52 protein-coding genes and 1 pseudogene (1 of these 53 cut by a window edge) are annotated in these 57,352 nt (G+C 57.2%); 27 read left to right on the top strand and 26 right to left on the bottom strand.

The features are described 5' to 3' along the window. Positions 1-1,458, bottom strand: the 5' portion of a protein-coding gene (locus tag DSM25558_RS19830; RefSeq protein WP_077106415.1) for an ABC transporter substrate-binding protein. The gene continues 99 nt to the left of window position 1, outside the view; only the first 1,458 of its 1,557 coding nucleotides appear in the window; the start codon lies at positions 1,456-1,458; its stop codon lies off the left edge, out of view. Positions 1,459-1,695: 237 nt separating this feature from the next. On the opposite strand from DSM25558_RS19830, the gene DSM25558_RS19825 reads away from it, so the two are divergent. The 3 genes from DSM25558_RS19825 to DSM25558_RS19815 are packed head-to-tail and all read left to right on the top strand — an operon-like array spanning position 1,696 to position 5,218. Continuing rightward, positions 1,696-2,385 carry a GntR family transcriptional regulator gene (locus DSM25558_RS19825; protein WP_077106443.1) on the top strand — a complete coding sequence of 230 codons (690 nt, stop codon included), beginning with the start codon at positions 1,696-1,698 and terminating at the stop codon, positions 2,383-2,385. A gap of 8 nt (positions 2,386-2,393) precedes the next feature. After that, on the top strand, positions 2,394-3,959 hold the full coding sequence (locus DSM25558_RS19820) for a gamma-glutamyltransferase family protein (RefSeq protein ID WP_077106414.1): 1,566 nt from the start codon (positions 2,394-2,396) through the stop codon (positions 3,957-3,959). 8 nt (positions 3,960-3,967) lie between these two features. After that, positions 3,968-5,218 (top strand): amidohydrolase family protein, encoded by a 1,251-nt coding sequence (locus tag DSM25558_RS19815; protein ID WP_077106413.1) that lies wholly within the window; start codon positions 3,968-3,970, stop codon positions 5,216-5,218. A gap of 31 nt (positions 5,219-5,249) precedes the next feature. Here the strand turns inward: DSM25558_RS19815 and hydA are convergent, their stop codons facing one another. The 5 genes from hydA to DSM25558_RS19790 all read right to left on the bottom strand — a co-directional run bounded on the left by hydA (position 5,250) and on the right by DSM25558_RS19790 (position 10,280). Continuing rightward, positions 5,250-6,674 (bottom strand): dihydropyrimidinase, encoded by a 1,425-nt coding sequence (gene hydA / locus DSM25558_RS19810; protein WP_077106442.1) that lies wholly within the window; start codon positions 6,672-6,674, stop codon positions 5,250-5,252. Positions 6,675-6,703: 29 nt separating this feature from the next. Further along, positions 6,704-7,969, bottom strand: coding sequence for a cysteine desulfurase-like protein (locus DSM25558_RS19805; RefSeq protein ID WP_077106412.1), 1,266 nt, complete (start codon positions 7,967-7,969; stop codon positions 6,704-6,706). Between the two features lie 28 nt (positions 7,970-7,997). Beyond that, on the bottom strand, positions 7,998-8,747 hold the full coding sequence (locus DSM25558_RS19800; protein WP_077106411.1) for an amino acid ABC transporter ATP-binding protein: 750 nt from the start codon (positions 8,745-8,747) through the stop codon (positions 7,998-8,000). Then, a complete protein-coding gene (locus DSM25558_RS19795) occupies positions 8,747-9,418 on the bottom strand; it encodes an amino acid ABC transporter permease (RefSeq protein ID WP_077106410.1) in 672 nt (223 codons plus the stop codon). The genes DSM25558_RS19800 and DSM25558_RS19795 overlap by 1 nt, the downstream gene beginning before the upstream one ends. Before the next feature lie 64 nt (positions 9,419-9,482). Then, positions 9,483-10,280, bottom strand: coding sequence for an ABC transporter substrate-binding protein (locus tag DSM25558_RS19790; protein WP_077106409.1), 798 nt, complete (start codon positions 10,278-10,280; stop codon positions 9,483-9,485). Between the two features lie 156 nt (positions 10,281-10,436). Between DSM25558_RS19790 and DSM25558_RS19785 the strand changes: the two genes are divergently transcribed. Next, a complete protein-coding gene (locus tag DSM25558_RS19785; protein ID WP_077106408.1) occupies positions 10,437-11,129 on the top strand; it encodes a FadR/GntR family transcriptional regulator in 693 nt (230 codons plus the stop codon). A gap of 57 nt (positions 11,130-11,186) precedes the next feature. Here DSM25558_RS19785 and DSM25558_RS19780 read toward each other — a convergent pair whose 3' ends face one another. Both DSM25558_RS19780 and DSM25558_RS19775 read right to left on the bottom strand, forming a co-directional pair. After that, complete coding sequence (locus DSM25558_RS19780; protein WP_077106407.1) at positions 11,187-12,461, bottom strand: HAMP domain-containing sensor histidine kinase; 1,275 nt, start codon at positions 12,459-12,461, stop codon at positions 11,187-11,189. 2 nt (positions 12,462-12,463) lie between these two features. After that, entirely contained in the window at positions 12,464-13,150 is a 687-nt protein-coding gene (locus DSM25558_RS19775) for a response regulator (RefSeq protein ID WP_077106441.1), read from the bottom strand. A 147-nt stretch (positions 13,151-13,297) separates the two neighbouring features. Here DSM25558_RS19775 and DSM25558_RS19770 point away from each other — a divergent pair, with 147 nt between their 5' ends. Genes DSM25558_RS19770 through DSM25558_RS19760 form a run of 3 tightly spaced genes read left to right on the top strand, consistent with a single transcriptional unit; the run spans position 13,298 to position 18,908 of the window. Further along, positions 13,298-14,725, top strand: a complete 1,428-nt coding sequence (locus tag DSM25558_RS19770; RefSeq protein WP_077106406.1) for an efflux transporter outer membrane subunit — start codon at positions 13,298-13,300, stop codon at positions 14,723-14,725. Continuing rightward, a complete protein-coding gene (locus DSM25558_RS19765) occupies positions 14,725-15,849 on the top strand; it encodes an efflux RND transporter periplasmic adaptor subunit (protein ID WP_077106405.1) in 1,125 nt (374 codons plus the stop codon). Before DSM25558_RS19770 ends, DSM25558_RS19765 begins: the two co-directional genes overlap by 1 nt. Then, complete coding sequence (locus DSM25558_RS19760; protein ID WP_077106404.1) at positions 15,846-18,908, top strand: efflux RND transporter permease subunit; 3,063 nt, start codon at positions 15,846-15,848, stop codon at positions 18,906-18,908. The genes DSM25558_RS19765 and DSM25558_RS19760 overlap by 4 nt, the downstream gene beginning before the upstream one ends. Before the next feature lie 9 nt (positions 18,909-18,917). Here DSM25558_RS19760 and DSM25558_RS19755 read toward each other — a convergent pair whose 3' ends face one another. The 8 genes from DSM25558_RS19755 to DSM25558_RS19720 all read right to left on the bottom strand — a co-directional run bounded on the left by DSM25558_RS19755 (position 18,918) and on the right by DSM25558_RS19720 (position 28,357). Beyond that, positions 18,918-20,360, bottom strand: coding sequence for a M20 family metallopeptidase (locus tag DSM25558_RS19755; RefSeq protein ID WP_077106403.1), 1,443 nt, complete (start codon positions 20,358-20,360; stop codon positions 18,918-18,920). Positions 20,361-20,477: 117 nt separating this feature from the next. Beyond that, entirely contained in the window at positions 20,478-22,022 is a 1,545-nt protein-coding gene (locus tag DSM25558_RS19750; RefSeq protein ID WP_077106402.1) for an ABC transporter substrate-binding protein, read from the bottom strand. A 40-nt stretch (positions 22,023-22,062) separates the two neighbouring features. Further along, positions 22,063-22,932, bottom strand: coding sequence for a serine hydrolase (locus DSM25558_RS19745; RefSeq protein ID WP_077106401.1), 870 nt, complete (start codon positions 22,930-22,932; stop codon positions 22,063-22,065). Positions 22,933-22,934: 2 nt separating this feature from the next. After that, the gene (locus DSM25558_RS19740; protein ID WP_077106400.1) at positions 22,935-24,563 is read right to left on the bottom strand and encodes an ABC transporter ATP-binding protein; all 1,629 of its coding nucleotides are present in this window, start codon (positions 24,561-24,563) and stop codon (positions 22,935-22,937) included. After that, positions 24,560-25,378 (bottom strand): ABC transporter permease, encoded by an 819-nt coding sequence (locus DSM25558_RS19735; RefSeq protein WP_077106399.1) that lies wholly within the window; start codon positions 25,376-25,378, stop codon positions 24,560-24,562. The genes DSM25558_RS19740 and DSM25558_RS19735 overlap by 4 nt, the downstream gene beginning before the upstream one ends. Continuing rightward, positions 25,375-26,319, bottom strand: a complete 945-nt coding sequence (locus DSM25558_RS19730; protein WP_077106398.1) for an ABC transporter permease — start codon at positions 26,317-26,319, stop codon at positions 25,375-25,377. Before DSM25558_RS19730 ends, DSM25558_RS19735 begins: the two co-directional genes overlap by 4 nt. A 176-nt stretch (positions 26,320-26,495) precedes the next feature. Beyond that, entirely contained in the window at positions 26,496-27,404 is a 909-nt protein-coding gene (locus DSM25558_RS19725; protein WP_077106440.1) for a LysR family transcriptional regulator, read from the bottom strand. A gap of 14 nt (positions 27,405-27,418) precedes the next feature. Further along, the gene (locus DSM25558_RS19720; protein ID WP_077106397.1) at positions 27,419-28,357 is read right to left on the bottom strand and encodes a LysR family transcriptional regulator; all 939 of its coding nucleotides are present in this window, start codon (positions 28,355-28,357) and stop codon (positions 27,419-27,421) included. 117 nt (positions 28,358-28,474) lie between these two features. On the opposite strand from DSM25558_RS19720, the gene DSM25558_RS19715 reads away from it, so the two are divergent. The 6 genes from DSM25558_RS19715 (at position 28,475) to DSM25558_RS19690 (ending at position 32,924) form a co-directional block, all read left to right on the top strand. Next, positions 28,475-29,875, top strand: a complete 1,401-nt coding sequence (locus tag DSM25558_RS19715) for an MmgE/PrpD family protein (RefSeq protein ID WP_083716583.1) — start codon at positions 28,475-28,477, stop codon at positions 29,873-29,875. A gap of 57 nt (positions 29,876-29,932) precedes the next feature. After that, positions 29,933-30,499, top strand: a complete 567-nt coding sequence (locus DSM25558_RS19710; RefSeq protein WP_077106396.1) for a YceI family protein — start codon at positions 29,933-29,935, stop codon at positions 30,497-30,499. A 117-nt stretch (positions 30,500-30,616) separates the two neighbouring features. Further along, on the top strand, positions 30,617-31,009 hold the full coding sequence (locus DSM25558_RS19705; protein ID WP_077106395.1) for a COG4315 family predicted lipoprotein: 393 nt from the start codon (positions 30,617-30,619) through the stop codon (positions 31,007-31,009). 5 nt (positions 31,010-31,014) lie between these two features. After that, entirely contained in the window at positions 31,015-31,521 is a 507-nt protein-coding gene (locus tag DSM25558_RS19700; RefSeq protein WP_077106394.1) for a sigma-70 family RNA polymerase sigma factor, read from the top strand. Further along, positions 31,518-32,297 carry an anti-sigma factor family protein gene (locus DSM25558_RS19695; protein WP_077106393.1) on the top strand — a complete coding sequence of 260 codons (780 nt, stop codon included), beginning with the start codon at positions 31,518-31,520 and terminating at the stop codon, positions 32,295-32,297. Before DSM25558_RS19700 ends, DSM25558_RS19695 begins: the two co-directional genes overlap by 4 nt. 3 nt (positions 32,298-32,300) lie before the next feature. Further along, the gene (locus tag DSM25558_RS19690) at positions 32,301-32,924 is read left to right on the top strand and encodes a cytochrome b (RefSeq protein WP_077106392.1); all 624 of its coding nucleotides are present in this window, start codon (positions 32,301-32,303) and stop codon (positions 32,922-32,924) included. A 97-nt stretch (positions 32,925-33,021) separates the two neighbouring features. Here the strand turns inward: DSM25558_RS19690 and DSM25558_RS19685 are convergent, their stop codons facing one another. The 6 genes from DSM25558_RS19685 to DSM25558_RS19660 form a co-directional block, all read right to left on the bottom strand. Then, positions 33,022-33,285: a transporter gene (locus DSM25558_RS19685; protein WP_077106391.1), complete on the bottom strand. Its 264-nt coding sequence runs from the start codon at positions 33,283-33,285 to the stop codon at positions 33,022-33,024. 338 nt (positions 33,286-33,623) lie between these two features. Continuing rightward, positions 33,624-34,910: an NAD(P)/FAD-dependent oxidoreductase gene (locus tag DSM25558_RS19680; RefSeq protein ID WP_077106390.1), complete on the bottom strand. Its 1,287-nt coding sequence runs from the start codon at positions 34,908-34,910 to the stop codon at positions 33,624-33,626. Positions 34,911-34,998: 88 nt separating this feature from the next. Further along, positions 34,999-36,120, bottom strand: coding sequence for an enolase C-terminal domain-like protein (locus DSM25558_RS19675; protein ID WP_077106389.1), 1,122 nt, complete (start codon positions 36,118-36,120; stop codon positions 34,999-35,001). Between the two features lie 27 nt (positions 36,121-36,147). Beyond that, a complete protein-coding gene (locus DSM25558_RS19670) occupies positions 36,148-36,927 on the bottom strand; it encodes an amino acid ABC transporter ATP-binding protein (protein WP_077106388.1) in 780 nt (259 codons plus the stop codon). Beyond that, positions 36,924-37,586 (bottom strand): amino acid ABC transporter permease, encoded by a 663-nt coding sequence (locus DSM25558_RS19665; RefSeq protein ID WP_077106387.1) that lies wholly within the window; start codon positions 37,584-37,586, stop codon positions 36,924-36,926. The genes DSM25558_RS19670 and DSM25558_RS19665 overlap by 4 nt, the downstream gene beginning before the upstream one ends. Positions 37,587-37,647: 61 nt before the next feature. Next, entirely contained in the window at positions 37,648-38,475 is an 828-nt protein-coding gene (locus DSM25558_RS19660; protein ID WP_077106386.1) for a transporter substrate-binding domain-containing protein, read from the bottom strand. 48 nt (positions 38,476-38,523) lie between these two features. On the opposite strand from DSM25558_RS19660, the gene DSM25558_RS29055 reads away from it, so the two are divergent. Next, on the top strand, positions 38,524-38,748 hold the full coding sequence (locus DSM25558_RS29055; RefSeq protein ID WP_200800779.1) for a hypothetical protein: 225 nt from the start codon (positions 38,524-38,526) through the stop codon (positions 38,746-38,748). Continuing rightward, positions 38,684-39,598, top strand: a complete 915-nt coding sequence (locus tag DSM25558_RS19655) for a LysR substrate-binding domain-containing protein (RefSeq protein ID WP_371480256.1) — start codon at positions 38,684-38,686, stop codon at positions 39,596-39,598. Before DSM25558_RS29055 ends, DSM25558_RS19655 begins: the two co-directional genes overlap by 65 nt. Positions 39,599-39,638: 40 nt before the next feature. Here the strand turns inward: DSM25558_RS19655 and DSM25558_RS19650 are convergent, their stop codons facing one another. Then, on the bottom strand, positions 39,639-40,097 hold the full coding sequence (locus DSM25558_RS19650; RefSeq protein WP_077106385.1) for a MarR family winged helix-turn-helix transcriptional regulator: 459 nt from the start codon (positions 40,095-40,097) through the stop codon (positions 39,639-39,641). An 87-nt stretch (positions 40,098-40,184) separates the two neighbouring features. Here DSM25558_RS19650 and DSM25558_RS19645 point away from each other — a divergent pair, with 87 nt between their 5' ends. From DSM25558_RS19645 to DSM25558_RS19625, 5 genes are all read left to right on the top strand, one after another. Beyond that, positions 40,185-41,618, top strand: a complete 1,434-nt coding sequence (locus DSM25558_RS19645) for an aldehyde dehydrogenase (protein ID WP_077106384.1) — start codon at positions 40,185-40,187, stop codon at positions 41,616-41,618. A 134-nt stretch (positions 41,619-41,752) separates the two neighbouring features. Then, positions 41,753-42,598: a p-hydroxycinnamoyl CoA hydratase/lyase gene (locus tag DSM25558_RS19640; RefSeq protein ID WP_077106383.1), complete on the top strand. Its 846-nt coding sequence runs from the start codon at positions 41,753-41,755 to the stop codon at positions 42,596-42,598. Between the two features lie 105 nt (positions 42,599-42,703). Next, positions 42,704-44,830, top strand: a complete 2,127-nt coding sequence (locus DSM25558_RS19635) for an acetate--CoA ligase family protein (protein ID WP_077106382.1) — start codon at positions 42,704-42,706, stop codon at positions 44,828-44,830. Between the two features lie 135 nt (positions 44,831-44,965). Next, positions 44,966-46,303 carry an MFS transporter gene (locus tag DSM25558_RS19630; protein WP_077106381.1) on the top strand — a complete coding sequence of 446 codons (1,338 nt, stop codon included), beginning with the start codon at positions 44,966-44,968 and terminating at the stop codon, positions 46,301-46,303. Positions 46,304-46,411: 108 nt separating this feature from the next. Beyond that, positions 46,412-47,455 (top strand): alpha/beta hydrolase, encoded by a 1,044-nt coding sequence (locus DSM25558_RS19625; RefSeq protein ID WP_181013840.1) that lies wholly within the window; start codon positions 46,412-46,414, stop codon positions 47,453-47,455. 362 nt (positions 47,456-47,817) lie between these two features. On the opposite strand, the gene DSM25558_RS19615 is transcribed toward DSM25558_RS19625, so the two are convergent. Beyond that, positions 47,818-48,210, bottom strand: coding sequence for a winged helix-turn-helix transcriptional regulator (locus DSM25558_RS19615; RefSeq protein ID WP_077106379.1), 393 nt, complete (start codon positions 48,208-48,210; stop codon positions 47,818-47,820). A gap of 81 nt (positions 48,211-48,291) precedes the next feature. Between DSM25558_RS19615 and DSM25558_RS19610 the strand changes: the two genes are divergently transcribed. Beyond that, positions 48,292-49,023 (top strand): SDR family NAD(P)-dependent oxidoreductase, encoded by a 732-nt coding sequence (locus tag DSM25558_RS19610; RefSeq protein ID WP_077106378.1) that lies wholly within the window; start codon positions 48,292-48,294, stop codon positions 49,021-49,023. A 281-nt stretch (positions 49,024-49,304) separates the two neighbouring features. On the opposite strand, the gene DSM25558_RS19605 is transcribed toward DSM25558_RS19610, so the two are convergent. Continuing rightward, positions 49,305-49,631 (bottom strand): hypothetical protein, encoded by a 327-nt coding sequence (locus DSM25558_RS19605; protein WP_077106377.1) that lies wholly within the window; start codon positions 49,629-49,631, stop codon positions 49,305-49,307. Positions 49,632-49,949: 318 nt separating this feature from the next. On the opposite strand from DSM25558_RS19605, the gene DSM25558_RS19600 reads away from it, so the two are divergent. From DSM25558_RS19600 to DSM25558_RS19575, 6 genes are all read left to right on the top strand, one after another. After that, positions 49,950-50,642 carry a FadR/GntR family transcriptional regulator gene (locus tag DSM25558_RS19600; protein WP_077106437.1) on the top strand — a complete coding sequence of 231 codons (693 nt, stop codon included), beginning with the start codon at positions 49,950-49,952 and terminating at the stop codon, positions 50,640-50,642. Next, the gene (locus DSM25558_RS19595; RefSeq protein ID WP_077106376.1) at positions 50,639-51,814 is read left to right on the top strand and encodes a PLP-dependent transferase; all 1,176 of its coding nucleotides are present in this window, start codon (positions 50,639-50,641) and stop codon (positions 51,812-51,814) included. Before DSM25558_RS19600 ends, DSM25558_RS19595 begins: the two co-directional genes overlap by 4 nt. Before the next feature lie 38 nt (positions 51,815-51,852). Beyond that, entirely contained in the window at positions 51,853-53,112 is a 1,260-nt protein-coding gene (locus tag DSM25558_RS19590; RefSeq protein WP_077106375.1) for an ABC transporter substrate-binding protein, read from the top strand. Between the two features lie 115 nt (positions 53,113-53,227). Then, the gene (locus DSM25558_RS19585; protein WP_077106374.1) at positions 53,228-54,160 is read left to right on the top strand and encodes a carbohydrate ABC transporter permease; all 933 of its coding nucleotides are present in this window, start codon (positions 53,228-53,230) and stop codon (positions 54,158-54,160) included. Between the two features lie 3 nt (positions 54,161-54,163). Next, the gene (locus tag DSM25558_RS19580) at positions 54,164-54,994 is read left to right on the top strand and encodes a carbohydrate ABC transporter permease (RefSeq protein ID WP_077106373.1); all 831 of its coding nucleotides are present in this window, start codon (positions 54,164-54,166) and stop codon (positions 54,992-54,994) included. 4 nt (positions 54,995-54,998) lie between these two features. Beyond that, a complete protein-coding gene (locus tag DSM25558_RS19575; protein ID WP_077106372.1) occupies positions 54,999-56,069 on the top strand; it encodes an ABC transporter ATP-binding protein in 1,071 nt (356 codons plus the stop codon). Positions 56,070-56,737: 668 nt separating this feature from the next. Here DSM25558_RS19575 and DSM25558_RS19570 read toward each other — a convergent pair. Then, positions 56,738-57,352: pseudogene (locus DSM25558_RS19570) on the bottom strand (IS3 family transposase); the annotation flags it as partial.

Raw genomic sequence — 57,352 nt, 5'->3', positions numbered from 1 at the left:
CGGGATCATCAGCGCGTGATCCTTGGCGATCTTCAGCGATTGTGCTTCCAGTGCAAGGCGCTTGGTCGTGTCGAGCTCAACCGCCGATGCTTCCGTCACCTTGTCGAATTCCTTGTCAGACCAGCCACCCCAGTTGAAAATCCCGAATGAACCTTCCTTGGTGTGGAGAACCTGCGACGTCAGGCTGTATGCATCCAGCATGGGCAGAGTGGCCCAGCCGAGGGTGTAGACATCAACCTTTCCGGCAGACCGCTTTGGTGTCTGGACGGCCCGAGGGCCTTGGTCGAGTTTCGGCTTGAGGCCAACACGTGACCACATGGACGCAACGGCCTGGCACATCTGCTCTTCATTGACCAAGGTGTCTGCACAGTTGAATTCGAACTCGAAACCTTCAGCGCCAGCCTCCTTGAGAAGTGCTTTTGCCTTTTCCGGATCGGCCTTGATCGGCTGGTCCAGTGCCGCATCATATCCCGGTATCTGTGGTGCGACGAGGGCACCGGCATTGCGGGACTTGCCGCGCATCACGCGTTTCTGAATAAGATCGAGATCGATGGCGAGCTGCATGGCCTGGCGAACGCGCAGATCCTTCATCGGGTTGGGTGCACCCGACAGCAACTGGTCACGCTGGCTGAAACCGATCATGACGGTGCGAAGATCGGTCCCTTCGAGAAGCTTGACCTGCCCGGAGGCAGCTTCGAGCCGCGGCAAATCCTGCACCGGTGCCTGATCCGTAAAGTCGATATCGCCGGACAAAAGTGCTGCGACGCGGGTTGCGCTTGAGGCAATCGGCGTGAGCTCGATGCGGTCGATATTGTGCTGAGGCTTGTCCCACCAGCCGTCATATTTCACGAATACGGTTTTTGCATCCGGCTGGCGGCTTTCCACTTTGAAGGGGCCGGTGCCGTTTTCATTGTAGGTGGCGTAACCCTCAGTGCCGGAGCCGACATCGGTCGGTGCTTCCGCATTGTTGTCCTTCAGCCAACCCGCATCGAAGATATAGATTGTCGTCAGGTCGTTCAGCAGCAGCGGGTAATTGGCAGAGACATCGATTTCGATGGTGTGGGCATCGATGACGCGCGAGCCCTTATAGGCAGGAATGTTGCCACGCAGCGGTGACTTCGGGTTGGTCGCACGCACAAGCGATGCCTGAACATCGTCTGCCGTGAAATCAGCTCCATTGTGGAATTTCACGCCCTCGCGGAGTTTGAAGCGCCATGTGGTAGGCGAGACGATTTCATATGAGACCGCAAGTGCAGGCTCGAGCTTCAGGTTTCGATCATACCGCATCAAGCCTTCATAGGCGTGATTGAGCACACCGAGCGCAAAACTGTCGCCGTAGGAATATGGGTCAAGCGAACTGATGTCGCGGGAAGCGCCCCAATTCAAAGTTGTCGCGGACGCGGGCATAGCGAGTGTCAGCAGTGCTGCGCCTGCCATCAAAATTCTGGATAATTGCATTTGTAGATCCCCTCGGATTGCATTCAATTTATCCGACATTTGGTCGCTAAATTGGAGTGAGTGCTGTTGAAACCCGCTGTTGCAAACGGCTTTTTCGCTCTTTTTCGCAAACTGTGGCTGAGGCTAATTCAGTATGAATACAAACGCAATAAGAAATTGCATGCAATTTAAAGGGATAGATTTTGTACAATAATTGTGCGAGACATGATCAAAATTGCATCAGACAACGAGCAGCTTATGTCGACAAATCTCAGCAGAAGTGACGCGATCTACGCCTCTCTTCGTCGTGCGATCCTTGAACAGGCCTTGAAGCCTGGCACGAAGTTGCCGGAGGACTCCATTGGCGATACCTTTAGTGTCAGTCGAACAAGCGCCCGTAACGCCTTGTTGCGGCTTGCCTCCGATGGCTTGGTGGAGATCAAGCCCAACCGTGGTGCAGCTGTTGCCATGCCGACGCTGGAAGAAGCGGAAGAGGTTTTTGCGCTGAGGCGGTGCCTTGAGCGAGAGGTCATAGGTCGCCTGTGCAAGCGTATGCCAAGAGACGGTATCGATGCGCTCATCAGTCATGTGCGCGAGGAAGAGCGCGCTCTACAGGCATCGTCCCCAAGGTCTATCCGGCTTGCAGGCGAGTTCCACATTCTTCTTGCCGAACTGACGGGCTCCAAACTGCTGATTGATTTCATCAGCCAGATCGTCTCGCGCTCATCGCTCATTCTCGCCCGTTTCGGACGTCCGCATTCTGCCGAATGCGGTATTGATGAGCATGTCCAGTTGATCGAGGCCTTGAAGAACCTCGATGCCGAGACCGCGATGCGCATTATGGATCATCACCTGCATGCCGTCGAAGACCGGGCCAAGGTGGACGAGAAGGATGATGGGCCAGATATCACCGAGATTCTCAGCCGCTATATTTCCGTATCCGATTAGGAGCACGCATGCGTCAGTCGGAAAAAACGGCGGCCCGGTCCAATAAGGGCATGGTCACAACGCCGCATCACACGGCGAGCGAGGCTGGTGCGAAGGTCTTGCGGCGTGGAGGCACGGCGATCGAAGCGGTGATTGCCGCCGGTGCAGCGCTCACCGTTCTCTATCCGCATTTTTGCGGGTTGGGCGGAGATGCAATCTGGATCGTGGCGGATGGCTCCGGTCGTCGCCAGACGATCATGGGGATCGGGCAGGCGGCCGAACATCTGCCCGCGCTTGATGCCATCTCGCAACGCGGCCCGCTATCGGCGCTGACAACAGCGGCACTTGTCGATAGTTGGGGCGAGGTGTTGCGATACTCGTCCGAGAACTGGCAGGGAACGGAGAGCCTGCCCACGCTGCTCGCGGACGCGATTGAGCTGGCGGCACAGGGTTTTCCGGTCAGCCGATCGCAAAAGCATTGGCACGCATTTCGCGCAGCCGAAATTTCCAAATGGCCGGGTTTCGAAAACCATTTCGTGACTGAGGGTATTCAGCGGCAACCGCAACTGGCTTCCGTTCTGGAGCGGATCGCTCTTTACGGCCACCGGGAATTCTACGAGGGCGAGCTTGCTCAACGCATCGCAAATGCTCTGGAGACGGCGGGTAGTCCTATCCGCCTGGGTGACTTGCAAAAGACCGCTGCACAGATGGTCGAGCCCATTTCCATGATCTATCGAGGCATCGAACTTCTCGCGCCACCACCACCATCGCAAGGCGTAACGACGCTTGGGATTATGGGCGTCCTGTCTCATTTCGACATGGCAAACGTGGACCCGTCATCCGCAGAGTTCTATCATCTCTGCGTCGAGGCGGTGAAGCAGGCCTTTCTCGACCGTGGGCAAATTGCCGATCCGGATTTTGTGGCCCAACATTGCGCAGAGTTGCTGGATACTCTCAACTTGTCCAGCAAAGCCGCAGAGATAGACCGAGAAAACGCTCTTGCCTGGCCTTCGCCCTACCAGCACGGTGATACGGTCTACCTCTCCGCAGTCGATAAAGAAGGCCGTTGCGCCAGCGTTCTACAGAGCACCTATTATGATTGGGGAAGTGGTGTCTTGCTTGGCGACACAGGCATTGTCTGGCAAAATCGCGGTGCGGCCTTCAGCGCAGATCCGATGAGCCCGAATGTTCTGGCACCCGGCAAGCGGCCATTTTACACGCTCAATCCCGGCATTGGTTTGCGGGACGGTAAACCGCACCTTCTCTATGGCACGCAAGGTGCCGATGGGCAGCCGCAGACGCTGACGTTGCTATTAAGCCGCCTCATAGACCACGGCTTCGATCCGTTGTCCGCGCTTTCCGCGCCACGGTTTCTTCTCGGACGAACCTTTTCCGACACGCGCGACAATCTGAAGATTGAAGCTTCAGTTGGCGACGAGGTTATCGAGACATTGCATGCCATGGGCCACGAAACCATCGCTATTCCTGCCCTGAGCGCGCTGGCCGGGCAGGCGGGGGTAATCCGGTTGAATGGTGACGGCTGGATGGACGGTGCGCATGATCCCCGCAGCGATGGCTGCGCCATTGGTATTTGAGGCCCGACATGCTCGCTGATCTCGTTTTTCGAAATGCGCAACTGGCAGATCAGACGGAACCGGTGGATATTGCGGCAAAGGACGGGCGCATCGTGGCGATTGGCGCAAACATCCGCTGCGATGCCGTGACGGAAGAGGATATTGAGGGCAACTTCGCCTTTCCCGGCTTTGTCGATAGCCATATCCATCTCGACAAAGCGTGCATCCTGGAGCGCTGCACGATCTGTGCTGGTACGCTGGAAGAAGCTGTGCGCGAAACTGCAAAAGCCAAGGCCGGATTTTCCGAAGAAGACGTTTTTGAGCGGGCTTGCGCCATCGTCCGGCAAGCCATTGCCCACGGCACCACGCGCATGCGCACCTTTGTGGAGATCGATCCACGCGCTGGCATGCGCTCATTTGCAGCCATAAAGCGCGTTCGTGAGCAATTTTCCTTCGCAATCGACATCCAGATTTGCGCTTTCGCACAGGAGGGGCTGACGCAGGAGCCTGAAACGGAAGAGATGCTGGACGAGGCTCTACGAACCGGTGCCGATGTGATCGGTGGCTGTCCCTACACCGACCCGCGACCGGAGGAGCATATCAGCCGCATCTTTGCGCTGGCCAGAAGGCATGATGTCGATGTGGATTTCCATCTGGATTTCAGCCTCGATCCTGCAAGAACTGATTTGCCGGCCGTTATCGACGCAACCCGTGCGAATAGCTACGGCGGGCGAGTGACGATTGGCCATGTAACCAACCTCTCCGCGCTTGATCCGGCAGCACGTTCGATGGTCGCGCGCAAAATCGCCGCCGCCGGGATTGCCGTGACGGTTTTGCCCGCGACAGATTTGTTTCTGATGGGGCGCGATCAGCAGTTCAACATCCCGCGCGGTGTTACACCGGCACATCTTTTGCTGAAAGAGGGAGTGCAGGCTGCAATCGCGACCAACAATGTTCTGAACCCCTTTACCCCATTCGGAGATGCCTCACTGGGACGGATGGCCAATCTCTATGCCAATGTTATGCAGTTTTCCCGTGATGAAGATATAGACTCGGTTTTTCAGATGGCCAGCGCGCATGCCGCGAAGATTATGAGAGCAGATTATGGATTGGCTGTGGGCGCGGTGGCAGACATCGTCGTCCTTGACGCCCCGAACCACCGCAGCGCCATACGATCCGGGGCGCAAACCCTGGCTGGCTGGAAAGCCGGACGCAAAACATTTGTCCGATCAAGGCCGCAAATATTCGAAGAAATGGCCTCCATACCCGGCATTGACTGAATGCCGGGCAATCAGATGTTTTGTTTGATGCTCAGCTCAATGCCTCAGAACGCTGCTTGGTGAGCGATGACCGTTCGCGCGGCAGATAGCTTCCATGTGGGGACGGCGCGGCGAAATGTCCGTCCTGCACGATGTTCTTGCCGCGTAATAACAGGCGCACCGGCCAGCCCCTGATATCCAGCCCCTCGTAAGGCGTATAATCCGCGCCATGGTGCAGCATCTCGTTGGTGAGGGTGACGCGCTTGTTCGGGTCCCACAAGGCGATGTCGGCATCCGCGCCAACGGCAATCGTGCCCTTGCGCGGGTAGAGGCCGTAAAGCTTGGCGTGATTGGTGGAAGTAACGGCGACGAACTGGTTGATGTCGATCCGGCCCTTCATCACACCTTCCGAAAACAGGATGGGCAGGCGGGTGGCGACGCCGGGGATGCCGTTGGGAATCCAGCGGAAATGCCGTTTGCCTTTCTCGTTCAGTTTTCCCTCTGCGTCATCGAAGCGGAATGGGCAATGGTCGGATGAAAACAGGTCGAACACGCCCTGTTCCAGCCCTTCCCAGCAGGCATCCTGGCTCGCCTTGTCACGCGGTGGCGGGGAGCAGACATATTTGGCACCTTCCATCTCGCTCTGGTCAAGATCGTCTGCGGTCAGCATCAGATATTGCGGGCAGGTTTCACCGACGATTTTCTGGCCGCGCTGACGTGCCCGGCGGATTTCTTCCATCGCCTCACGGTTGGAGACGTGAACGATGACGATGGGGACATCGACGATTTCCGCAAGCGAGAGCGCCCGGTGCGTTGCCTCGCGCTCGGCGGCAATCGGTCGTGTCGTTGCGTGATATTTCGGTTCGAATTTGCCGTCCTCCTCATGGCGACCGATGAGGTAGCGAATGGCATCCTCGTTCTCGCAATGAACCATCACGAGAGCGCCGGTGCGGCGTGCCGTATCCAGCGTGGCGAGGATTTCATCGTCGCGAAGCCGCAAGCCTTCATAGGTCATGAAGACCTTCAGTGAGGTGTAGCCATCCTCCACCAGCGCCGGAAGCTCCTGCCCCAGAACTTCGGCAGTCGGGTCGGTGATGACGAGATGGAAGGACACATCCACATGGCATTTGCCTTGCGCCTTGGCGTGATAGACCTTCAACGCCTCGCGCAGGGACTGCCCCTTCTCCTGCATGCAGAAGGCCAGAACCGTGCTGTTGCCGCCGATGGCAGCCGAGCGGGTGCCGCTGTCAAAATCATCGGCCATGACGATGCCATCGCCGGAGGGCTGGTCGAGATGGACGTGGCTGTCGATGCCGCCGGGCAGAACGAAAAGGCCGGTGGCATCGATGATCTCGTCTGCGTCGGTCAGTTCAGCGGCAAGTGCGACGATACGACCATCCTTGATGCCGACATCGCTGACGAAAGTGTCGCTTGCCGTCACCACGGTTCCGTGTCTGATCACCGTATCGAAACGCATCATTCCCTGTCCTTCCTGTCGTTCACAGCTCAGCTTGCCTTCGCAAATCCCGCATCGCCAGCCAGAATACGCTCAAGCGCTGCCGTGAAGCGATCCACCTCTTCCAGCGTGTTGTAATGCACCATGGAAACCCGCAGCATGCCGCCATGGTCGGTCAACTCGAGATATTCGGCAAGCCGACGGGAGTGGAAATCCCCAAAGCGCATGGCAATCTGTTCGCCGTCCATTGCCTTGCAGAGGTCACCCGCCTCGCGGCCATCGAAGCGGAAGGCAATCGTCGGCACGCGTGTCTCATCATGGTTGCTGGTCTGCCCAACGATCCGGCAATCGTTACGGGAGCGCAGGTAGCTTAGCAGGCGTTCGGTCAGGAGGTTCTCCTGCGCCGTGATGGCTGCAAATGCCGCCTCGATTTTCTGGCGCACCGTGCCGGTCACGCCTGCCTGCTCGCCGAGTGTCGTCAGGTAATCGACGATGCCGCAGGTGGAATAGGCCAGCTCATAGTTCGGGTTGCCCGGCTCCAGCTTGCCCGGCACTTTGTCCTTGCCGTAGAAGTAATGGTAGAGCGTATCAAGCTCGAGCAGCAGATCGTATTTGCCATACATCAGTGCATAATGCGGACCATAGGTCTTGTAGAGGCTGAAGACGTAATAATCGACGTCGAACGCCTGCACATCGACGGCGCGGTGTGGGGCATAGGCCACGGCATCGACGCAAATCTTCGCGCCGCGCGCATGCACGAAGTCGGCGATCTCTCTGACAGGATTGATCGAGCCGAGAATGTTGGAGACATGGGTGACGCAGACCATCTTGGTGCGCTCGCTCATCAGCAGTGCGAGATCGGCAAGATCGAGCGTCAGTGTTTCCTTGTTCAGCGGCCAGAATTTGAGCGTGATGCCCGCATCCTGCAAACGGTCCCAGGGGCCGATGTTGGATTCGTGGTCGCTGACGGTGACGATGATTTCATCGCCCGCAGACAATTGGCTTTGCATGGCGCGGGCAAGGTTCTGCAGCAGCGCCGTGGTGGAACTGCCGAAGATGATTTCTTCCGGTCTCGACGCGTTGACCAGATGCATGGCCGCAGTCCGTGCCTCATAAAGTGCATTGGCCGCACTTTGCGAAACCGCGTAGGAGCCGCCGATTTGCACGTTCTTTTCGATCAGAAACGTATTGATGCGCTCCAGCGCGCCTTTCAGAGTTTGCGATCCGCCGGCGTTGTCGAAGAAAGTCCAGCCGCGCGACAGGCCCGGAAACTGGCTGCGTACGTAATCGAGGTCAAGCGGTGAAGGGGTGGTCATTCCTGGTGTCTCCCGAATGGTCTTTTATTCAATGATTGAGGACGGCGCGAAGGAAGCCGCGTGTCCTTGCCTCTTGTGGATTGTCGAAAATGTCTGAAGGCGTGCCGGACTCCACCAGCCTGCCGCCATCCATGAAGATGACGCGGTCCGCCACCTGACGGGCAAAGCCCATCTCGTGGGTGACGATCACCATGGTCACACCGGTGCCCGCCAGCTTGCGCATCACATCCAGCACTTCGCCGACCATTTCAGGATCGAGCGCCGATGTCGGCTCATCGAACAGCAGAACACGCGGCTCCATGGCAAGCGCCCGGGCAATCGCCACACGCTGCTGCTGGCCGCCTGAGAGTTGGCCGGGAAATTTTTCCGCCTGCTCGGAAATGCCGACGCGGGCCAAAAGCTCTCGTGCCTTGCGTTCAGCCTCCGCTTCCGGCGTCTTTCGCACCCGCATGGGGGCAATCATAACGTTTCTGAGAACCGTCATATGCGGAAACAGATTAAACGACTGGAACACCATGCCGACTTCGGCACGCACCTTGGCTAGCGCCGGACCGGGGGCAACGCGAATGCCATCCACGGTTATGGTACTGTCAGGCGAAAAGGCTTCCAGATGGTTGATGCAGCGGATGAGCGTCGATTTGCCCGACCCGGAAGGACCGATCACGCAGACGACTTCGCCTTCTGCCACATCGAGATCGATTCCGTGCAGCACGGTGAAGGTGCCATAGGCCTTGGTCAGTCCACGGATGGAAATGAGGGGTGGTGCGGTCTTTTCCATCAGCGTTTCCCCCGGCTGAAGTGTTTCTCAAGGCGTGCCACGACGGCCACCATCGGCCAGAGCAGTGCGATATAAATGAGCGCAGCACCGATCAGCGGCGTCGGGTTTGCGTTCAGCGCCTGCGCTTGCGTGGCCTGTTTCAACAGGTCCGGCATGGCTACCACCGAGGCAAGGGCGGTGTCCTTCATGACGTTGATGCAGTTGTTGGTCAGCGGTGGAATGACGATGCGGATGGCTTGCGGCAGGATAATATCGATCATGGTGTTGCGGTTGGAGAGACCAAGCGCGGCAGATGCCTCGAATTGCCCATGCGGCACAGCCTCGATGCCTGCGCGAAAGATTTCGGCGGTATAGGCGGCGGATACCAGCGACAGCGCAGTGACCGCAGACAGGAAGGGCGACAGTCGGATGCCGACGAAGGGCAGCGCGTAATAGACGACAATCAGCAGCACCAATAGCGGGATCGACCGGAAAATGTCGATGTAACCACGGATCAGCAGTTTGAAGAAAGCCGGAGCGTAAAGACGTGCCACCGCCAGAAACAGGCCGCCTATCAGACCGCAAAGAATGCTGGTGACGCCGATCTGGATCGTGACGACCAGACCCCAAAGCAGCTGCGGCAGGCTGTTGAGGAACACGGGAACATTGAAGAAGGTATTGATGAGGTTCATGCCGGAGTGGCTCCCTTGGCAATCTGGCGGGGCGCGATTGGCCCCGCCGGATGCGGTTCAAGCCTTACTTGGCCTTCGGCATGTCGAGAACGGCAACCGTCGAGGTCGTGTCCTCCGCTTTCGCGCCGAACCATGTCTCATGCAGCTTGGCAATGAAGCCTTCGCCCTTCAGCGTGGTGATGACCTTATTGACTTCAGTGGCGAGCGGATCGCCCTTGTTGAACATGATCGAGTATTTTTCACCGGTCGGGATGCGCTCGACAACCTTCAGCTCAGGCTTGTCCTTGGCGTAATAGAGCAGAGCCGGAATGTCAGAGATATAGCCATCGATGCGACCGGCCACGAGATCGAGCATGGCTGGCTGCAAGCCTTCGAACTTGCGGATTTCGCCAAGCTTGTATTCGCCCTTATGCGCTTCGGCCCACATGTCGCCCGTCGATCCCGTATCGACGCCGACGACCTTGCCGCTCATGCCCTTCAGACCTGTGATGCCGGAAGCGGCTGTGACCGTCAAAGACTGGTCACTATCGTAATAGGGCTGCGCGAAGGTGACGGACGCCAGGCGCTTTTCGGTGATGGTGATCGAGGAAATGGCCATGTTGATACGGCCGGACTGGACAGCAGGAAACAGACCGTTGAACGGCGTGTTGACGAACTCGACCGACTTGCCAAGCCGCTTGGCGATTTCGTTGACGAGGTCGACTTCGAAGCCGGTGACCTTGCCGCTGGCATCTTCGAATTCCCATGGAACGTTGCCGATATTGGCGCCGACCGTCAGATCGGCGGCCTGAACGTTAAACACGCCGAGTGCTGAGACCAGTCCGGCGAGAAATGTGCTTTTGATGCGCGAAACGTGAAGCATGCGAGAACCCCTTGTTTTATGTTTCAAGCCAATCTACGTTGGTCTAACTGGTCAGACCAGTCCGACCAAACAAGCACGCGCTTTTATGCATTGCAAGATGTTACTTAAAAAATATATCGGAAGGGCCGGGGGCGGCTTTCAGGGAACAGGGATCGAATGCTCAACAAAACGCTTGTGCCACAATCGGTTGCCCGCGAAATCCAGGCCATGATTCAGGCCGGACAATTGAAGGCAGGCGAAAAAATTCCCTCACAGCGTGAGTTCTCCCAGAAATTCGGCATTAGCCGGGCATCTCTTCGCGAAGCTTTGCTAACCCTGGAAACCCTCGGCCTTTTGAAAACGGAAGCCGGACGCGGGACATTCGTGGCTGCTGGTGATGGAGCGGCTGGCCAATCGGGCATGGCGCCGTGGCGCTACTCCGAAAGCTATTCCGTCTTCGATGTCTTCCAGACCCGCATCCTGCTCGAAGGCGAGATCGCCCGCCTTTCCGCTGGTCGTCTGTCCCAGACACAGCTGGAGAAGATGGAAAAGGCGACCAAAACTATGGAGGATTGCTGGGCCAATCAGGATTTGCTCGCCAATGTCGATGCCGATCTGGAGTTTCATGGCATCATCGTGTCCGCCTGCTCCAACACCATGCTGAAGGCCCTATACCAGACGGTTCGGGATCAAGTCACCGAAACCCAGCGCCAGCCAATCCCGATTACGGACCCGGAAAGAATGCGGCAATCCATCGCAGAACACCGACGCATTATTTCCGCTCTAAGGGCAAACGACGGTCCTCTGGCTCGAAGCGAAATGGAAGCGCATATTCGTAACACGGCACGGTGCGCGGGCTTGCAGCCATAGGTGCCACAATCTTTAGAGTTCGATTTGTTGCCGTGAAAGCGCGTCCGCTGCTGCTCGTCATCGAAGGTCAGAATTTGCCGAAATGGTGATTTCTACCAGCAATCCACCTGATGGCGTATTGCTGGCGGTTGCGCCGCCGCCGTGCCATTCGGCTGCGCGGCGGGTGATAGCAAGCCCTAGGCCGAAGCCGGAGCGGGTGGTGACGGTGGAGCTTTGGGAGAAGGGCTGGAAGATGGTTTCGAGTTGGGATTCTGGCACGCCAAGCCCTTCGTCCTGGATGGAGAGTGACAGATTGGTGCCTCTCACCTGTGATGTGACGAGCACCGATGTTCCGGTTTCGGTATATGCTATCGCGTTGCGGATGACGTTTTCCAGCGCCCGATAGATCAGTTCGCCGTTCACTGATGCTACGAATGTCTCGACGCCCTGGTAGATGACTTTCACCTTGCGTGTCTGGCCTTCGAAACTGGCGTCTTCCACGATCCCGCGAACGAGGTCGATGACATCGAGCGTTTGCCGTTCGAAGCGTGGGGTACCGCGTTCGGAAAGTCTGGCCAGCGTCAGGATTTCGCCGACCAGTTGGTCGAGGCGCTCCACTTCGCGTCCCATTCGTTCGATCATAGCTGTCAGTCGTGCCGGGTTTTGTTGTAGGACGCCGATTGCGGCTTGTAGCCTCGATAAGGGCGAGCGAAGCTCGTGCGAGACATCGTGAAACAGTTGCTGCTGCGTTTTCTGAAGCTCCTGCAAACGTGTGGCAGTGATGTCGAGATCGTGGGCAAGCGAGGTTATTTCGTCGCGCTTGCTGCCGATTGTGTGGGCGATGCGAACGTCGAGCTGGCCATTTGCCAGCGCGCGAAGTCCGTAACGGAGCTGCTCGACTGGGCTGATGAAATAGCGCGCGAGCCAGTAGGCAGCCGCCGCGGCTGCGAGAAGGGCAGCCAGCCATGGCACGGTGCGCGGCCAAGTTTTGGAAATTACGCCCTGATCGGGACCTGCAATCTCGATGCGATAGCAACTTCCGTCGCTTACGAGATTTGTTGCGAATTCACTGCCCTGCGTTGTTGTGCAGTCGGTGGCTGGACCAACCGCATTGATGCTGACGGTGATATCCTGATCGGCTTTCTTCATCGCCGCAATCAGCGCCATTGCTGCGTCCGGCCCGCTGGATTGCAAAAGCTGCGATGTCGTCTCCATCGCAAACGCCTGTTTGCGATGACTGAGCTCTTCCTGGAAAGGCGATTGAAACAATGCGCTGATGGTAAATAGGAACGCGATGGAGCCAGCCATGGCAAGCCATACGACGGTAAAGAATTTCCAGAACAGGCGACGCATTTCTAGCCTTCCAACAATTGATAGCCACGGCCTCTTACGGCCTGTATCCAAGGTTGTTCGTCTGCCCGTGTTCCCAGTTTTTGACGGATACTGCTGATATGCACGTCGATGCGCCGGTCGAAGGCGGTCAAAGGTTTGCCGAAGGCGCGAAGAGAAATTTCCTGCTTGGAAACCAGTTGGCCGGCGGAGCGCGCAAGAACTTCAAGCAGGCTGAATTCCGTACCGGTCAGCTCCAGCGGCGTGCCGTGCCACTCGGCTGTGCGCTTGGAGGGATAAAGAACAAGATCGCCGGTTCTGATTTCTTCCACCGAACCATCGCGTTCGCTTCGGCCCGACCGGCGCAGAATGGCGCGTATGCGCGCCGCCAGTTCTCCCGGTGAGCAGGGCTTGGACACGTAATCATCGGCGCCGAGGTTGAGGCCGGAGATACGATCGACATCATCGCCACGGGCCGTCAGCATCAGGACTGGCACGTCGCTGACCTGCCGGATTTTGCGCAGAACCTCGATGCCGTTCATGCGCGGCATCATGATATCGAGAACGATGAGATCGGTTGATCGCGACAGGGCTTTGGCGACACCGATCCTGCCGTCGGCAGTGGCTTCCACGGCAAAACCTTCCTCGGTCAGATACTCACCAAGCAGATTGGTGAGTTCCGTATCGTCATCGATCAAAAGAACCTGGGTCATGGTGTAATCCATCGGGTAGATGGACGACCTTTAAGGCTTACCATCTGCGAATACAGCAGTTTTACATAACTTTACGTATTCTTGACCGACATTAACATCGCGATCCCTAAAATACGGCCTTGAGCTTTTTCAGGCAGTCCGGATCCCATGCGCATTACGGTTTTTCATTCCTTTTCAGTTTTCGCCACGGCAGTTGTGCTCACCGGCTGCACAAGCCTTGGTGAGCTGAAGCCTGCGGCCTCCGTCGTTGCGGCCCACTGGCACGCCACCTTGCCCCATGGCGGTCGCTCCAGCGATCTTCTGGCCTGGTGGGCGAGTTTCAAGGATGGCTCTCTGGATGCATTGCTGAGAATGGCAGAGCAGGACAATCCGTCCATTCAGGAAGCGGTGGCCAATATCGACAAGGCGCGGGCGACGCTCGACAGCACCAAGGCAGGCCTTTTCCCCTCACTCGATGGCTCCGCATCCGCTTCGCGCGAAGGCAACAAGGGCGACGATCTCAATAAGCTTTCGGCGGGAACGACCAAAAGCGGCGGGCTCGATGCGTCGTGGGAACTCGATCTTTTCGGAAAAACGAAGAAACAGGTGCAGGCCGCGGCTTCGAGAGCGCAGGGCAAGGTCTGGTCGTGGCATGATGCGCGCGTATCTGTTGCCGCCGAAGTCGGTGATTATTACGTCCAGTACCGGGCCTGCCGGCAGCTGGAGCGGCTTTACAGTGACGAACTCGCCTCCCAGAAAGAAACGATCCGGGTGACGGAAAAATCCGCACAGTCGGGTTTCACCTCGACGGCCGATCTGGCGCTTGCCCGCGCCAGTGCTGCATCGTCTTCGTCAAGCCTTACCTCCCAGCGCGGGAATTGCGAAATCCTCCTCAAATCCATCGTTCAGCTGACGGGTGGTGACGAGACTGCTGTCAGAAAGCTTCTCGACCACGGGCCGATCCGCATTCCGCAACCGTCCCAGCTACGCATCGCCTCGGTTCCGGCAGAGGTCCTACGGCAACGGCCCGATATCAACCAGTTGGAGACCGAAGTTGTCGCGACGATTGCCGATGTTGGTGCTGCCAAGGCGGATATGTATCCGAGCCTCAGCCTGAGTGGATCGATCTCCATCAGCCAATCCACCGTTACCGGCAGATCGGTGCCATGGTCCTTCGGTCCAGCCCTGTCCATTCCCCTGCTGGATGGGGGATCGAAGAGGGCAGCAGTCAGAAGTTCGGTTGCGGATTATGATGTCGCGGTGGCGAGTTACAAGGACGGTGTCCTGAGTGCGGTTTCCGAGGTCGAGACAGCGCTTGTGAATGTGAATACGGCGCTGAAGCGCATCAACGATGCCAAGTCTGCCGCAGACTATTACCAGAGCTATTTCCGGTCTATCGATCAGAACTGGAGGTCCGGCGGGGCCAGCATTCTCGACCGTGAGGAGGCACGCCGGTCTGCGCAGTCCGCCGCCATCAGCCTTATCGAAATCCGGCGCGATGCGGTCCAGTACTGGATTGCTCTCTACAAGGCTCTTGGAGGCGGCTGGGCTTCGCCAGCCAATGTTGCTGTTGCCTCCCTTAATGGAACACGCTGATGCAAAAATATGTCTTCATTCCTGCTGCGATTGCAGTTGCACTCGCTTTTACCCTGAGTACCGATGCGCGCGGTGAGGATAGTCAACAGACGACCACCCGTGCGGCGGCGCTGAGCGTCAACGTGACCAAGCCGGAGGTCGCGTCCTGGCCCGTGACAATTCCTGCCAGTGGACGACTTGCAGCATGGGAGGAAGCTGTCATCTCGGCCGAAGTCAGCGGCCTGCGGATCACCGGCGTTAATGCAGATGTCGGTTCCGCTGTGAAGAAGGGCGACCTTCTGGTCCAATTCGACCCCAAGACATCGCAGGCCGAACTCGATCAACAAAAGGCTTCTGTCGACAAGGCTCAGGCAGAGCTTGATCAGGCGGTAGCCGACGCAGACCGCGCGCGCGGATTGACCGGATCCGGCGCGCTTTCGAACCAGCAGACGACGCAATATCTCATCACCGAGCGCACCGCCAAGGCGGAGCTTGCGTCTGCGCGCGCATCACTCGCCTCTGCGCAACTGACGCTGGACCGAACCAAGGTCTACGCGATTGATGACGGGGTGATTTCCAGCCGCTCCGCCTCCTTGGGTAAGGTCGTCAATGCTGGCGACGAGTTGTTCAAGCTGATCCGCCAGAACCGGGTGGAATGGAACGCGGAACTGCCGGTCAAACGTCTGGCTGACGTGAAGGAAGGGACGAAAGCCGTCATCGCCACGCCTGCGGGTGATGTTCATGGCGAGGTGCGGTTAATATCGCCCACCTCGTCCACGGATAACGGGCGAGTCATTGTCTATGTCGCGCTGCATCCAGACGCAGGCATGCCGCAACCCAAGACCGGCGTTCTGGTCAGTGGTCATTTCGAGTTTGCCCAGACCGATGCTCTCACGGTTCCCGCTTCGGCGGTGACACTCAGAGACGGCTTTTCCTACATCTTCATCATGAACCCATCCCAGCAGGATACGGTCTTGCGAAAACGTGTCGATACCGGCCGACGGCAGGGGGATCGCGTTGAGATTCTCTCGGGCATAGAAAAGGCGGATAGCATCGTCGCATCGGGCGGCGCCTTTCTGGCGGATGGCTCGGTCGTGCGGGTCGTAGAGGCAGCTGAAGTTGCCGATGGGCAGGCTGCGAAATGAATTTCTCCTCCTGGTCCATCCGCAATCCGGTTCCGCCAATCCTGCTTTTTGCACTTTTGACCGCCTGCGGTCTCTGGGCGTTCAACCGCCTCGATGTGCAGAATTTCCCCGATATGGATCTGCCGACCATCGAGATTTCAGCATCGCTGGATGGAGCCGCGGCATCCCAGCTGGAGACGGAAGTTGCGCGCAAGATCGAAGATGAGCTGACGGGTTTGACGCAGCTCGATTCCGTCACGACGACAATCACCGATGGTTCAGTCAGTATTTCCGTAGCCTTCAAGGTTGGCAAGGATACGCAGGTCGCGCTCGATGAGGTCAAAAGCGCCGTTGATCAGGCGCAACCCGATCTGCCGCAGGATATGAACGCGCCGACCGTTTCGAAACAGTCTCTCAATTCGTCGCCGCTCATTACCTATGTGGTTCACTCCGACAAGCTGGACGATGCGGAACTGTCATGGTTCATCGATAACGACATGTCGCGCGCGCTGATGGCTGTGGATGGCGTTGGAGAGGTCGGCAGGCTTGGCGGTGTCGATAGAGAGATCAGGGTGGCGTTGAACGCTGATCTGCTGGATGGCCTGGGTCTGACGGCCAATGACGTCAACAGTCAGGTAGAGGCGGTGCAGTCCGATCTCTCGGGTGGCAAGGGGCGCATTGGCGGCGAAAGCCAGTCGGTTCGCACGCTGGCGGCTGCCAAAAATGCGGATGAGATACGCGCGCTGCCCATTCCGCTGTCAAAGGGTAGCTGGGTTCGGCTGGACGAGGTTGCCACGGTCACCGATACTCACAGCGACCTGACATCGCTGGCCTATCTCAATGGAAAGCCGGTGATTGCCGCGCAAATCAAGCGCTCCAAAGGGTATTCCGATACCGCCGTGACAGACCGCGTTCGTGAGGCGATCAAAATATTCGCCGCCGCCAATCCGCAGGTGACGATCGAAGAGGCCTATAACACCGTCGTACCGACGGAGCAGAATTACGAATCCTCGATGCACATGGTCTATGAGGGGGCGATCATTGCCATTCTGGTGGTCTGGCTGTTCCTTCGCGATTGGCGCGCGACGCTTCTCGCCGCCGTAGCCTTGCCGCTTTCCATCATTCCCACCTTTCTCGTCATGTATCTGCTCGGCTACAGCCTGAATACGATCACGCTTCTGGCGCTTTCGCTGGTGGTGGGCATTCTCGTGGACGATGCCATCGTTGAAATCGAGAATATCGAGCGACATCTCAATATGGGCAAAAGCCCCTATGATGCGGCGATGGAGGCGGCGGATGAGATCGGCCTTGCGGTCATTGCCACTACCTTCACTTTGGTCGCCGTATTTTTGCCGACCGCATTCATGGGCGGCATACCCGGCATCATCTTCAAGCAATTCGGTATCACGGCCTCCGTCGCCGTTCTTGCCTCCCTTCTGGTTGCGCGTCTGGTGACGCCGATGATGGCGGCCTATCTGATGAAGGCGACCGGCAAGGGCCATGATGAGGATGGCCGTATTATGCAGGCCTATCTCAGGCTTGTGAAAGGCGCACTGAAACGTCGCTGGCTACCCGTGCTCGGCACTGCGGCTTTCATGGGCTTTACGGTTTTGCTGTTAAGCCATCTTTCGACGGGCTTTTTCCCAGCATCCGATAATGCACAAACGCAGGTAACGCTAACCACGCCTTCAGGATCGACCATCAAATCGACCGACGAAACCGCGCAAAAGGCCTCCAGCATCATTGCAGGTGTGGACCATGTGACCTCGGTATTTCAGGCAACCGGCACGGCATCGACCGGCGGCATGAACAGCACGTCCACGGCTAACACAGACAGCGCCACCATCGTCGTTAACCTGACACCCATCGACGACCGAGATATCAAACAATCCCAGATTGAGGCCGATTTGCGAAAGGCGTTAGAGAAGCTGCCCGGTGTGCGGATCGAGATCGGTTCCGGTGGTAACGGCACCCAGTTGACGCTGACGCTTGCGGGCGACGACTCCGATCTTCTGGAGACGGCTGCCTCCAGCCTTGAGGCCGATTTGCGCACCCTGCAAGGCATCGGCAACGTGACGTCGTCAGCCGCAATGCAGGCACCTGAAATCACCATCAAACCCGATCTGGCCGAGGCGGCCTCCCTAGGGGTCACGTCTAAATCCATCGCCGAGGCCGTGCGTGTTGCAACGTCAGGTGCTTATGATGAGGCGCTCTCCAAGCTCAACCTGCCGGAGCGGCAGGTGCCTGTGCGTGTCATGCTCGATACGGTCAATCGACAGTCTCTGGATGCCATATCGCTGATCCCTGTGGAGGGGCGAGATGGCAATGTCGCGCTCGGGACGATTGCCGATATCACCATGGGTTCCAGCCCGAGCCAGATCGACCGGCTGGACCGCTCGCGCAATGTCTCGCTCACGGTCGAACTCAATGGCAGGAGCCTGTCGGACGTTCAGTCGGAGGCTGAAAAGCTGCCGAGCTACCAGAACCTGCCGCAAGGGGTGAAATTTGTCGAACAGGGCGAATTGAAACGGCAGAGCGAGCTGTTCAGCAGTTTCGGCCTGGCTATGGCCATCGGCATTTTCTGTGTCTATGCCGTGCTGGTCCTGCTCTTCCACGATTTCCTTCAGCCGGTGACAATTCTGATGGCCCTGCCTCTCGCCTTCGGCGGTGCCATGCTGCCACTGGTGCTGGAAGGAGCAAGTTTCTCTATGCCTGCGGTCATCGGCCTGCTGCTGCTGATGGGTATCGTCTCGAAGAACTCCATTCTTCTCGTCGAATATGCGATTGAGGCGCGCAGAGGTGGCATGTCCCGCTACGATGCATTGATCGACGCTTGCCACAAGCGGGCAAGACCCATCGTCATGACCACCATCGCCATGGCCGGTGGCATGCTGCCCGCTGCCCTCAGTCTCGTCTCGGGCGACCCAAGTTTCCGCCAACCCATGGGCGTTGTCGTCATCGGTGGACTGATAACCTCCACGGTCCTCAGCCTCCTCATTATTCCGGTGGTGTTTACCTTCCTGGATGACCTGCTGGTGTGGCTCAAGACGAGATTAATAGGTGTGAAATCAACACGCTAAGGGCGTCGCTTAATAGGTGGCAGGTGAGATGTGAACTGGGATGGGGCAGACATATGGCTCGTCTTGTATTTTCTCTCGCCATTCCGCTTTGGCATGGGCTAACAATTCGGGTGAGGTTGCAAGGTCAAGTCCAGTTGCTGCCAGCGTTTTTGCCGCATGAACCATCGCCTTATGGGCACCAGGGCTGCGTCCCTGTGCCACTACTTGCCATGTATGAGGATTAGTGCCGATGGCCCAGGCCGGTGCCCAGCATTGTGCCGTAGGCGTGACTCGGCTCACATCGCCCACATCGGTCGACCCTGCGCGGAAATGCGACTGACCTTCGAAGTCCCGCAGACCGAGATGCAGTGGCGTCGAGCCGTCGATCTTCTGGTTGGAAAAGACATCGTTTTTGATCTGATAGAGGCGGATGCTGCTCTTGATCGCCTCGTCGGTAAACGTCGCCTGTATCTTGCGGGCGAAGTCTATATCGGCCTCATCGAACGGCACGGGGCCAATCGAGACGAGATTGTCGTGGATTGCGTTTTCCAGTGTCAGGTTGGGCAGCAGATTGGTAGCAGCCGTGTCGAAAATGATCTCGACTTCCGTTCCGGTCATCATGGCCGCGCCCCGAGCGACCTGGTCCACACGCTCGGCTAGTGCCAGCGCCTGGGACATTTCCGGTGCTCGCACGAGGTACAGCACTTCGGCTTTTGCCTGCACGACATTGGCTGCACGACCGCCAGCGTCGGTAATGGCGTAGTGGACACGGCAGTCCTGCGGCATGTGCTCGCGCAAGAAATTAACGCCGACATTCATCAGTTCGACGGCGTCCAGTGCAGAGCGACCAAGATGTGCGGCATTTGCCGCATGGGCAGCAACGCCCTTGAAGCGGTAATAGTATTCGAGAACGGCAAGATTATTGGTAGAGCGCACACCGTTGAAGGGTGCAGGATGCCAGGTCAGAGCCGCATCGACATCGGCAAAGGCACCGGCGCGTACCATGAATGTCTTGCCGGAACCGCCTTCCTCGCCGGGGCAGCCGTAATAGCGCACGGTACCGGGAAGGCCGTTGGCTTCCAGATGTTTTGCCAGCGAAATCGCGGCCAGCATCGAGCCGCTTCCCAGAAGGTTGTGGCCGCAACCATGGCCGCTTCCGTCCACCTCGACTGCCATTGGATGATCTACGCCCGATTGCTGGCTCATGCCCGCCAGCGCATCATATTCGCCAAGAAATGCAATGACAGGCTTGCCGCGACCATACTCGCCGATGAAGGCCGTCTTCATGCCCGCAATGTCTTGTCGAACGGAAAATCCATTTTGTTTCAGTGTTTCAACCAGCAGGTCCGATGATCGAACCTCCTGAAATTTCAGTTCCGAAAACTCCCATATCCTGTCGCTAAGATTGGTAAAATCGGGTGCCAGCGCATCGACGGTCTGGATGAGCGATTGAAAGGCGGCTGTATCTGGCATGTTTTATCCTCAGGGGAAATATGGACAGTCTTGGAGCGAATTTGCAAAGGGAAACAAGCCAAGCTGCAAGCTAGCGGGGTGCCGCGTATCATCGCGGCACCCGGCTTTCGTCATGGCTTACTTATCGAGGGAAACTTCCCAGAGGCGGGCATTGGACTGCCAGACGGGCTGACCCTTCAGGGCCTTCGTCGCACCCCAGACATCGATCATGTCGTAAAGGAAAATCCCCGGCATCTCCTCAAGCATCAGCTTGTGGAACTCGTCAAAGATGGCCTGGCGTTTTGCCGTGTCGATTTCGGCATAGGCAGATTTCATCAACGCGATTGCCTTGGGGTTATCCCACATCAGCGAGGCATTCTTGTCCTTGTCGCCCACATAGAAGCTGTACATCAGCGCCGGATCGAGACGCGGTGCGACAGATTGCGAGATGATCTGGTAGTTGCCGGAACGACGGCGGTCCACCTGGGTTGCGTAGTCGAGAACTTCGATCTGTACGTTGAGACCAATTTGCTGAAGCATGGCCTGGGCGATGACGGCAGCAGGGAAGCTCGGCACGTTGCCGCGTTTGTTGGCGATGATGCTGATTGGCTCGCCCTTGTAACCGGAATCTGCCAGTTCTTTCTTGGCCGCTTCCAGATCGTAAGGAAGGCGCGTCTTCTGGGTTTCGCTGAAGTAGACAGAGTCCGAAGCGACCATGGAGCCGTTCGCCTTGCCGGTGCCGTTGGATGCGGCGGCAACCAGTTCGTCCAGCTCAAGCGCCATCGCCATGGCGCGGCGCACACCTGGCTTGCCCATGATCGGATCGCGCGTCTGGATGTAGAACAGGTTCTTGCCGTTGTTCTGCGAAACGATGACCTTGGCTTTTTCGCTTTTTTCGAATTCAGGGATCAGGTCGGGAGAAATTTCCGCCGTGTCGAGAACACCGGATTGCAGGCCGGCCTTCACCGTAGAGGCATCGGGAATGACCATAAACTTAATGCCGTCGACCAACGGACGCTTGGAGCCGACCATGCCATCCGGCTCGCCATTGTTGGCGGGCGAAGCGTAGTCATCGAATTTCGTCAGGTGAATATATTCGCCCTTTTTCCACTGGTCCCACTTGAACGGGCCGGTGCCGATGGGCTTGTCGAACGTGCCATCGGTGGCAACGGACTCAGGTGAAATCATGCCGGTGTAGCCGCATTCAGGGCGCGACATCAGGCCGAGAAAAACGGCGGACGGTTTTTCAAGCGTCATAGTCACGGTCTGTGTATCGACCGCCTTGATGCCCGTGACCTTTACGGTGCCGCTGCCGTCAAAGTCCTTGATGCAGGTCCATTTCGTTGCCGGGTCCATGTAGCGGTTCCAGTTCCAGACCACATCTTCGGCTGTCAGCGTCTTGCCATCATGGAATTTCACCTCCGGGCGAAGTTTGAACGTATAAGTCAGGCCATCACCGGACATTTCGAAGGACTGCGCCAGCAGAGGCTTGACCTCACCATTGTTGGCATAACCGACAAGGCCTTCGACGATGTGAAGAATGACGCCGTCCGTGTTGCCGTCGCGGTTGACGCCCGGATTGCTACTGCGCAGATCGGAGCTTTGGGCGATAACGATGTCACGGGCGGCGGAAACGCCGGTCAGCGACATCAAGATCGTTCCGGCGAGAAGAATGCTTTTCATGTTACCCTCTTTTGTTGACGTTTGTGATTGTTCTCAAGGCTTAAAATGCGTCCCAGCAGACGCGAGACAGCTTGCCGATGGTTTCGAGCGACAACGTGTAGCCCGGCGTGCCATCCGGCATTTCCTGCGGCACCTGATCGGTGAAGGCTGTGATGATGTAGAGTGGCGAGCCATCCCGATAGACGATGCCGGCATTCATGCGTCCACGCTTTCCGGTGCCGCCCTTGTGGGCAACCACCGTCCCGAAAGGTAGCCGTGACGGAATGGCGTAACGCAGGATCTGGTTCTTTAGCGTCTGCAGAGCATAGGCGCAAAGCTCATGTGAAGAGCCCAATCTGTCTGCGGCGTCAGGTGATTTCTGCGCGTCGAGAATGGTCTGGAGCAGAAACAATTGATCACGGGCCGTCGTCGTCGTTACGGATTTCAACGTGTGGTCCGGCGACAGAGCCAGCGGCGGAATGAGGAAGCGGTGATGCGTGCCGCTCATGCCGATCGACTTGCAGTAGCTGTCGACCTCTTCCAATGTCAGCCGCTCGAACACCATCTTGGTGCAGACATTGTCGCTCAGCACCATCATGCCGGTTATGGCATCGCGCAGCGAAATCACGATGCCGGGCGTCATGTAGCGGAACATGCCGCTGGCCACTTCCTCGGCAAAACGTGCCTCGTAGGTGATCTGCTCATCGAGATCGAGCCTGCCCTCCTGCACGGCTTTCAACGCTGCCATCATGATGGATGTTTTGCGGGTGCTGGCCGATGGCGTTTCCTCATCGGCGCCGCGCTCGAACGTCTCGCCCGTCAGCAGGTTGCGAATGCTGAAACGGGTGACAAAATCCTGCGCATCGCAGACGGCGTTGAGGCGCTCGGCAACGGTACCGGAGGTTTCTTTAATCAAGGTGGTGGTTGTCATTTTCAGTTCTCCAGACGCCATTTCAGTTTGACGCCGCCGGTCTCGTTGAGATCGAGTGCGGGAATGGCCGAAAGCAGACGCCGCGTGTAGGCCTCTTTCGGCGTGTCGAAGATTGTATTGCGATCGCCCTCTTCGATGATGCGGCCGTCCTGCATAACGACCACGCGGTCGGCCACCTGTTCCACGACACCGAGATCATGGCTGATGAACAGGCAGGAGAAGCCGTAGCGCTTTTGCAGATCGGAAAAGAGCGATAGCACCTGTGCACGAACGGTCACGTCGAGCGCCGACACCGGTTCATCCGCAATCAGAAAACGGGGACGCCGCGCAATCGCACGGGCAATCGCCACGCGTTGCCGCTGTCCGCCCGAAAGCTCGTGCGGATAACGCAGGGCATATTCGGCACCAAGACCGACTTCCTCCAGCGTTTCATAGGCTCGCTTTTTCTTCGCAGTGCGGTCGATGCCGGGAACCAGTCGCAGCGCCTCTTCCACCAGCGCCAGAATGGTCATGCGGGGATCGAGCGAAGAATATGGGTCCTGGAACACCATCTGGCAGTTTAGGCGATAATCCTGCCAGTCGGCATCACGCTTGCGACCCTGAAACAGGATTTCACCGTTGGTCTCGCTGACCAGACCGGCAATGGTGCGACCCAGCGTCGTCTTGCCGGACCCGGAGCCACCCACCAAGGCAACGACTTCGCCCTCGTGGATATCGATGGACACGCCATGTAACGCACGCTTGGCAGTTCCCTTTTTTAAAAGAGATCTGCGGCCCGGATAATCGACCACGATGTTTTTCGCGGATACCATCGGTGCCGATGCCGTATCGATTATCCGAACTTCGCCGCGGATCGGCAACGACGATAGTAGTTTGCGGGTGTAGGGATGCTGTGGTGCCTCAAGGATCTGTTCTGTTGTTCCAGCCTCGACGATCGATCCTTTTTCCATCACTACGATGCGGCTGGTATAGCGAGCGACCATCGGCAAATCGTGGCTGATCAGAAGGACAGCCGTGCCTTCAGCCTTGGTTAGTTCCACCATCAGTTCCATGACATCGCGCTGGATGACGGCATCGAGTGCCGTCGTCGGCTCATCCGCAATCAACAGAGCGGGCTTCAGAAGCATGACGGAGGCGAGCATAATCCTTTGGCGCATGCCGCCGGAAAACTCATGCGGATAGGAAGTGAGGGCTCCTTCCGGGTCGCGAATACCGACACGCTGGAGCATGGCAAGTATTTTGACGCGACGTTCTGCTGGCGTATATTTGGTGTGAAGGGTGAGGCCCTCTTCCAATTGTCGCCCAATGGTCATGGACGGGTTGAGCGACGTCATCGGCTCCTGAAACACCAGCCCGATTTCGGCACCGCGCAGGCGGCGCAAGTCTGCTTCGCTCATCGATGTGATGTCGCGCCCCTTGTAGGTCACATCACCGCCTGTTTTGCGAATTGCGGGCGGCAACAACGAAATCAGTGCGCGGGTCGCCAGCGACTTGCCGGAGCCGCTTTCCCCGACGATCCCGAAGATTTCTCCGGGTTCGAGATCGAAGCTGACATTCTTCACGACTTCGACGCCGCGATGGGTAATCTCGAGAGAGAGATTACGCACGCTGAGAAGCTTTTCCTGTGTCATTTCAAACCTCTCATGCGGGGATCAAGTTTATCGCGAAGCGCGTCTCCGAGTAAATTGATGCCGAGCAATGTCAGTGCGATGCAGAGACCGGGGAAAAGCCCGAGCCAGACGGCTTGTTCGATGAAGGGGCGGCCAGCGGCAAGCATATTGCCCCAGGTGGGTGCCGGTGGTGGCACGCCGAGGCCAAGGAAGCTCAGCGCGCTTTCAGACAGAATGGCCCAGCCGAACATGGAGGTCGCAAGAACGGTGATCGGTGCCAGGCAATTGGGCAGAATGTGCCTGACCATGGTGAAAATCTCGCTGTTGCCCATGATCTTGGACGCTTCGATAAACTCACGCTCACGCAGCGATAGAACGGCACCGCGCACAACGCGCGCCATGGATGGCGTGTAGGCAATGCCGAGCGCAAAGATGATGCCGTATTGATTGGCACCGAACACCGCCAGCAGGCCGAGTGCCAGCAGGATTCCGGGAAAAGCGAGCAGTGCGTTGTTGATCGCCATGATGACGCCATCGATCCAGCCACGGGAATAGCCGCTGATCAGCCCGATCAGCGTACCGGCGATGGTGGCAAAACCGACCGTCAGGCAACCGATCCAGACACTGGCGCGCGCGCCGATCATCAGACGGCTGACAACGTCCCGTCCGAACTCGTCCGTGCCGAGCAGATGTTGTGCACCCGGTGCCGCGAGACGAGCGGTGAAGCTGAGCTTCATCGGATCAAATGGTGTCCAGAACAAACTGACGGCTGCGACAATGAGGAGAATTGCAATGAGAAAGCCGCCGATCAGGCCATTGAGCGTAAAATGTTTCATTCTGCCACCACGCGCGGATCAAACAGAGGGTAGAGGAGATCGACGATCAGATTGACCACGACGTAGGAGAAGGCGACGAACAGCAGGCATCCCTGAATGACCGGATAGTCGCGCTGAAAGATGCTATCGACCATCAGCCGTCCGAGACCGGGAATGGTGAAAACCGTTTCAATGACCGCGATGCCACCCAGAAGATTACCGAGAATGAGGCCGATCATCGTCCAGGTTGGACCGAAGGCATTTTTGAAGGCGTGCTTCCAGAGTACGGCGCTTTCCGAAAGACCTTTGGCGCGGGCATGGGTGATGTAATCCAGCCGTAGCACCTCGAGCGTGGAGGCACGCGCCATGCGGATCAGGACACCCGCTTCATGGATGACGAGCGTCATGATCGGCAGCACGAGATAGAGCAGGCCGCCAACCAGATTGTCGCTGATCGACACATATCCCAGCACCGGCAACCAGCCGAGCTTGAGACCAAAGAACAAAAGCAACAGCAGGCCGAGCCAGAAAGTTGGAATGGACAGCAGGATCGTTGCGGTGCCGACCAGCGCGAGATCGGTAATGCTATTTTGCCGCCAAGCGGCGATCACGCCGGCGGGAACGGCAATCAGGCTCGCCAGAATGACAGCGATGATGACGATTTCAGCGGACACCATGAAGCGCGACACGACGAGTGGCAGTACGGCCTCATTATTGACGATGGAGCGTCCGAAGTCGCCGGTCAGCACATTGCCACTCCAGATCAGAAACTGTTGGGGCATCGAGAGGTCGAGGCCAAGTTCGGTTCGCAGAGTGGCAATCTGATCCGGCGTGGCCATGTCGCCCAGCATGAGAGCGGCGGGATCACCCGGAATGAAACGGATTAGCGCAAAGACCGTAATGGCAACGATAACCATAGTCGGCAACGCCATGAGCAGGCGGTTGAATATAAATCTAATCATCGGTTCCCCTGAACACGATTGGCGGGGCCGGATCTACAAAGTCACCGGCTGTTTATGGATAGACTATGAGCGATGAGAGATTTTTGCGCAATATTATGCATTTTCATCATAGCTTTATGCATATCGTGCGCTGCGTCTCTTCGGACGCATACGGGCTAAAAACCTTTAACGTCTTGTTAGGTTTTAGCTTTTTGGGAAATGACGATTTGTCGCTTCAGCGCATCCATGAGCGCCCTTGCCGCGAGCGATGAAGAGGTGCCGGACGGAGTGGCCAATCCGAACTCCTGTTTCGACGCAGGAATAAAGGGTCGCTGAACGACGGGCAGGTGCCGATAAAGATTGGCAAAAAAACTACTCAGGATAGCGATACCCAAGCCGTGCGCAGCATAGGAGCATGCCGAACTATTGGTATGTGTCTCGATCTTCACGTTTTGCTTCACACCCGCACGTTTGAAGGCTTGGTCGAGCAACATGCGGTTCGGTCTCTGACGACCAATCAGTATCAGCGGCTCGCCGCGCAGGTCCTTGGGCGTGATTTCGGTCGCCGTTGCCAGCGGATGATCTTTCGGGATGACGCAGACGCTCGATCCAGTCGCCACCTTTTCCATATCAATTCCCGGACCGACCTGATCCTCGTAACGAAGGAAGCCGAAATCGATCACCTTCTGCTCGACCAGCCTTGCGATGCTGGACGTAGTTTCAAAAAACGTTTCGATCCGTACGGAGGGATATTCGCTGGCATATTCGAGCAACATCGCCGGTGCAAAGTTTTCCCACATGCTGCTGGGCAGGCCGATGCGCACCAGCTCCGGCCCGGTGGCACCACTGCGCAGATCCTCCGCAAGGCTCGAGAAGCGGTTTAACCCGAGCAGGACAGTTTCTGCATCACGCGCCAGAATGCTGGCCTCCGGCGTTGGAATGAGCCGACCTTTGTCGCGGTCGAACAGCCTCAATGAAAGATCTGACTCGAGTTGTTGCAAAAGACGGCTGACACCGGACTGACTAAGCCCCATGCTTTTGGCAGTTGCGATCGTCGATCCCGTCGCGAGCAGCGTTTTCAGCACTTCCAATTGCCTGAAATTGATCATCTGTGATGGCCCTATCGTCCGCTCGGTTGTGCAGTAATATTCTGCTTCTCATACCATTCCCGAAGATACCGCAAGAATGGTGCAGCCGATTTCGGTAGCGGCGTTTGATCGGAACTGACGATTGCGTAGTCAACGATGAGTGCTGGTTCAAGCGGCACGAAAACAAGGGGCATGGCCCCATATTCAAGCGCGAGCAACTCGCTGACAATGGCAATGCCCAGCCCCTCGGCCGCGAGCGCGCAGGCACAACCAACGGAATGCGCCTCTATGGCCGGGCGCTGTCGTAATCCCTGTTTGTAGAAAAGCGCCTCCAGTTCATGGCGTACCGGCCTCTCGCGATTCAACAGGATCAGATCACGTGATTTTAGGTCAGCCACGGTCAATGTTTTGCTCTTCGCAAGCCCGTGGTCGGGATGCATGACGCAGATATTGCGGGAGGGCAGCACTTCTTCCTCGCGCAACCCGGGTGTCGGTGAGGGCAGGCGGGTGAAGCCAATGTCAGCCTGGCCATCAGCGATCATCCGCTCGATGGCGACATAATTACCCGATGCCACCTCGATCCTGACCGGTCCGTTCTCCGCCAGGAAACGTTTGATCAAACGCGGGATAAGCGTCACCGAAAGGCTGGCCGGAAACGCTAGACGTAACGGAATTTCCAGCGAACGACCGTTTTCAAGTTCGCGCGCCGTCACCTTCAATGCCGTCAGCCGATCCGAAATCGCTCTGATTTCCGGCCCCAGCGCCAAGCCTTCACGTGTCATGGAAAGCCGGTTCTTATCCCGCTCAAACAACCGCACGCCGAGATAGAGCTCAAGCTGGTGGAGAAGTCGGCTGGCATTTGACTGGGAAATCCCAAGTTCGGCAGCGGCAGCTATCGTGGAACCCGTCGCAGCAATCGCGTCATAGGCATGAATATGCTTGACGCTGATGGCTATCTCGTTGTCCGCCATCAATCTTCCTCCCCCAAAAACGAATAGGATCACCCGTAAACTGCATAAGATTGCACGATTGAACTAAGCCTTCCAATAATACAGCCAAGAGCAGAGACTTGGCAGGGGCACAAGGCAATGGCAACAGTTTTGGAAAAAATCGCAACGCATGTGGTTTCAAGAAAGCAGTTCTCTGAAGGCTCCACCACGCGTGCACAACAGGCTGTAGTCGATACGATCGGGTGCATGATTGCTGGAGCCACCGATCATGCGCCCCGCTCTGTCGCGGCAGCATTTTCCAAAGACATTGGTTCAAACGGAGCCTCTGCGTTGATCACCGTTGGAAGGGCATCGCCGTCTATTGCGGCTTTGGTCAATGGGACAGCTGCCCATTGTCTGGATTTCGACGATAACTTTCACCCCGCCCGCGCGCACGCCTCTGCCGTTCTTGTGCCTGCCTTGTTGGCAACCGCATCGGCGGACAGTTCGGTCTCTGGTCAACAGTTTCTTCGCGCCTATCTCGCTGGTCTCGAAGCGCAGGCCGCCGTTGGTTTCGGCGTCAACCCCTCCCATTACAACAGGGGGTGGCACGGCACCTCCACTGTGGGCTGCATTGGTACGGCGGCTGGCGTGGCCGTCCTTCTTGGTCTTGATGACGCGCGTGTGGCGCAGGCGATGAGTATTGCCGTCAGTCTTGCATCAGGCCCGAAAGGTCAGTTCGGAACATCGGTAAAGCCACTCCATGCGGGTATCGCGGCCCGTAATGCGGTGGAGGCCGCGTGTCTTGCGCAGGCGGGCATGACTGGACGACTGGATATTCTGGAACGACCACAAGGCTTTCTGGATTTGTTCGGAGGCGCGGATGCAACCGGATGGGATGGGCTTTCCCTGGACGAAACCCACATCATTGAAACCCGCGGGCTGGTGACGAAGCTTCACCCATGTTGTGCTTCTACACATCGGGCCATTGATGCCGCGCTTGATTTGCAGAAAGAGCATGGGTTCTCGCTTGATGACCTGCATCGCATAGAAACAAAAGTGGGGCGGTCCGCCGTTGACAATTTGGCGTATCCAGACCCGGCCGATGAGATGCAGGCACGGTTCTCGATGCAATATTGCCTTGCTGCCGCTCTGGCTCAGGGCAGGCTTTCATTGGCAGATTTTAGGACCGACGCGATATTCAGACCTGATATCCGGCGTCATATGCCAAAAATTACGATGAGCGCTTATAGCGCGGAAGAAGAGCGCGGAGTTGAACGGATTGCGCATCAGGTGACGATCACATTAGGTGACGGGCGGACGCTTTGGAAAGAGAGACTTCACGCCAAAGGATCTTCCGCTAACCCTATCACCGAAGCGGAACGGCAGTCGAAATTCGCCGACTGCTTAGCTTGGGTTCGGTTGCCGGACGAAGGAAGGTATGCCGCTTTATCTCGTCTGGAGCAGGCTCGCTCCGTGGAGAGTTTGAACCATTTAATGAGTTTGGCGGCCACGTCAGATGACGATACTAAGAATGTTATTCTTCACCCAGAGGATTAAAATCAGCACAGCGGTGTTTTGTTGATGCGATGACGTATCAACAAAGGAGCTATCGCCGTGAAATACACTTACCATGCTGCTTTTCTCGGCGTGACGCTGATCTGCACGCCTGTGTTTGCCGATCAACTTTCTTCCGCAGCCGGGCGTTATAAAATCGACCCGGCATCTCACATCGGGTTCTCCATCGAGCAGGTGGCAGGTCCAGGAATAAAAGGCACCATCCCCGATATCTCCGGTCGTTTTGACATCGATTCAGACCAGCCGGCAAAATCCTATGTGGAGATCAGCCTCAACCCCGCCAGTGTTAAGACGGGGCAGGCGAGGGTCGAGAATTTTTTGACGTCCAGCGCGGTGTTCAATATTGCCGCCTATCCTCAGATCACGTTTCGCTCCAAGCGCGTCGTTCAGGACGGTCCGCGCAGCGCTCTTGTAGAGGGCATTCTGACGGCACGCGGTGTTTCGAGACCGGAAACGTTTCACGCCACGTTCGTGGAACAGCAAAAGGGATCGGTCACCTTCCATGTCACCGGAAACATTCCGCGCTCGCCCTATGGCATGGGCATCGGTGTGCCGCTGTACTCCAACACCGTCGCGTTCGACATGGACCTGAAAGGCGTCAGATAAGTCGCGATATTAAATGCGCAAAAAAGTCAGCGCGGCGGGATTAAACGCCAATGGCTGGTGTTCTATTCAGTATCGGACATCCTGTTCGAGCCGTCTTTCTCTTAAAAGGACTATGTCATGCGTGCACATCATCTTCTTATCGCAGGCCTCGTAACATTTGCCACCAGCACTGCCGCCCTTGCCGAACCCTATGCGGGCGGCGCGGTTGTCGAAACAAAAACGGCGCAGGGCACCATCCTGACCGACGCTCACGGCATGACCCTCTACACGTTCGACAAGGATACCGATGGCGTATCTGCTTGCTACGACGCCTGCGCGACCAAGTGGCCGCCGCTCGTCGCCACAAAGACCGACAAGGCCGATGGCGATTACAAGCCAATCGCGCGCAAGGATGGTACCATGCAGTGGTCCCACGAAGGAAAGCCACTCTATCTCTGGCAGATGGATAAAAAGCCTGGTGATATGACCGGCAACGGCGTCGGCGGCGTGTGGCACACAGCTAAGGAATAGCATTCATGCCAGACTTTCTGGATGAGATGACAAAGAGCGTTCCGGCCCTTCGACGTTACGCGAATGCGCTGACGCACAATCGCGATACCGCCGACGATCTCGTCCAGGATTGCCTGGAAAGAGCTATCCGCAAACAGGCGCTCTGGCGGCCTGATGGTCCATTGCGGCCGTGGCTCTACCGCGTGTTGATCAATGTCTGGCGCAACAACCTGCGCAGCCGCAGCCGCCGGCCTGCGCAGGTACCCATTGACGATTTTGCAGACCAACTGTTCGTACCGGCGGCACAGCCCGGCCGCGTGGCGCTGGCAGAAATGGCGCGCGCCATCGAAAAGCTGTCCGCTGAACATCGCGAGGCACTTCTCCTCATCGTGGTCGAAGGCCTCAGTTATACAGAGGCGGCGCAGGTACTCGAAATTCCATTGGGGACACTGATGTCACGATTGGGAAGAGCCCGCTCTTCCCTTGCCCGAATGACCCAGGAAGACCAGCCCAATCTCAAGGTGATAAAATGACCGGCAGCCAGCCGCAGATAACCGAAGCGGATCTCATTTCCTATGTCGATGGGCGACTTGATGACCAGCGACGCGATGCCGTAGCGGCACATCTGGCTTCCAACCCGGCAGATGCGCGCAAGGTCGATGCGTGGCGGAAGCAAAATGCGGCGCTCGCTGCCCTCTATGGCCGTCTCGATGAGGGCGCGTTGCCCGCCAATCTCGATGTCATCAGGATGGAGCGTCGGGTGCGATCGGAGCGTGCTCGCTGGCGCAATCTGGCGGCAGCCTCCATCCTCGTGCTCGCTTTCGGGCTGACTGCGGGCTGGTTCGGTCATGCGCTGGTCCAGCGCGGTAGCGAAGACACCCAGTTTATCGTGGCAGCCGCCACGCAGGCCCATAGTGTGTTCGCGAGCGAAGTTCTGCACCCGGTCGAAGTTCGTGCGGATGCTGAGGATACGTCTCACTTGCAAAGGTGGCTGTCGAAACGGCTGGACCGCAAACTGAACATACCAGACCTTCGTCGCCAGGGCCTGCAACTGGTGGGCGGTCGGGTCTTGCCAAGCGCCTCCGGTGCCGCGGGCCAGCTTATGTATGAGGATTCCACGGGACAGCGCGTCACCCTCTACATCGTGCCTGCGAGCGATTCCGAAGATACGGCGATGCGACGCTCGAACGTTGGTTCACTGGAAGCGGTATCCTGGGATGACGAGACGATCCGATGCGCGTTGGTGGGCAATCTTGAGCCCAAGCGCATGGATGCCATTGCCAAAGACATGTATCAGCAGTTGAGCTAGCCAATGAACAACCTTGATTTGTCTTCTCGCACCACATCTGCCGACGAAAAGCGCTGGCGAAATTCGACGGCGACCTATGGCCTGATAGCGGTTCTGTTTCATTGGACAATTGCGCTTCTGTTCATCGCGCAGTTGGCATTGGGATATCTGATGAGCGGTGATGATGTCGATCCTGCGCTTCAGTTCAACCTGTTCCAGTATCACAAGTCTATCGGGTTCGTCGTGCTGGCACTGGCGATACCGCGCGTCATATGGTCCGTGTTGAGCAGGAAGCCATATCCGCCCGCTGGTACGGGCAGGGTTGCGCATATCGGTGCCCGCTTCGCTCACGCAGCACTTCTGTTTCTCACCGTCGCTGTCCCTCTGGCCGGTTGGGCTGTTGCCTCGACGTCCCCGTTGCAGATCCCCAGCTATGTCTTCGATCTCGTCGTCATTCCGGGTTTTCCGTTGGAGGTATCGGACGCATCGGAAGCTTTGTGGACGAATGTCCACGAGACTCTGGCATATTTGGCAGCGGCCATTGTCCTTCTTCATGTCGCTGCGGCCTTGTGGCATCACGTCATCCGTAAGGATGTCACGCTCAAGCGGATGATGCCGCTTGTTTCGCGCCACAAATCAGCAAAATAATCGGATTTTGTTTGGTGGATATCGAGCGCAGACGGGCCTGAAACTCCAATCTTTCAAGCCCATCTGTCTCAAATCAATCGCTGACGAACATGCAATGTCAGAAGCTGACGCTCATCCTCAAGGCGACGTTATATCCTTCACTGTGGTTTTCGGCTCCAAATTCCTTGTAGGCATGAAGCGAGACGAAAGGCTTGCCCGGTGCCGCGAATGTAACGGCTGGTCCGAGCGCGAACAGCCGTGCGCGGTTGCCGTCGATGACGCCCGTGCCCTTATCGTCGCTGATCTGCTGGTAGGCATAGCCGCCCAGACCGACGGACAATGGACCGAAATGCTGGCCTAGCGCGAATTCCTGCTGGTTCAAGAAGGGCCCTGTCGAATATTACGACTAGAGCCCGTCTATCATGCGGACTGCGGAACCTAGCGTCCGCATGATCAAACGCGTAGCGACTCGTCTCGGAGACACCGAAGGCGTGGAACGCATGCGGTTGCCTGAAAGTATAGAGCGATGCACAAGGCTGCACTGGATCATATTTAGAACCGTTGGACGCGGCGTCCGATACCTGGAATATAAAGGCGCTGGCGCAGATTTACACGCATGATGCGCTGTTCTTTGGCCTTCTGCGTAAGCTTTTTCGCTGCACCACTTCTCCGACCTCACCCAAGAGAAACCTTAGTCATGACCAATCCCCGCCTGTCTAATTATCTGTCTCTGCCAAACTTGAACCGTCTTGGCGAATAGGGCCGGATATCGTGGGTTTGGCGTTCACCCATGATCTCTCGGGAGACAATCGCGCCGGTTACCGGGCCGGAGGCGAAGCCGACATGACCATGCCCGAATGCGTAAAATACATTTAATGAGCGACTGGATCTGCCGATGACAGGAAGGCCGTCCGGAGTGGAAGGGCGATGGCCCATCCAGCGGTCGATCTTGATATCCTGCATGGCGGCAAGCGCCGGATAGGTTTTTCGGGCGTGATCGAGAAGGATATCGAGCCGGTGCCAATTCGGCGCAGTGTTGATGGAGGCAAGCTCGACCTGGCCGGACAGGCGAAGACCGTGCGCCGTGGGGGTGTTGGCCATCTTTCCATCACTGGGCATAATGGGGTGCCGAGGACCACCATTTTCCAGCCGTACGACGCCGTGATAGCCCCGTTCGCTTTCAAGCGGTATTCGGTCTCCCGCCGATCGTGCCAGCGCTTTGGACCAAGTGCCGGCCGCGACGACGGCATGGTCGCACTCGATAAGTCCCTGATCCGTTTGGACGCCGGTCAAGCGCGTGCCATCGAAGGCAAATGCCAGCGCCTTGGCCCGGATATGCTCAGCCCCGCCTTCACAAGCCACCTGAGCGATCTTCGCAACATATGCACCTGGATCGAGACAGTGAGCGCCGTCTTCTGCAAGGATCGCAAAGGAGTAATGTGGGTCTAGGTTCGGCTCGCGCTCCGCCAATGCCGTTCTGTCGAGTTCACGCCATCGGACGCCGACCAAGCGACGCAGATGCCAGGACAAAGCCTCCTTTTCGAAGGCCTGCCGGTCTGGATAGGCGTAGAGCAGGCCGTCCTGATGGATGAGGTCGGGTAAGCCAACCTCTTCACTCAAAACCCGATGGCGTTGCGGGCTGTCGTGTAACATATGGCTCAACGCATGCGCTGTTTTCTCCACGCGCCGAACCGATGACCCCGCCCATAGAAAACGCAGCAGCCATGGCGCAAGCTTGGGAAGGTGACGCCACCTTATAACCAGAGGACCATGCGGGTTTAGTAAATAGCCGGGAATTCTCTTCCAGAGGCCAGGCATCGACATCGGAACGACCGAGCCGGGGCTGATCCAGCAGCCATGACCATAGCTCGCGGATTGGCGACCGCCCGGTTCACCCGGATCAACGATTGTGACCCTTTGTCCTGCGCGAACGAGTTCCAGCGCAGTGCAAACACCAACAATCCCCGCTCCTATGACAACGGTGTGCTTTTTTTCTACACTGGCCATCGCGGCTTCCCTAAATTTTGCAATACGTGTCGTCCGTCTACGGCGGGGCCGTAATCGTTGGACGTTTTCTCAATGTTTGGTTTCGTTTTCAGCGCTCGGCGAGTATCCGGGCATTCGATTTTAACGAATGGTCAGAAACCTTGATGCCGAGGCCGGGTCCATCCGGCACCACTACTTCGCCACTGCGGTTTTCAATCTTTTCCTCCAGCACATCTTCTGTCAGCACATGATGTGGCATGTAGAATTCACACCCGAGGGAAACTCCAGGTGTCGCGGCGATGAACTGCGTGCCCGCTGCCAGCGCCACACCACCCTCCCAAAGTGTTCCACCATAACCGGGCAGATGAGCGACATCGGCAATGGCCATCAAGGCCTGTGCATCGAGCAGTCCGCCGGTTTTCATCAGCTTCACGGAGATGGCCTTTGCGGCCTGAAGCCTGATGATGTCCATCAGGTCACGGGCATCGAAACAGCTTTCATCCGCCAGTATGGGAGTATCGAGTGCAGCGGTCAGTGACGCCATCGATGCAAGACAATCGCGCGGAACCGGTTGTTCGATGAATGTCGGCTTGAAGTGATCGACATCACGCAAGGTCGCTATGGCACCGAATGGCCGAAGTGCCTGATTATAGTCGATACGCAGGTCGATCTGGTCGCCGAAGGCATTGCGCATCGCCTCCAGATGGTCGACGTCTTCCTGATGAGACTTGACGCCTGTCTTCACCTTGAAGATGCGATTGCCCTGTGGAACCATCTGTTCCATGCGGCGCATATCCGCGTCGAAATCGGGATCAGCGATGGAGAAGGAAAGGGGGATTGTGTCCCGCACTCTGCCACCGAGAAGATCTGCGATGGACAAGCCGGACGATTTGCCGAGAATATCGAACATGGCGGTTTCGATGGCAAGTTTCGCTTCGCCGTGTCCCACCAATGCCTTTTTCATCTTGAGTGTCAGTTCACGAATACGATCGATCCGTGCGCCGATGACGAGCGGTCGCAGGTAGATGTCGATTGCCGCAAATGCCGCTTCGGCGGTACCGGTGAACACCTCCCAGGGTGCCGCTTCACCCCAGCCGATAATGCCGGAAGACGAGGTCAGCTCGACCAGAACGCGCTTCACGGTTCCCTTGACGTTGCCTACGCCCTGCTGGCGCGCCATCTTGATTGGGCTCTCGATGAGGAAGACGCGGATATTCGTGATTGTTTCCATGAAGTGCGGGCCTTTGGATGCTGGTTGTCAATGAGCTGAAACGCCCTTGTGGAAGTGGTTGAGGAAGGTCTTCGTCGCCTCCATTTTAGGCGTATCGATCACCTCGCTCGGGGTACCTTCCTCCACCACATAACCGTCCCTCATGAAGACGACCCGGTCTGCGACGTCTCGTGCGAAAGCAATCTCATGGGTTACGATCACCATTGTCATCCCGTCAGCCGCAAGCTTCTGGATGGTCTGGAGGACCTCGCCGACAAGCTCGGGATCAAGCGCGGATGTTGCTTCATCGAAGAGCATCACCTCCGGCTCCATCGCCAAGGCTCGGGCAATCGCCACGCGCTGTTTCTGGCCCCCGGAAAGTGTCTGCGGCATCTGCCGCGCGCGGTCGGAAAGCCCGACTTTTTCGAGTTGGAACATCGCCAGATCTGTCGCTGTCTTCTTGTTTATACCCTTGACGTGAACGGGCGCTTCCATGACGTTTTCTAGGACCGACATATGCGGGAAGAGATTGAAATTCTGGAATACCATGCCCGTACGGGACCGGAATGCTGCAAGCGGCCGGGTTTTGGGCGGCTGAACGGATTTTCCGAATTCGAATACGGTTTCGCCGACGCGGATGCGACCGTCATCAGGAACAACGAGGAGGTTTATACAGCGCAAGAGGGTGGATTTTCCAGAACCCGACGGTCCCAGCAAGGCGACCACGCCGCCGTGTTCGACCTGAAGATGGATATCCTTGAGAACTTCCAGCGGGCCAAAAGACTTCCGAAGCCCGGAAACTTCGATCATCGGTGTTGTCGGGATCATCGACCTTCTCCCAACTTGCGTTCGCGATTGCGGACATACAGCGTCAACGGGAAGAGGATGACGAAGTACATGACTGCCACCGCCGTATAGGTTTCCAAAGGGCGGAAACTGTCATGGGCCGCCATTTGCCCCTGATAGACAAGATCGGGAACGGCCAGAACGGAAACAAGAGACGTGTTCTTGAACATCATGATCGACTGGTTCATCAGTGCAGGCAGCATGCGATGCAGTGCTTGGGGTAATATGATGCGGCGCATGGCAAGAGACGGCGTCATTCCAAGAGCCGAGGCTGCCTCCGATTGACCCGCATCAATCGAAACGATGCCGCCGCGAATGATTTCTGCGAAGAAGGCACCGCCATAACATGACAGTGCAAGCAGCGAGGCAGTTATCGGCGTCATATCGATACCGGCAATCATCGGCAGGGCGTAGTAGCACCAAATCAACTGCACCAGCACCGGCGTGCATCGAAACACTTCTATGAACGCGAGAGAAAAGCCTCTCAATACCCTGAAGCGCGACAGGAGACATATCGCTGCTGTCAGGCCTATGGTCATGCCGCATACGATCGTTGCCGCGGTAAAGCCGACCGTTATGCCGAGCCCCTGCAGGAGCAACCAGCGATATCCCCAGAGGATGGAGAAATCCCATTCATACATCGTCTAGATATCCACTTGTGGAAGTGAGGGGAGGTGGCAGGCAGAGCCTGCCAATCTACAACTAGATTTCGAAACCCGGCGGAAAATCGCTTTCTTTCACGCCAACGAGGCCCATGTTGCGGATGATCGCTTCTTTCACGAAACCAGCGTCACGTTCTTTCGTGATCCACTGGTCCGTATACTCTCTCCAGGATTGATCTTCTTCACGCCGGAACCCGGCATTGGACGTGGTAAAATCGGCAGGCGTCGGCATCACCAACTCTCCGATCGACGGGTTTTTCGCGCGGAGTGTCAGCGCAAGGACCATAACGAGGCACTGCGCGTCCGCGCGCCCGGATTGCAGTGCCGCAGTCGCGTCGCTTGCCGTTTTCAGGCGCGAGACCTCTGCCAGTGGGGCATGGCGGGAAATTGCGGCGTCATGGGATGAGCCAGCGTCGACGGCAATGCGCAAGTCTGGTTTGTTGAAGTCTTCCCAAGCGGCTCCACCTGATTTTTTGCGCACAATCATCGTGAATGCGTTCTTGAAAACCGGACCGGAGAAATCGATGACCTTCTTGCGCTCGGGTGTCGGGTTAAGGCCGAAGAAAACGTCGATCTTGTCTGCCTGAAGATCCAGAACGGAATTGCCCCACGTCGTTTCTAGAATGGAGAGTTTCACACCGAGATCATCGGCCAGCTTTTGGCAGATATCGATATAGAAACCTCGCCATGATCCATCCGTCAAACTCTTTTGATAATATGGCGCTCCATCGGCCACACCACCAATTCTCAATGTGCCGGAGGCTTTGATACGTTCGAGGGAGCTGGCTGCGAACAGAGGCCTACTCATGCCCACACCGGCTGCAACCGCGCCAAGGCCTAAAACTTTTGTAAATTGACGTCTCTTCATGTCGTTCCCCTTTGTTGGACAGGCGATAAAAGCCAGAAGCCTTCATCATTGCCGCGTCATACGGCGCTCCCATTTGGCTGCAAACATGTCACCCTTCAGGTTCGTCCTGGTTATCGTGAAGCGCTCAAGCCTTGCCGCAATGCGATTGTTGAACCAGCGGGGATGAAAATAAAAATGTTGAAAAATATTTCTTTCATGACTTTTATTCATGATCGTTATCGAGGTCTTCATGAGACGATATCTTCCGTCACTTTCCGCCCTGCATTCTTTTGAGGCGGCTGCGCGCTACATGAGTTTTACAAAGGCGGCCGAAGATTTGGGCCTGACGCAAAGCGGCATCAGCCGTCAGATCAAGAATCTTGAGGATTTTTTGGGCGTTACGCTGTTTCATCGCTCAGGCCCCAGGCTGGTTCTGACCGAGATCGGGGCCAACTATTACCGGGATGTCGCACTGACGCTCGATAAGCTTCAGGAGATATCGATCGATGCCGTCAGGGGCCGCGCTGTGGACAGTTCGCTCGTGGTGGGTGCGCATCCGACATTCGCTGCTCGATGGCTGCCACCACGGCTTTCCTCTTTTATCAAGTCAAATCCAGATATCCCTCTTGAGGTCATGCCAGCGACACCGGCGACTGAGTTTGAAACGACACGTCTGGATGTTGCCGTCCTGAGAGGTGCCGGGACATGGTTGCATGCCCGCGCCATCGAATTGTTCCCGGAAACGCTGGCCGTCGTCGCATCGCCGGATCTCATTCCTCTGGGTCAAAAGTTGCAACCCCTGGCGTTCTCCAACTTTCCGATGCTGCAGAATTCCACGCGGCCAAGTCTGTGGCTGAACTGGCTCCGCCTTGCCGGCTTATCCTATACTGGAAGAATCCACGGGGTACGCTTCTCACATCACGAGATGATCATTAACGCAGCGATAAACGGTATGGGTATCGCGGTAATTCCGGCTTTTTACATTGAACGCGAATTGAAAAGTGGCCAGCTGCATATGCCGTTCGGAGCACCGATCCGCTCAAACGATTCCTATTTTGTGGTTTATCCGGAGCGAAAAGCCCACAACCCCAATATTATCCTGTTCAGGGATTGGCTGATAAGGGAGAGCAGAAAATCCCTGTAAACCGGAGGTATGGGCAAAGGTTACCGATAGGGGGGGAACGTCAGTCCGCATTCTTCCAGTATTGACCCAGCAGATCGGTCAGCAGCTTGCGGGCTTGCGGCGACAAGGAGCCGAAGAATTCCCGGTCGTGGTCCAGCATCAGCCTTTCGGCGTCATCGGCAGCTTTTCTGCCGCCTGCGGTGACTGTCAACCCGAAGGATTTTCCGCCGATCGCTTCCCGCTCCAGCAGTCCACGCCGTTCCAGTGATGCCGTAAGGGGCGTCATGTTGGCGCGTTTTATGCCGAGAATCCGGCCGATCTCGCTTTGGGTGATACGCTCGTTTCCGGCAATCAGGATAACGACGGATGCCTCGCTCGGCGTAAGCTCTATCTGCGTAAGCCTTTGAGCAAGCACACCCATCAGGTAACTCGAAGTCCTGCGAAGCTGGTACCCGAGGTGATCTTCAAGTGGATTGGTGGCGGTGGCCTGGGGTGGCGTTTCGGGTTCGATGATTGTCATCTTTCGATTTTAGAAAATTTCTCTTGCCAACTCAAACAAAAATGTCATGCTATATAACATAGCAATGAGGCGGGAGGCTCAACGGTTATGAATATTGTTCCCAATCCACGTGAAGGCACTCATGACACATTCGAGCGGATGAATCCACTCGATGGCACCGTGGCAACCGTCGCGAATGCATTCGGTATCGAGGATGTCGGCCATATCGCTGAGAAAGCAGATGCCGCATTTTCCATCTGGAGCAGCCTTGGGCCAAATGCTCGCCGCGCGGCACTGTGGAAGGCGGCGGCGGCACTGGAAGGCAGAGCTGCCGAATTCGTCGAAGCCATGAAGTCTGAAATTGGGGCTACCGAGGGCTGGGCACGGTTCAATATCATGCTTGCCGCCGGAATGATCCGCGAGGCAGCTGCGATGACAACGCAGATCGGCGGCGAGGTCATTCCCTCGGACAAGCCCGGTTGTCTGGCCATGACCATTCGGGAACCGGTGGGCGTCATTCTCGGCATCGCCCCCTGGAACGCACCGATCATCCTCGGCGTCCGGGCGATTGCCATGCCGCTCGCCTGCGGCAACTCGGTCATCCTCAAGGCATCGGAGCTTTGCCCCAGAACGCACAGCCTCATCGTGGAAACCTTCATGGACGCCGGGCTGCCGGACGGGACGGTCAACATCGTCACCCATGCACCTGCTGATGCTGGGGCAATCGTCGGAGCGCTGATCGATCACCCCGCCATTCGCCGTATTAACTTCACCGGATCGACAGCGGTCGGACGCATCATCGCAAAACGGGCGGCGGAAAATCTCAAGCCGGTTCTGCTGGAACTGGGCGGCAAAGCGCCTTTCATCGTGCTTGATGACGCCGATCTGGATGAGGCGGTGAAGGCCGCGGCCTTTGGTGCTTTTATGAACCAAGGCCAGATCTGCATGTCGACGGAGCGAATCATCGTTCAGGATGCGGTGGCCGAGGCCTTCATTTCCCGCTTCCAGGCAAAAGTCGCAACGCTTGCCGTCGGCGATCCACGCCAGGGAACAGCGCCACTCGGTGCCGTCGCGGATATCAAGACCGTCCACCACGTGCAGTCGCTGGTCGATGATGCCATCGCAGCCGGTGCCACGCTCGTGAATGGCGGTTCTGCTCAGGGTGTTCTCATGCCGGCCCATGTCGTGGACCATGTGACAACAGGCATGCGGCTGTTTCGTGAAGAGAGCTTTGGCCCGGTGGTCGCCGTCGTCAGGGCGCGCGATGAGGATCATGCCATCGAACTGGCGAATGACACCGAATACGGTCTGTCGTCGGCGGTGTTCACACGCGATACCGCCCGTGGCCTGCGTGTTGCCCGGCGGATCAAATCCGGAATCTGCCACATCAATGGACCAACGGTCCATGATGAAGCGCAAATGCCCTTCGGCGGCGTCAAGAATTCGGGCTATGGCCGCTTCGGCGGCAAGGCCGGTATCGACGCCTTCACGGAGCTGCGCTGGATCACGATGGAAACTCAAGGCGGCCACTTCCCGATCTGACGCCATCCGGGAAAGCCCGCGCACGACATAGCTACAAAAAAAACGGCTCCAGAGAGTGTGGGTTTGGTTGAGAACCGGCCTGCCTCAACGGGATCGATTGTCTTCACGATCATTTACCAAGCAAGGAGAACACCATGGATCTGCATAGCCAGGACAAGGACAAGGACACCGTCACCTTCGAAATCATCGACCGCGTGGCCTGGGTCAGCTTCAATCGTCCCGACAAGCGCAACGCCATGAACCCAGCGCTCAACCGTCGGATGCTCGAAGTCCTCGATGAGCTCGAATTTTCCGAGGATGTCGGCGTTCTCGTTTTGACAGGCGAGGGAACCGCCTGGTCGGCTGGCATGGACCTCAAGGAGTATTTTCGCGAAACCGAAAGCCAGGGCCTCCGCGGCACACGCAAGGCGCAGCGCGAAAGCTACGGCTGGTGGCGTCGTCTGCGGTGGTACCAGAAACCCACCATCGCCATGGTCAATGGCTGGTGCTTTGGCGGGGGCTATGGTCCGCTCTTTGCCTGCGATCTGGCATTCGCGGCGGAAGAGGCCAAGTTCGGCCTGTCCGAAATCAACTGGGGCATCCTGCCGGGTGGCGGGGCCACCAAGGTGGCGCTTGAACTCACGGGTTTCCGCAACGCGATGTATCACGCGCTGACGGGCGAAAACATCGATGGCCGCAAGGCTGCCGAGTGGGGCTTCGTCAACGAGGCCTTGCCGCTCGACCAGTTGAAGGCCCGTGTCACCGAGGTGGCGCAGGTGCTTTTGAAGAAGAACCCGGTCGCCCTGAAGGCCACCAAGGATGCCGTGCGACGTGTCGGTGTGATGACCTACGAGGAAGCGGAAGACTATCTGGTCCGCGCGCAGGAAGCCGCCAACAGCTACGACAATGAAGGTCGCAAGGAAGGCATTCGGCAGTTCATCGATGAGAAAAGCTACAAGCCGGGCCTTGGTGCCTATGATCGGTCGAAGTCGAAAGCATAGACAGACCGAAGATGCATCGCACCGGGAGGCGATGCAGACCATCAACTGAGTGCAGCAACGATCGCCGTCCCTGTTGACGCGCGGTGCTGCGGAGGAGAAACGACTGTGGATCAAGACATCCGGTTCCTGCCTGCCCATGCCATAGGCCGCCTGCTTCGGCCTGCTTCCGTGGCAATCATCGGCGCATCCGACAAGCCCGGCGCGCTTGGCGCGTCGGTTCTTTCCAATCTCGACCGCCTCCGGTTTCCTGGCGAAATCTTTCTCGTCAATCCCAACCGGGCGGAAATCGGCGGTCGCGCCTGCCTGAAAGCCATCAGCGATCTTCCAGAGGGTGTCGATGTTGCAATCCTCGCAATCCCGCGCGTCTCCGTGCTGGAGGCTGTGAACGCGCTGGCATTGCGCAAGACCGGATCGGTGGTGATTTTTTCTGCCGGCTTTGCGGAAGGCGGGCCTGAAGGACTGGCCGAACAGCAGGAAATCGCCGCCATTGCCGCGCGTAGCGGCATGATCGTCGAGGGACCGAACTGCCTCGGTCTCGTCAATTTCGTTGATGGCATTCCTCTGACATTCATCGAGACGCCCGACATCCGGCTCGACGGACGTCCCGGCATCGGCATCGTTTCCCAGTCCGGTGCGATTGCCGCCGTTGTCGATACGACCTTGCTCGCACGAGGGCTTGGCCTATCCTTTTCGATCTCCACCGGAAACGAAGCGGCTAGTGGCGTTGAGGATTATGTCGAATATCTGATTGACGATCCCAACACCCACGTCATCGGCATGGTGGTGGAACAGTTCCGCAAGCCGGCACGCTTCCTGAAAGCCGCACCGCGCTGTATCGCAGCCGGCAAGCCCATCGTTCTCCTGCATCCCGGCCGCAGCAGCGCCGCACGGGAATCGGCCGCCACCCACACCGGTGCCATGGTCGGCGATTATCAGGTCATGAAAACCAGCATCGAACGGATCGGCGTCATTCTTGTTGAAACGCTCGAGGAATTCGGCGATTGCCTCGAACTCACCGCCCGCTATGGCAGGATCGGTGGCGGTGGCACGGCTGTTGTGGGTGAATCCGGTGCTTTCAAGGCATTGACGCTCGATATGGCCGAGGCGCTCAACTTGCCGCTGCCGACCATGACTGACGAGGACAGCCCGGATCTCCGGGCGGCCCTTCCACCCTTCGTGCCGGTCAGCAATCCTGTCGATCTGACGGCGCAGTCGCTGGTCGATCCGGACCTGTACCGGCGCACGCTCGCCGCCCTTCTCGCCGACGACCGCGTCCAGACCATCGTGCTCGGCATCATCCAGACGGATGCGGCGACCTGCACATTGAAGTTTCCCTCCATTCTGCGAGCCATCGAAGAGCTGAAGCCTGGAAAACCCGTCATCGTCGCCGGTCTGGATGAGGGCGCGCCGATCCAGACGGCCTATGTGGATGGTCTTCGCGAGCGCGGCATCGCCTATTTCCCATCCACCGACCGGGTGATGCGCGCGGTTTCCAGGATAGATGAACGCGCCCGCCGCAATCTCGACGCAAGTAGCTCCGCGTCCGTGACTCTGGACGGATCGCCCGGTGGCACGGCTATAGTTCCGGAATACAAAGCCAAGGACATTTTGAGGTCGGCCGGGTTCGTTTTCCCAGAAGGCGCGCTTGCCACGACGCCGGACGATGCATGCCGCATCGCAACGGAAATCGGCTATCCCGTCGTCCTGAAAGCCCAGTCTGCCGATCTGTCTCACAAGAGCGATGCGGGCGGGGTTATTGTTGGCTTGTCCGACGATGCGGCTGTGGCCAAAGGTTGGGCGGAACTGGCGGCCAATATTGCCGCCCACAGGCCGGGGCTCGTGCTGGATGGCGTTCTTGTGGAAACGATGAGCCCACGCGGCATTGAACTGATCATCGGCGCGCGAAACGATCCCGAATGGGGTCCGGTCATTCTGGTCGGCTTTGGCGGTGTTCAGGCGGAAGTCCTTAAAGACGTCCGTCTGCTCGCGCCGGACCTGACGCCGGAGGCAATCATCGACGAAATCAGGCGGCTGAAATGCGCGGCCCTGCTGGATGGCTTTCGCGGGGCTGGGCCCTGCGACGTCGAGGCCGTCGCCGACATCGTCAGCCGTCTCGGTAATATTCTCCGGGCTGAACCGTCGATCCGCGAAATCGACCTCAATCCGGTCGTCGTCTATCCCGGACGCAAGGGCGCGATCATTCTCGATGCGCTGATGATGGTGGGCGACTGAGGTGAATGGTCTGCCCGTGCGGCGAACGATCCTTATCGCCCCAACGCCGCGGAAGCTTTCGCGGCCGTGATGGCAGGGTCCTGTGTTCCGGGAGGGGGCAGGGCATTTGATTTCAACCTTGAGGGAGGAACATTCATGAACGAAGATCCGAAACATATCATCGCGGATACGCCGATGAGCCGGATGCAGATCTGGGCCATCGGTCTGTGTGTCCTGCTGAACGCGCTCGATGGATTCGATGTCCTTTCCATCAGCTTTGCCTCGCCCGGCATCGCCAAGGATTGGGGCATGGACAGGGGTGCGCTCGGCATCGTTCTGTCGATGGAACTCATCGGCATGGCAATTGGCTCCGTCTGGCTGGGAAGCCTTTGTGACCGGATCGGCCGTCGCGCCGCCGTACTGTCCAGCCTGGTCCTGATGGCCAGCGGAATGTTCCTGGCGGCAACAGCCTCGGGCATCGTGCCGCTGTCGGCATGGCGGCTGCTGACGGGTCTTGGTATCGGCGGCATGCTGGCGGCAACCAATGCGGTTGCGGCAGAACATGCCAATGCGAAACGCCGCAATTTCTCGATTGCGCTGATGGCGACCGGCTATCCGATCGGTGCCGTCGTCGGTGGCGCGCTCGTCTCCCATTTTCTGGTGGATTACAGCTGGAGAGCCGTCTTTGCCAGCGGGGCAATCGTGACTGCGTTCTGCATTCCGCTCGTCTATTTCACCCTGCCGGAAACCGTTCCATGGCTCATCCAGCGCCGTCCGGCGGGTGCGCTTGAACGCGTCAACGGCGTCCTGAAACGCATGGGTCGCAAAAGCATTCCCGCCCTGCCGGAACCGGATGCGGCACGCCTGAAACCCGGCATCATGCAATTGTTCGCCCCGGCATTGATCGTGGCGACGGTGTGCCTGACCCTTGCCTATTTCTTCCACATCATGACCTTCTATTTCATCCTGAAATGGGCACCGAAAATCGTAGCAGATATGGGCTTCATGCCATCGGCTGCCGGTAACGTTCTTGTCTGGGCCAATATTGGCGGTATCGTCGGATCTGTCGTCATCAGCCTGCTCAGCCAGCGTTTCGCGGTGCGAAACCTGACAATCGGCGTGATGGTGATCGCGACAGCTCTCGTTGCCCTTTTCGGGCGCAGCGCACCGGATCTCGTGCAACTGTCCCTTTTGGCAGCCATTGCCGGATGCGCCACAAACGCTGCCGTGGTTGGCCTTTACGCAATCTTTGCCGAAGCATTTCCGACAGAGGTCCGCGCAAGCGGCACCGGCTTCGTCATCGGCATCGGTCGCGGTGGTGCGGCACTCAGCCCGATCCTTGCCGGCATGCTGTTTGCCAACGGCGCGTCCCTCCCAACCGTCGCCCTTCTGATGGGTTTCGGCTCCACCGTCGCCGCCATCGCAATCTTGGTGCTGGGACTGCGATCCATCGGATCGGCAGCACCGAAGACGGCTCTCAAAGAGCAGGGCTGATGCAAACAACTGGCGGCCTCAAGCCGCCAGTTCGCTCTTTGCCTGGCAGTCCCTGGCCGTCCACATTTTGACCTTTAAGCAATCCAACACGATTTGGGAGACGTAGACATGAAGACCACGCGCACGGTTTTTCTTGGCACCATATTTTTTGGAGCAGCAATGATCATCAACGGTTCGGCCCAGGCTGACGATAAAACGTCGCTACCCGGTTACACAGAAGGTGCGCAGGTCGTTCGCGTGGAAAAGACGCAAGGCCAGATCGATGCGATGAGCGGTGTGGTCTACACGCAGATCAAACAATTGCGGTCCATCACTCAGCTTGAAATGTCTCTCCTCGTGCCTCGCAGCGATGATCTGAAGCCAGCGATCATCTATTTTCCGGGCGGCGGATTCACCTCTGCGGAACATGAGAAATATATCGATCTGCGGATGGCGCTTGCCAAAGCCGGTTTCGTGGTCGCAGCCGCGCAATACCGCACGGTTCCCAACAAGTTCCCGGCATTGGTCCAGGACGGCAAGGCTGCCGTTCGTTATCTGCGCGAACATGCAAGCGAATATGGTATCGACCCCACCCGCATCGGCGTGCTGGGCGATTCAGCCGGTGGATATGTGTCGCAGATGCTTGGCATGACGAATGGCGAGACAGCATTCGACGCTGGCCAGTTCCTCGACAAATCCTCCGATGTTCAAGCGGTCGTGACGCTCTACGGGCTCTCCAATCTTCTTGATATCGGCGATGGCTTTCCTGAGCCAATCGCAAAGGTCCATGAATCGCCGGCGGTCACCGAGACCCTGCTGGTCAACGGCCCGGCATTTGCCGATTTTGCCGGCGCATCCATCACCAGTGATCCCAAAAAAGCCTTGCAGGCCAGTCCCATGGGTCATGTCGAAGGTAGCAAGCCGCCTTTCCTCATCATGCACGGAACTGCAGATACTCTCGTTTCGCCAAAGCAGAGCGCACAGCTCTACAAGGCCTTGAAGAACAAAGGCAGCAAGGTCGATTACTTACTTGTGGAAGGTGCCGCCCATGGCGATATCACCTGGTACCAGCCACCCATCATCGACCGGGTGGTCAACTGGTACAAGGACGTTCTGGGCAGCCCTCTCAAGGGAAAAAGTGATGCATCGGGCTCCAAGAGCGGAAAACTCTAGGTAGCTGTCGCGCCCTCACAGAGGGAAACACTTTGCAGCGTTCAACCGTCTGGTGGAACTGGCGCATACGCGCAGCAGGAATTATTTTCTCTACGGTGAAAGACATTTGCGTTCCTTTGTCAGCTTCCATGCTTGCTTTACACACCACCCAATAAAAGGGAGAGGCTATAGCTAACATTAAAAATTTGCGCGATCAGCGTGTACGGATTCGAGCAACAAGCTTCAATGCAATTGTGGTGAATGTCGGCTCCGCCAACGAGGAAGGTTGGGGGCATAACGATTGCATTGGTCGGCCAAATGCGGGGTGCAGGTTGACTGTCATTACGAATAGCGCGCGCCGGAGACGGACCCCAGTGACGTCGTCAACGTCGATTTCCCGCGTTGTCATAGGTCAGTGTGGCTGCTTCGATCTTGTCGCCGTTTGCCGCTGCCCACGCACACAGTGCTTCAAACGGCTCCCGCAGGGAATGGCCGAGCGGAGTTATTGCGTATTCTACGCCAATCGGCTGCGTTGGGAGCACCGTCCTCGTCACAAGGCCGTTTCGCTCGAGTCTCTTCAGGGCATCGGCCAGAGCCTTGTGCGTGATCCCATCGAGACGCCGCTTGAGTTCGTTGAAGCGCGAAGGTTTGGGACAGATGACTGTTAGGATCATGATCGTCCATTTGTCAGCAATCTTGTCCAGCACCGGGCGAACCGGCGGCATGTTGCAGAGCGCGCTGTGAGAGAGGGCTTCCAGGTCGGTATACTCGTCCATATCTAGGCTATTCCAGGTGCGTAATTGATATCAGATATCCAACGTATATCATGTCGAGACCATTCAGTGAAAGGATTTACGATGGCTCGAATGAATAACAAGGTCGCTTTGGTCGTTGGCGGCGCGAAGGGTATTGGACTGGCGATTGCAGAGCGACTTTCTGCCGAAGGCGCAAATGTCTTCATCACCAGTCGTAGAGGTGAAGATGCTGAAAAGGCGGCTAGAGACATCGGCAATGGCGCGGTTGGTATTACCGCTGACGCAAGTTCTCCGGAAGATATGATCACGGCTGTCGAAACTGTCCGCAAAGCATATGGCCGTATCGACTCGCTTGTTCTGAATGCAGGTCTTGCGGAGCCTTCGCAGATTGCCGAGATGACGCCGGAGCACTTCGACCGCCACTTCGGCGTCAACGTCCGAGGCATGGTGTTCGGCCTTCAGGCAGCTCTCCCCGCAATGACAGAAGGCGGCTCGGTCGTCCTCGTCGGGTCCATAGCCGGGAGCGCGGGCTACGCGGCTTACGGAACATACGGCGCAACCAAGGCGGCCGTTCGATCCTACGCCAGAACCTGGACGGCAGAACTCGCACCCAAAGGCATACGCGTCAACGTCGTTGCACCTGGCCCAACGGATACGAAGATGATGGCTGCTGTCGCGGAAGACACGCGCGCGGCAATTGTTGCTCCGATTCCCATGGGTCGTATGGCACGGCCTTCAGAAGTGGCTGCGGCTGCCATATTTTTGTTGAGCGACGACGCCAGCTACATCGCCGGTGCCGAATTATGCGTTGACGGTGGCTTGCTGCAAGTCTGACGGGCTGACGATACATTGTACCCGATCTTCAGTCGATCGGGTACGGCAAAACGTGGCTATTGACAGAACGACCTCAAATCGAAACCTTGGAAGAGCCTGCGTCATGTGAAGGGTCATGGTCTCGTGACCTTACTGAGCAATAAAAGCGCCAGCATCATGCATCTGCAAACGATGGCGACCAGTTTCTCTTGTCCCCATCACGTCTGTGCTTCTATTTCCAACAAATGATTTGAGCCGGCTACTTCAGCACCCGACTCGAGCAGGGGCATAATGACGATTTCTCAGCGCGACGGACGAAAACTATATATCATCGCCTGCGCCATCACTGGCACGACTGCTTTTCCAATCTGGTCTGCCACCGCCCCAAGCCCGCCGACAAACTCACATTTGTCCGCAAAACCCTGCAACTTAGCGCCTATGCGGCTCGTTAGGTCGGGTACGAATCGGTTCAGCCGGTCTTCATCCTCCGTCGGCGCAGCTTTAGCCGGAAGCGCGTCGAGAAACTGCTGATGCTTGGAGCGTGTCAGCTCTCCCTCATGTGCGCTGCCCTGATATCCTCGGATCGTGTCCGCCCGGTGATTGCGTTGTTTGATCGATTGCAGCCACACTTTCGCGCCCTTCTAGCCGTTTTCGCCCATAAGGTCGACGAGGGTGTCGCCCACGTTCGTGGCGTTTGGAAGCGCCTTCGAGATTCTTGTGCATCCCCACCAACATGGTCAGAAAGCGACGAAGTAACCCTTGGCGTTGATCCGGCGGTTTTCGGTTGAGTGTTATGCGATGTACTCGCAGTGGAGGAGTCCAACGTATTTCGCATCGAACACCGTCTTGATAAATCCTTAACTTATGATAATCGGTAAGATGTCAGACCAATTAAACGTGTTTGAGTTAGGATTTCTGAGGTGGAGAAATCGGTGGACAATCATCTGATGACACCCTTGCCTGCGATTGACCGGGTACGTCAGGTCGAGGCAGCACTTGCTGAGTTCGTTAACACGGCAGGCCTAAAAGCTGGCAGTCGCCTGCCAGCCGAGCGCGAGCTTATGGCGGCTCTCGGTGTCGGCCGTTCCACCGTCCGTGAGGTGATACGCAAATTTCAGGCCCTCGGCGTGATCGATAGCCGAAAGGGGAGCGGTAACTATCTGCTCAAGCCGATTTCGGGTGCAACCGTGCATATGCCCATTTCCATTGAGGCGGCAAGCCAGCGCGATGTACTGTTGATGACGCTGGAGGTGCGCCGCGGAATAGAGGTCGAGGCTTCCATGGCTGCCGCGCGGCGCAGAACAGAAGACGATGTGGAGACCATGCGCCTGCGACTGGAGGAAATGGAGCGTGTCCACCTTGCAGAGGGCACGTCGGGCAAGGCCGATCTTGCCTTTCACCTCTCTATTTATGACGCGACCCATAATTCGCTCTTCAAACAGCTTCTGGAGCAGATGCGTGAAGGTTTTGAGCGGTTCTGGTTGAAACCTTTTGACAGGCCAGATTTCGCAGCGCGCTCCTTCCCTTTCCACCGCACGCTTTTCAACGCGATTGTCGCAGCAGATGCGGTGGCTGCGCGTGAAGAAACGCTGAAAATCCTCGCCATTGTCGAGGAAGATATCAAGGACATGTCCAAATGAGCCAAGGCAATGATCTCTATGATCCCGCATCTCTCATCGTTGCCCATGATGCAACGCATGCCTTCGAGGCTGTGGTGCCGCCCATCGTCCAGACCTCGCTTTTCACTTTCTCAAGCTATGACGAAATGGTCGCCACCTATCGCGGCGAGAAAAGTCGTCCTGTTTATACGCGCGGATTGAACCCTACAGTTCGGATGTTCGAGGAAATGCTGGCGAAGCTCGAAGGTGCCGAGGATGCACTTGGCTTTGCCAGTGGCATGGCAGCAATTTCCTCCACGGTTCTATCTTTTGTTTCGCCGGGGGACCGTATCGTCGCCGTGCGTCACGTCTATCCGGATGCCTTCCGTCTTTTCGGGACGTTGATGAAGCGTATGAACATTGGCGTGACCTATGTCGACGGTCGTGATGAGGCCGCGGTCGAAAAAGCGATGCCCGGTGCGAAGCTTTTCTATATGGAAAGCCCGACGAGCTGGGTCATGGAAGCGCATGATGTTGGCTCGCTGGCAGAAATTGCCCGGCGGCACGGCGCTATTTCGGTAATCGACAATTCTTGGGCAAGCCCGATCTTTCAGCAGCCCCTCTCTCTCGGCGTTGATCTGGTCGTGCATTCCGCTTCCAAATATCTCGGCGGCCATAGCGACGTCGTGTCTGGTATCGTTGCGGGCTCGAAAGCAATGATCAATACCATCCGTGCTGAGGCCTATCCGTATCTGGGTGGCAAGATGTCTCCCTTCGATGCATGGCTTTTAATCCGCGGGTTGCGCACCCTGCCCATTCGTATGAAAGCGCATCAGGAATCGGCGCTTGAAATCGCCTCGCGTTTGCAGGCCCTCGATGTCGTGGAAACCGTTTGCCATCCCGGTCTGGTTAACCGCCTGCCGCCGGGCCTTAACGGCACATCCGGCCTGTTTTCATTCATCTTCCGCGAGGGTGTGGATGTCAGGGCCTTTGCCGACCGTCTCGAACTTTTCAAACTTGGTGTTTCCTGGGGAGGACATGAAAGCCTGATCGTCCCTGGCGAAGTGGTGCTCGAACAGAAGGCGCAGCCGAATTCAGCGCATACGTTCGGTATCAGCCCGCGCTCCGTGCGCTTGCATGTCGGTCTTGAGGGTACTGAAGCGCTCTGGAACGATCTCGAACCTGCGATCAGGGGGGCATCCGCCGCCGCCTGATGCTTTAAAAAACGACGACAAAAAACTGGGAGAACGCAATGAAAAAACTGGTAGTAGCAACACTTCTCACCGTCTTGATGGCCGGAACGGCACTGGCGGACACCACCTTGAAACTCGTGGAAGTCATCACGAGCCCCGAACGCACCGAGACCCTGAAGGGCCTGGTTTCCAAATTCGAAGCCGCCAATCCCGGTACCAAGGTCGAGATCATCTCGCTTCCATGGAGCGAGGCATTCCAGAAGTTCGCCACGATGGTTTCGGCGGGCGACGTTCCCGATGTGCTTGAAATGCCCGATACGTGGCTTTCGCTCTATGCCAATAACGGCATGCTCGAAAGCCTTGAACCTTATCTGGCGAAATGGGAACACACTGCCGGTTTGAGCGCGCGCACGCTGGAGCTTGGTCGCGACGTCAAGAACACCGCCTATATGCTCCCCTACGGTTTTTACCTCCGCGCCATGTTCTACAACAAGAAGCTGCTCGAGCAGGCAGGAGTGAAGGAACCGCCGAAGACGCTCGAGGAATTCGCGGATGCGTCCAAGAAGATTGCCGCTATCCCTGGAAAATATGGATATTGCCTGCGCGGCGGCCCGGGCGGGTTGAACGGCTGGGTTATGTTCGGCGCATCCATGGCTGGCTCCAACGAGTTTTTCACCAAGGATGGAATATCTACCTTTGACAGCCCCGGTTGGGTAAAGGGCCTGACCTATGTTGTCGATCTCTACAAGAACGGTTACGCGCCGAAAGACAGCGTCAACTGGGGATTCAACGAGATCGTAGCTGGCTTCTATTCAGGTACATGCGCCTTCCTCGATCAGGATCCTGATGCGCTGATTGCCATTGCGCAGCGCATGAAAGCCGAAGATTTCGGCGTCATGACGATGCCAAAGGGGCCGGATGGCAAGACGTTCCCGACAATCGGTTTCGCTGGCTGGTCCATGATGGCGTCGTCCAAGAGCAAGGACTTGTCCTGGAAGCTGATCGAAACGCTTGAAGGTCCAGAAGGCAACATCGAGTGGAACAAGAAGACAGGAGCGCTTCCAGTTCACACGTCAGCGGAAAAAGACCCGTTTTACGCTAGTGAGCAGTTCAAGGGCTGGTTTGAGGAATTGGCCGACCAGAATGCCGTCCCGACCACCATGCCGACGTATCTCGAAGAATTCGCGTTCTTCAAGGATTCGCTGGTGATCAAGACTTCGCAGGAAGCACTTCTGGGCGACATCACCCCGGAAGAACTCGCCAAGCAATGGGCTGACTATCTGACGAAGGCTCAGCAGAAGTTCCTGAAATCGAAATAAACGAGAAAGGCGGCGTGTCGCAACGCGCGCCGCCTAATCGCTTGTTTGATTCAGAAACAGTCCAGATTAGCGAATGGTGCATCCGTTCGCCGTGTTTTTCGCTGGGGAGCATTCGATGTCCTACACCCAAAGCGCCCGGCCTCTGGCTCCGCGTAAACCCGCATTACAGCGTCTGGCCCGGTCGGCTGAACCGTGGCTGTACAGTGCGCCGGTCCTCGTCCTCATCGTCACCATCATGATGGTGCCGCTGGTTTTGGGGTTGTCTTACGCCTTTCGCGACGTTCAATTGCTCAACCCGTTCTCTGGCGGGTTCATCGGGCTCGACCATTTCAGAGAGCTTTCGCAGGACGTAGCTTTTTATCGCGCGCTGAAGAACACGCTTTGGTGGACCGGAGCTTCGGTTTTTCTGCAATTCTTTTTCGGGCTTATTCTCGCCCTGCTTCTGGACAAGCCGTTTGCGGGCCGTGGCGTGGTGCAGGCGCTCGTATTCCTGCCCTGGGCCGTGCCCACTTTTCTTGCTGGGCTTAACTGGGCGTGGCTGTTCAACCCTGTCATTGGTCCGCTGCCGCATTGGATGACGTCGCTCGGGCTGCTCTCCGCGCCTAACAACATTCTCGCAGACCCGCATCTGGCAATGTGGGGACCGATCATCGCCAATGTCTGGTGGGGCATCCCTTTTTTTGCGATCACGCTGCTGGCCGCCCTTCAGGCCATTCCGCGTGATCTCTATGAGGCCGCATCGATCGACGGTGCAACGCCGCTCCAGCGCTTCACGTCCATCACTCTGCCGTTTCTTGCGCCAACCATCGCGATTACGGTTTTGCTGCGCACGGTCTGGATTGCCAATTTCGCCGATCTCATCATCGTCATGACCAATGGCGGACCGGCAGACCGGACGCAGATCGTTGCGAGCTACATCTTCACGCAAGCCTTCAAGCGGCTGGACTTCGGTTACGCATCCGCCATTGCGTTGGCTCTGCTTGTGCTTCTGCTCGCCTATTCCATGGTCATCGTCATCATGCGCCAGCGCCTTATCGAGAAAGATTGATCCATGACCAGCAGGATTTTTCTCACTATCACGCATCGCATGGCGCTTCTTCTCTATATAGTTTTTGCGCTTTTCCCGCTTTTCTGGCTCCTCAAAGTGTCGGTCACCCCCAACGACCTGCTTTACAGTGAAGGCGTGCGGATGTGGCCTTCGCACGCGACGCTCGATCACTATCGTTATGTTATCGAAAACAGCGCTTTTCCCACGTTTTTCAAAAACAGCGTCATCGTCGCAGGCTCGACAGCCGTTGCTGTCACCATACTGTCTTCGCTTGCCGGTTATGCACTGTCACGCTTCCGCTTTCGCGGGAAATTCTGGATCATTGGTTTGATGCTGGTGACGCAGATGTTCCCCCTTGTGATGCTTGTGGCACCTATCTTCAAAATGCTCTCGCCTCTTGGGTTGACGAACAGCCTGACCGGCCTCGTTATCGTGTACACAGCGTTCAACGTCCCCTTCGCGACGTTCCTGATGCAGTCGTTTTTCGACGGCATTCCAAAAGACCTCGAGGAAGCTGCGATGATTGACGGTGCTACCCGCTTCATGGCGTTCAGGCAGATCATTCTGCCGCTAACCCTGCCCGGTATCGCCGCAACGCTCGGCTTCGTCTTCACGGCAGCCTGGAGCGAACTGCTGTTTGCCCTGATGCTGATTTCGGGAAATGAAAGCGCGACGTTCCCGGTAGGTCTGCTGACCTTCGTATCGAAATTCTCGGTCGATTTCGGGCAGATGATGGCGGCAGGGGTTTTGGCTTTGATTCCCGCATGCCTCTTCTTCCTGCTCATTCAACGATATCTCGTGCAGGGCCTGACGGCCGGTGCGGTGAAAGGATAAATCCATGGCTTCCATCGAGCTCAATCGCGTCGCCAAATCCTATGGTGATCATCCTGTGCTGCACGGCGTCGATCTTTCCATTGCAGATGGCGAATTTGTTGTCCTTGTTGGTCCGTCTGGATGCGGAAAATCTACTTTGCTGCGCATGATCGCCGGTCTTGAGGAGATCACGTCCGGTACGCTCTCTATAGACGGACAACTCGTCAACGATCTCAAGCCGAAGGACCGGGATATCGCCATGGTCTTCCAGTCCTATGCGCTTTATCCGCATATGAGTGTTGCCGACAACATGAGCTACAGTCTGCGTTTGCGGAAAAGTCCCAAGGAGGTGATAGCTGCTGCGGTAGCGTCGGCATCCAGCAAGCTAGGGCTGGACCCTTATCTTGCAAGGCGGCCAAAGGCGCTCTCCGGCGGGCAGCGCCAGCGCGTCGCCATGGGCCGAGCGATTGTCCGCCAGCCGAAAGCCTTCCTCTTCGACGAGCCGCTTTCGAACCTTGACGCGCGCCTGCGTGAGCACATGCGGGCGGAAATCAAGCGTATGCAGGCTGATTTGCGCGCCACCTCCGTTTACGTGACGCACGACCAGATTGAAGCGATGACGCTCGCCTCCCGGATCGTTGCCATGAATGACGGTTACGTGCAGCAGATCGGCGCACCGCTTGATCTTTATGATCGTCCAGCAAATCTTTTCGTCGCAGGCTTTATTGGTTCACCCGGAATGAACTTTCTTGGGGGCCGATGCGTGCAAAATGCAGATGGAAGCGGAATGGCACTGACGGATGGCAGCGTGTTACCACTGGGGCGGCAGGTTGCGGTTCAAAACGGCGACACGATAACACTTGGAATTCGACCCGAACACGTTGTCGTTTCTCCAGACGCAGAGGGTATTGAGGCGAAGGTAGAACTTGTCGAGCCAACTGGGCTCGGTATCATCCTGCACCTGGCCGTTCATGGTCTCCCGTTCAAGCTGTTTTCATCAGACCGTGCTCTTTTACAGCCGGGCAAGTCCATCACTGTCGGGCTACCGACTGATAAGTTACATGTCTTCGACGCAAAGGGTGACCGTATCGATTGATTCTTAAGGCCGATCCGGTTTCTTCCCGGTCCATTACGTCGCGCAAAGCGAGGGCGGGTCTAGAGGTTTGATCACGGGCTTTAATGGTGCAATTTTCGAGGTTTGAGCGCGACAGTTTCGAAAGACCGCTTAGTTTCGATCCTCGGCGACGACCTTTCGATTTGTCGGTCACAGTGAATTCGCCGCACAAGGACGTCATACGCAACTATGCGGACCGCACACTTTTTCGTTTCGATGCCAAAGGCTGATCTGCCGATGAACGGGTTTGATCGAAATCGCTAGGTTGGTGAGTTGGTGTCTGTTCTGCGGATTTAGTGAACATCGGGTCGTAAGTTCGAATTGGTTCAAGGCGAAAGAAGCCGGTCAAGGTGCTAATGCGATGCCCTCTGCGGTTCACGCTTAACGACGGCTTCACGCGCCGACCACTTCGGCCAATCGGCTTGCGCTCGCCAACTCCCGAGACAGGACATTGCCGTATTACTTTGGCCAACGATTCTCGGACTGTATCGTTTTTGATCAGCCATCCCAAAGCCTACTTCTATCGTAATGCCCAATTTAATAAGCTAAAATCTAAAGCGCCTATCATCTGCTTGTATGTTTTTAGGCGAAGTCTAACTAGCAGGCGGCCCCACCTATTGGAGTGCACCCCATTTCACCGGACAGGTCGGCTAGGTTGATTTAGCTCTGATGAACTGCCGAGGGGAAGCCATCTTGAGCGCGGAATGGGGATGGATTTCGTTGTAGTCCTCGATCCATCCGTCGATGAGCCGGAGCGCTGTTTGGGCGTCCGGAACTTGGGATATCCGAATATAGTCCCGCTTCAACGTTTTGACGAAAGCTTCCGACATGCCATTCGACTGCGGGCTGGCGACCGGCGTGAAGCAAGGTATCAGATTGAGTGCCTGGGCGAACAGCCTTGTCTCCCGCGCGGTGTAAGCCGAACCATTGTCCGAGAGGTGCTCGATAGCATTGGGGCTCGGGTTACGCGGAAGCGTTTCTCGACTGCCTCCAACATCATGTCGCGCACGTCAGAGCCGGAGATGCCTGCATTGGCGACTGCCGTCCAAGCGATGATCTCGCGGTCGAAGGCGTCGATGATGAAGGCGAGACGAATGATCTCGCCATTCCAGCAGGTGAACTCCAGACCGTCCGAGCACCAGCGAAGGTTAGAGCGCATGACCATGACCTTGCCATCATGGATGCGGCCTTTGCGAACGGCCGTATGTTTCTCGAGCAGCATGGCATGGTTGCCCATGATACGATGAACCCGTTTGGCGTTGACG

It is taken from the genome of Agrobacterium sp. DSM 25558 (assembly GCF_900100825.1).
Taxonomy (GTDB): Bacteria; Pseudomonadota; Alphaproteobacteria; order Rhizobiales; family Rhizobiaceae; genus Agrobacterium.
This window is presented reverse-complemented; position numbering and strand designations above follow the sequence as displayed.

Bases quoted from the DNA above. Each gene is read 5' to 3' on its own strand.
- DSM25558_RS19825 (WP_077106443.1), top strand. From the start codon at position 1,696: ATGTCGACAAATCTCAGCAGAAGTGACGCGATCTACGCCTCTCTTCGT.
- DSM25558_RS19820 (WP_077106414.1), top strand. From the start codon at position 2,394: ATGCGTCAGTCGGAAAAAACGGCGGCCCGGTCCAATAAGGGCATGGTC.
- DSM25558_RS19815 (WP_077106413.1), top strand. From the start codon at position 3,968: ATGCTCGCTGATCTCGTTTTTCGAAATGCGCAACTGGCAGATCAGACG.
- hydA (WP_077106442.1), bottom strand. From the start codon at position 6,674: ATGCGTTTCGATACGGTGATCAGACACGGAACCGTGGTGACGGCAAGC.
- DSM25558_RS19805 (WP_077106412.1), bottom strand. From the start codon at position 7,969: ATGACCACCCCTTCACCGCTTGACCTCGATTACGTACGCAGCCAGTTT.
- DSM25558_RS19800 (WP_077106411.1), bottom strand. From the start codon at position 8,747: ATGGAAAAGACCGCACCACCCCTCATTTCCATCCGTGGACTGACCAAG.
- DSM25558_RS19795 (WP_077106410.1), bottom strand. From the start codon at position 9,418: ATGAACCTCATCAATACCTTCTTCAATGTTCCCGTGTTCCTCAACAGC.
- DSM25558_RS19790 (WP_077106409.1), bottom strand. From the start codon at position 10,280: ATGCTTCACGTTTCGCGCATCAAAAGCACATTTCTCGCCGGACTGGTC.
- DSM25558_RS19785 (WP_077106408.1), top strand. From the start codon at position 10,437: ATGCTCAACAAAACGCTTGTGCCACAATCGGTTGCCCGCGAAATCCAG.
- DSM25558_RS19780 (WP_077106407.1), bottom strand. From the start codon at position 12,461: ATGCGTCGCCTGTTCTGGAAATTCTTTACCGTCGTATGGCTTGCCATG.
- DSM25558_RS19775 (WP_077106441.1), bottom strand. From the start codon at position 13,150: ATGACCCAGGTTCTTTTGATCGATGACGATACGGAACTCACCAATCTG.
- DSM25558_RS19770 (WP_077106406.1), top strand. From the start codon at position 13,298: ATGCGCATTACGGTTTTTCATTCCTTTTCAGTTTTCGCCACGGCAGTT.
- DSM25558_RS19765 (WP_077106405.1), top strand. From the start codon at position 14,725: ATGCAAAAATATGTCTTCATTCCTGCTGCGATTGCAGTTGCACTCGCT.
- DSM25558_RS19760 (WP_077106404.1), top strand. From the start codon at position 15,846: ATGAATTTCTCCTCCTGGTCCATCCGCAATCCGGTTCCGCCAATCCTG.
- DSM25558_RS19755 (WP_077106403.1), bottom strand. From the start codon at position 20,360: ATGCCAGATACAGCCGCCTTTCAATCGCTCATCCAGACCGTCGATGCG.
- DSM25558_RS19750 (WP_077106402.1), bottom strand. From the start codon at position 22,022: ATGAAAAGCATTCTTCTCGCCGGAACGATCTTGATGTCGCTGACCGGC.
- DSM25558_RS19745 (WP_077106401.1), bottom strand. From the start codon at position 22,932: ATGACAACCACCACCTTGATTAAAGAAACCTCCGGTACCGTTGCCGAG.
- DSM25558_RS19740 (WP_077106400.1), bottom strand. From the start codon at position 24,563: ATGACACAGGAAAAGCTTCTCAGCGTGCGTAATCTCTCTCTCGAGATT.
- DSM25558_RS19735 (WP_077106399.1), bottom strand. From the start codon at position 25,378: ATGAAACATTTTACGCTCAATGGCCTGATCGGCGGCTTTCTCATTGCA.
- DSM25558_RS19730 (WP_077106398.1), bottom strand. From the start codon at position 26,319: ATGATTAGATTTATATTCAACCGCCTGCTCATGGCGTTGCCGACTATG.
- DSM25558_RS19720 (WP_077106397.1), bottom strand. From the start codon at position 28,357: ATGGCGGACAACGAGATAGCCATCAGCGTCAAGCATATTCATGCCTAT.
- DSM25558_RS19715 (WP_083716583.1), top strand. From the start codon at position 28,475: ATGGCAACAGTTTTGGAAAAAATCGCAACGCATGTGGTTTCAAGAAAG.
- DSM25558_RS19705 (WP_077106395.1), top strand. From the start codon at position 30,617: ATGCGTGCACATCATCTTCTTATCGCAGGCCTCGTAACATTTGCCACC.
- DSM25558_RS19700 (WP_077106394.1), top strand. From the start codon at position 31,015: ATGCCAGACTTTCTGGATGAGATGACAAAGAGCGTTCCGGCCCTTCGA.
- DSM25558_RS19695 (WP_077106393.1), top strand. From the start codon at position 31,518: ATGACCGGCAGCCAGCCGCAGATAACCGAAGCGGATCTCATTTCCTAT.
- DSM25558_RS19690 (WP_077106392.1), top strand. From the start codon at position 32,301: ATGAACAACCTTGATTTGTCTTCTCGCACCACATCTGCCGACGAAAAG.
- DSM25558_RS19680 (WP_077106390.1), bottom strand. From the start codon at position 34,910: ATGGCCAGTGTAGAAAAAAAGCACACCGTTGTCATAGGAGCGGGGATT.
- DSM25558_RS19675 (WP_077106389.1), bottom strand. From the start codon at position 36,120: ATGGAAACAATCACGAATATCCGCGTCTTCCTCATCGAGAGCCCAATC.
- DSM25558_RS19670 (WP_077106388.1), bottom strand. From the start codon at position 36,927: ATGATCCCGACAACACCGATGATCGAAGTTTCCGGGCTTCGGAAGTCT.
- DSM25558_RS19665 (WP_077106387.1), bottom strand. From the start codon at position 37,586: ATGTATGAATGGGATTTCTCCATCCTCTGGGGATATCGCTGGTTGCTC.
- DSM25558_RS19660 (WP_077106386.1), bottom strand. From the start codon at position 38,475: ATGAAGAGACGTCAATTTACAAAAGTTTTAGGCCTTGGCGCGGTTGCA.
- DSM25558_RS19655 (WP_371480256.1), top strand. From the start codon at position 38,684: ATGATCGTTATCGAGGTCTTCATGAGACGATATCTTCCGTCACTTTCC.
- DSM25558_RS19650 (WP_077106385.1), bottom strand. From the start codon at position 40,097: ATGACAATCATCGAACCCGAAACGCCACCCCAGGCCACCGCCACCAAT.
- DSM25558_RS19645 (WP_077106384.1), top strand. From the start codon at position 40,185: ATGAATATTGTTCCCAATCCACGTGAAGGCACTCATGACACATTCGAG.
- DSM25558_RS19640 (WP_077106383.1), top strand. From the start codon at position 41,753: ATGGATCTGCATAGCCAGGACAAGGACAAGGACACCGTCACCTTCGAA.
- DSM25558_RS19630 (WP_077106381.1), top strand. From the start codon at position 44,966: ATGAACGAAGATCCGAAACATATCATCGCGGATACGCCGATGAGCCGG.
- DSM25558_RS19625 (WP_181013840.1), top strand. From the start codon at position 46,412: ATGAAGACCACGCGCACGGTTTTTCTTGGCACCATATTTTTTGGAGCA.
- DSM25558_RS19615 (WP_077106379.1), bottom strand. From the start codon at position 48,210: ATGGACGAGTATACCGACCTGGAAGCCCTCTCTCACAGCGCGCTCTGC.
- DSM25558_RS19610 (WP_077106378.1), top strand. From the start codon at position 48,292: ATGGCTCGAATGAATAACAAGGTCGCTTTGGTCGTTGGCGGCGCGAAG.
- DSM25558_RS19600 (WP_077106437.1), top strand. From the start codon at position 49,950: ATGACACCCTTGCCTGCGATTGACCGGGTACGTCAGGTCGAGGCAGCA.
- DSM25558_RS19595 (WP_077106376.1), top strand. From the start codon at position 50,639: ATGAGCCAAGGCAATGATCTCTATGATCCCGCATCTCTCATCGTTGCC.
- DSM25558_RS19590 (WP_077106375.1), top strand. From the start codon at position 51,853: ATGAAAAAACTGGTAGTAGCAACACTTCTCACCGTCTTGATGGCCGGA.
- DSM25558_RS19585 (WP_077106374.1), top strand. From the start codon at position 53,228: ATGTCCTACACCCAAAGCGCCCGGCCTCTGGCTCCGCGTAAACCCGCA.
- DSM25558_RS19580 (WP_077106373.1), top strand. From the start codon at position 54,164: ATGACCAGCAGGATTTTTCTCACTATCACGCATCGCATGGCGCTTCTT.
- DSM25558_RS19575 (WP_077106372.1), top strand. From the start codon at position 54,999: ATGGCTTCCATCGAGCTCAATCGCGTCGCCAAATCCTATGGTGATCAT.